Origin of the sequence: Pseudomonas sp. PDNC002 (genome assembly GCF_016919445.1) — a bacterium.
Taxonomy (GTDB): domain Bacteria; phylum Pseudomonadota; class Gammaproteobacteria; order Pseudomonadales; family Pseudomonadaceae; genus Pseudomonas.
The window spans coordinates 5684022-5739638 of the sequence record NZ_CP070356.1 but is presented as its reverse complement, the minus strand read 5'-3'; the positions used below and the strand labels follow the sequence as shown (position 1 = coordinate 5739638).

Here is a 55617-nt window from a genome sequence, read left to right as displayed (position 1 = left end):
CGGTGACCATCACCTGGTAGCCGGCGGCGAGCCACTGGTGCAGGTATTCGGAAAGGATGATGTCAGCGTGCCGCGCGCTGTTGCGGTACTGCGGCGTGCCCAGGCCGTGTTTGTGGCCGGCGTCGTCGATGTTCATCGGGTGCACCAGCAGGCAGTTGGGCCCATGCCGGCGGCGCAGCGACTCGGCGTCGGTAAACAGGTGCGAGTCGGGATAGTGGTCGGTCCAGTAGAAGTGGCCGTGCTGGATCGGCAGGGATTCGTCGTCGGTATGACGATCGCGCGCCGGGTCGAAGGGCGTGCGGTTGTACAGCTCGCTGACCCAGTGATAGGCCGCCGCGGCAGTGGTCAGGCCGGCGTCGCGAGCGTAGTGGAATAGGCTGCGCTGGTTCGACAGGCGCGACACGTCGTTGTGCAGGATGCCGCTGTCGATGGGGCGCACGCCGGTGAGGATGCATTCGTAGAGCGGGCGGGACAGCGACGGCAACTCGCATTCGAGCCGGTAGAGCTGGCCGCGGCCGGCGTTGCACAGGGCTTGCAGGTGGCCCATGCAGTCGTGGGCGACGCTGTAGTTGAGGCCGTCGAGGACGACCAGGATGACGTCGTGGCGCATGGGCGGGGCCTTCGTTGAAGCGCGGCCGCCCCGGCGCGAACCGGGGCGGCTGGGCGTCACTGCATGTTGATGATCACGTTTTCCTGCCACTGGCGCGGCAGGCGCTTGGAGGTTTCTTCCCAGGCCTTGGGATCCTTGATCGGCTGGGCCTTGGCGTACTGCTCGTTGGGCAGCAGCTTGGCCTTCACCTCGGCCGGCAGGGTCAGGTGCTCGGCGCGGATTGGACGGGCGTTGCCCTTGGCCAGGTTGATCTGCCCGGCATCGCTGAAGATGTACTCGCGGGCCAGCTTGGCGGCGTTCGGGTTCTTCGCGTATTTGTTGATGATGGTGGTGTAGCCGGAGATCACCGAGCCGTCGGAGGGGATCAGCACCTCGAAGCGCGTCGGATCGATCTGATCGCGGTAACTCAGGCCGTTGAAGTCCCAGACGATGCCGACTTCCACTTCACCCTTTTCCAGGGTGTTGATCACCGGGTTGGTCAGCGACAGGCGGCCCTGCTTGGCGATCTGCGCGAAGAACTCCAGGCCCGGCTTGATGTTCTTCTCGTCGCCGCCGTTGGCGATGGAGGCAGCCAGTACGCCGTTGACGGCCTGGGCGGCGGTGCTGACGTCACCGATGGTGACCTTGTACTTGCCCTTGAGCAGGTCGGCCCAGCTGTGCGGGACGTCCTTCACCAGTTGCTTGTTGACGATGAAGGCGATGGTGCCGGTGTAGGCGAGCGCCCAGTGGCCGTCCTTGTCCTTGGCCCATTCCGGCACCTGGTCCCAGGTGCTGGGCTTGTAAGGCTGGCTGACGTCCTGCTGGACGGCGATGGGACCGAAGGCGGCGCCCACATCGCCGATGTCGGCGCTGGCGTTTTCCTTCTCGGCCTTGAATTTGGCCAGTTCCTGGGCCGAACTCATGTCGGTGTCCATGTGCTTCAAGCCGTACTTGCTTTCCAGGTCCTTCCAGGTGTCCTTCCAGTTCGCCCAGCTGTCGGGCATGCCCACGCTGTTGACCTGGCCTTCCTTGCGGGCGGCGGCTTCCAGCGATTGCAGATCGGCGTCGGCCGCCATGGCGAGGCCGCTGCCAATGGCAATGGCCGATCCCAGCAGTGAAGCAAGCAAGCGTTTCATTCGGTGCTCCTTCGGATGAAGTTCGGTGTTTTCAAGCGTGGTCTAGATCAGCAAGACGCAGGCCAATCTATGCGGGACGGATGACAGTTTGATGTAAGCCCCTGGCGCGCCGGCCCGGCCGTGAGCGTCCAGCGCGTCGTCCGGGAAAAGCGTAGACCATGGCCAACGCCTTGATCCGCCTGGTCTACGCTGGTGTCGTTATCTGGCATGGGCGCTGCTTGCAAAGAAGCTGTCACGGGACGGTCATCGGGCTTTCCTAGGATGACGACACCCCGAGAGGGGGAAGAAATGCCCTGTTCTGGGGCTGGACTAGTCCAAAAGAGGGAATGGAATGCGCGATACGGCGCTACCCACGGTCACGGCAATCTGCCGCGCACTCATCGAACAGATCGACAGCGGTCTGCTGAGCCCGGGCGGCAAGCTGCCTGCCGAGCGCAAGCTGAGCGAGCTGTTCGACACCACGCGGATCACCCTGCGTGAAGCGCTGGGGCAACTGGAGGCCCAGGGCCTGATCTACCGCGAGGAGCGTCGCGGCTGGTTCGTCTCGCCACCGCGCCTGCTCTACAACCCGCTGGTACGCAGCCACTATCACGCGATGGTGGAAGGCCAGGGCCGTGTGCCGGCGACCGAGGTCCTGTCGGCGCGGCAGATGCCCGCCAGCGCGGCGATCTGCGAACTGCTGGAGCTGCCGGCGCTGTCCAGCGTGTACCAGATCCGCCGGGTACGGCGGGTGGATGGCCGGCTGGTGCTCTACGTCGAGCACTACCTCAACCCGGCGTACTTCCCCGGCATCCTCGACAGCGACCTGACCTGCTCACTCACCGAGCTGTACGCCAGTCGCTACGACATCCGCTACGGCCGCGTACGCTTCGACATGGTGCCCACCGCGCTGCACGGTGAGGCCGCCAGCGTACTGCGCGTCGCCGAGGGCAGCCCGGCGCTGCGCATCACCCGCATCAATGGTGATCAGCACGGGCGCATCATCGATTGCGATCTGGAGTTCTGGCGGCACGATGCCATCCACGTGAGCGTGGAAGTGCCGGATTGATCTTTCGGGCGGCGCCCAACCTGTAGGAGTGAGCTTGCTCGCGAACAACTGGGCCCCGCCGCAGGGGCTGCTCTCTCCCTAACCCTGGCTGCGCGCCCCGCACCGAAGGGAGAGGGGACTGTCCTCAGTGCAGGCAGAGTCATGAACTCGCCGGCCAACACCGATCTATCAACCTGCACCGAACGACTCCCTCTCCCTTCAGGGAGAGGGCGGGGGAGAGGGTGCTCCACGCCATTCTGAGGCTGGGCGATTTGCGAGCAAGCTCCTAGAAGGACCAGGAACTGCTTCAGCGATCCGGATTCCACTCCGGATAAGCTGGAATCCCATCCTGCGCCAGCCAGGGGCGATCATGGGACACCCAGATATGCCGCGCCGGCCGTGTGCCCGGATCGTCATCCAGGCTGGCCACGCGCACGATGACGTGCGGCTGGCCGTCGCGCTCGGCGATCAGTTGCGTGCCGCAGCGCGGACAGAACTTGCGCAGTTTGCCCGGTGAGGATTCATACGCGGCGACCTTGTCCGCGCCGCGAGTCCAGCGGAAGTGTTCGCGCATCACCCCGGCGGTGCTGGCGAAGGCGGCTGAGTGCGCTTTCTGGCAGGTCCGGCAGTGGCAGTGGCCGATGGGCATGTCCAGCCCGTCGATCTCATAGGCAATGTCGCCGCACAGGCAGCTTCCGCTGAAGGGCATGTTCGATCTCCGCAATGACTCTCTGCAAGAAAAAACGCCCGGCTTGGGCCGGGCGTTCGGGTCAGGGCAGGTCGGCGCTGTCGTAGAAGGCGCTGAGTACCTTGGCCAGGTAGTGCAGGTCCTGGCTGCCGGCCAGCTCGCGGATGGAGTGCATGGCGAAGGTCGGCAGGCCGATGTCCACGGTGCGCACGCCGATCTGGCTGGCGGTGATCGGGCCGATGGTGGAGCCGCAACCCATGTCGCTGCGGGTCACGAAGCTCTGCACGGGCACTTCATTCTCCAGGCAGAGATGGCGGAAGAAACCGGCGGTCTCGCTGTTGGTGGCGTAGCGCTGGTTGCTGTTGATCTTGATCACCGGGCCGCCGTTGAGTTTCGGGCCGTGGTTGCCATCGTGCTTGTCGGCATAGTTCGGGTGCACGCCATGGGCGTTGTCGGCGGAAACCAGCAGCGAGCGCTGCACGGTGCGGGTGAAGGCATCGCCCTCGGGCAGCAGGCGGCGCAGCACCTGCTCCAGGAACGGACCGTCGGCGCCACAGGCGGAGCAGGAGCCGACTTCTTCATGGTCGGTGCAGACCAGCACGCCGCTCTGCTCGTCATTGCTGCCCAGCAGCGCTTGCAGGCCGGCGTAGCACGACAGCAGGTTGTCCAGGCGGGCACCGGCGATGAAGGCCTGGTCGAGGCCGATCACGGCGGCGCGCTGGGTATCGTAGAAGCTCAGCTCGTAGTCGAGGATGGCGTCGGCGGTGATGCCGTGCTCCAGTTGCAGCTGTTCGCCGAGCAGGTCGCGGAAGTCGCGGGTCTCGCCGGCAGCGACCTGGGCGAGGATCGGCGGCAGTTCGGTCTGCGCGTTGATCGACCAGCCCAGGTTGGCTTCGCGGTTGAGATGGATGGCCAGGTTCGGGATCACCGCGATCGGCGCCTTGAAGTCGATCAGCTTGCTCTCGACCTTGCCGGCCAGACGGAAGGTGACGCGGCCGGCCAGGGACAGGTCGCGGTCGAACCAGGGCGCGAACAGCGCACCACCGTAGACTTCGACACCCAGCTGCCAGTAGCCGTTGCGCACCAGCTCGGGGTTCGGCTTGACGCGCAGGCAGGGGCTATCGGTGTGCGCGCCAACCAGGCGCAGGCCGTTCTCCAGCAGCGGCGCGGTGCCGAGCTTGAAGGCGATCAGCGAGGAGTCGTTGCGGGTGACGTAGTAGCGGCCACCGGCTTCGGTGCGCCAGGCGTCGCGCTCGTCCAGGCGCTGGTAGCCGGCCTCTTCGAGGCGGAGGGCGAGGGCCTGGGTGGCGTGGAAGGGGGTGGGGGAGGCCGCGAGGAAATCGATCAGGCCCTGGTTGAGTTCTGCACGCATGGGTAACTCCGGACAGCGAATGGCCGGAAGTTTAACGTAAATGTGCAAATCTGCGGCCAGGGGCTCGCCAACAGGTGGGGCGAGCGTAGGAGCGGACTTTGTCCGCGATCGTTTCCCGGCGGCTCCGAGCCGGCCGGACATACATCGCGGACGGAGTCCGCTCCTACACAAAGTGAATCAGAACGGCGCGGGCGACTCGAAGCGCAGGCGCTCGCCGGTCTGCGGATGGGTCAGGGCCAGCATGCTGGCATGCAGGCACAGGCGGTCGCGCAGCGTCAGGGCTTCGCCCTCGGCGTACAGGCGGTCGCCCAGCAGCGGATGGCCGATGCTGAGCATGTGCACGCGCAACTGGTGCGAGCGTCCGGTGATGGGCGTCAGCTCCACGCGGCTCCAGTTGCCATGGCGTTCCATGACGCGCCAGAAGGTCAGCGCATGCCGGCCCTGCTCGAAGTCCACCACATGGCGCGGCTTGGTCGGCGGGTCGTAGCGCAGCGGCGCCTCGATGCGGCCACTGTCGAGTTCCGGTTCGCCCCAGCACAGCGCGGTGTAGGCCTTCTCGGTCTCGCGGTCGTGGAACTGACGGGACAGTTCGCGGTGGCTGTCGGCGTCGCGGGCCAGCACGATCAGGCCGGAGGTTTCCCAGTCCAGGCGATGGACGATGCGCGCTTCCGGGTAGCCGTTTTCCTGCAGGCGGGTGATCAGACAGTCCTTGTTGTCGTCCGCGCGACCGGGCACGGAAAGCAGCAGGGTGGGCTTGTTCACCACCAGCAGGGCGGCGTCCTCATGGACGAATTCGATCTGGGAAAGCGGCATGGAAGCTCTTGGGCGAATAAGAATGACGAAAACGACTGCGGCGGCCGAAGCCGCCGCAGGTTCACTCCAGCCGGATCAACGCTCCGGCAGGGTGATGTTGAGTTCCAGGATCGAACAGCTGCCCTGGTTGGCCAGCTCGACCTGGACTTGTTCCTGGTCGATGGGCACGTATTTGCGGATCACTTCCAGCAGGTCTTTCTGCAACTGCGGGAGGTAGTCCGGTTGCGAACGGTTGCCGCGCTCGTGGGCGACGATGATCTGGAGTCTTTCTTTCGCGATGGATGCGCTGTTTTGCGCCTTCCGGCTGCGGAAGAAATCTAAAAGGCTCATTCACGTCCTCCGAACAGTCGTTGCAGGAATCCTTTCTTCTGCACGTCGAGGAATCGATGGGGCATTTCCTTGCCCATCAGACGTTCGACGGCGTCGCTGTACGCCTGGCCGGCATCGCTCTCTTCGTCGAGGATGACCGGTACGCCCTGGTTGGATGCCTTCAGCACGGCCTGGGATTCCGGAATCACGCCGAGCAGACGGATGGCCAGGATTTCCTCGACGTCCTCGACGCCGAGCATTTCGCCCTTGGTGACGCGCTCGGGGTTGTAGCGGGTCAGCAGCAGGTGTTCCTTGATCGGGTCCTCGCCTTTCTCGGCGCGGGCGGACTTGCTGGCCAGCAGGCCGAGCATACGGTCGGAGTCGCGGACCGAGGAAACTTCCGGGTTGGTCACGACGATCGCCTCGTCGGCGTAGTACATGGCCAGGTGGGCACCTTTCTCGATGCCGGCCGGGGAGTCGCAGATCACGTAGTCGAAGGTCTTCTTCAGTTCTTCGATGACCTTGCCGACGCCTTCCTGGGTGAGGGCGTCCTTGTCGCGGGTCTGGCTGGCGGCCAGTACGAACAGGTTTTCGAGGCGCTTGTCCTTGATCAGGGCCTGGGTGAGGGTCGCTTCGCCGTTGATGACGTTGACGAAGTCGTACACCACGCGGCGTTCGCAGCCCATGATCAGGTCGAGGTTACGCAGGCCTACGTCGAAGTCGACGATGACGGTCTTGTGGCCGCGCAGGGCCAGGCCGGTGCCGATGGCTGCGCTGGTGGTGGTTTTACCGACGCCACCCTTACCGGAAGTGACTACGAGGATCTTGGCCAAGGTGATTCACCCCAAAGAAAAAACGAAGAATTCTGGTCCCTGAAAGTCGCGGCAGTATCCGTTAAAGGCGGGTGATGTTCAACACGTCACCCGACAGGCTGACGTGCACCGCCTGCCCCCATTGCGGACTGCGTCGAAGGTCTTCGGCGACCTTGTAATTACCGGCGATGGACACGAGTTCCGCGGCCAGCTGCTGGCAGAAAATGCGGGCGCTGGTGTCGCCCTTGACGCCGGCCAGGGCGCGTCCGCGCATCGGGCCGTACACATGGATATTTCCGTCGGCGAGAAGTTCCGCACCGGGGCTGACTGGGGCGAGGACGATCAGGTCGCCGCCGGCGGCGTAGATCTGCACGCCGCCGCGCACGGGAGTGGTCACCAGCTTGGTCGGTCGGACAACCGGTGCCGGCGGCTCGGCGGGTTTTTCCGGCGCCGTTTCCTTGGCGGATTCTTCTGCTTCTACAGATTTTTCCACGGCGGTCTCGGCCGGCTTCTCTTCTTTAACGACTTCCGCGGGCTTCTCGGCTTGCGCGCTGTCGGCCGCCTGCTCAACGACTTTCTCCGAGAGCTTCTCTCCGCGCGGACGGCGTACCGGCGTGGCGCCGGTCACCTGCGGGACGGCGTCCTTGGGTTCGACCACGCGCTCGCGGGACGAGCCCGAAGGCGGCAATACGGGGATGTCGAACATGGTGGCCAGGCGGATGTCTTCCTCGCGACTGGCGCGAATGGCCAGGGTACGCAGGCCGTGGCGGCGGCAGATGTCCAGCACGCCTTGCAGGTCGAGCTGGCCCTCGCCGTCGGGCAGCTTGTCCAGCGCCAGTACCAGCGGGGTATCACGGAAGAAGTTGGGCGCCTGGGCGACCTTGTCGGCGAGCTGCCGGTCGAGGCGCGGCAGGTCGTTGTGGGCCAGTTCCAGGACAGTGACGGCCAGCATGCTGCCCTTGAGCTGGAATACGGGATCGTGGTCGAGAAGGTCGGCTTGGCTCATGGTCAGGCTGCATCACTAAATGGTGTGGACTTATAACGGACCGCCCCGGCAGCCGCAAGCGTGGCGGACGGCCAGGGCTTGAAGGCGGGCGCGGCGTGCGCTGGCAAGGTAGAATGTCGGGCTTTGCCCTTGCCGGAAAGTTCCATGGACCGCCCCACCTTTCGCCGTGAGTTCCTCCACCCCCGCCACTGGCCGCTCTGGCTCGGCCTAGGCGTGCTCTGGCTGGTGGTGCAGTTGCCGTACCCGGCGCTGCTGGCGCTGGGACGCGCGCTCGGCGCGCTGATGTACCGCGTGGTCGGCAGCCGCCGCGCTATCGCGGCGCGCAACCTGGAGCTGTGCTTCCCGGAGCTGTCCGCTGCCGAGCGCAAGCGCCTGCTCAAGGAAAACTTCGCTTCCACCGGCATCGCCTTCTTCGAGATGGCCATGAGCTGGTGGTGGCCGAAGGCCCGCCTGGCCAAGCTTGCCCATATCGAAGGCATCGAGCATCTGAAGCAGGCCGAGGCTGACGGCAAGGGCGTGATCCTCATGGCGATGCACTTCACCACCCTGGAGATCGGCGCGGCGCTGCTCGGCCAGGTGCAGACCATCGACGGCATGTACCGCGAGCACGACAACCCGGTGTTCGACTTCGTCCAGCGCACCGGCCGCGAGCGGCACAACGCCGACGCCACCGCCATCGAGCGCGAGGACGTGCGCGCCATGCTCAAGGTGCTGCGCGCCGGCCGCGCCATCTGGTACGCGCCGGACCAGGACTACGGCGCCAAGCAGAGCCTGTTCGTGCCGCTGTTCGGCATCCAGGCCGCCACCGTCACCGCCACCACCAAGTTCGCCCGCCTGGGCCGCGCGCTGGTGCTGCCGTTCACTCAGTCGCGCCTGCCGGGTGGCGCCGGCTATCGCCTGACCATCCACCCGCCGCTGGAAGATTTCCCTGGCGAGAGTGAAGAGGCCGACTGCCTCCGCATCAATCAGTGGGTGGAGAGCGAGATTCGCCGCCAGCCCGAGCAGTACCTCTGGGCGCATCGGCGCTTCAAGAGCCGTCCCGAGGGCGAGCCCAAGCTCTACGACAAGAAGAAGTAGAGCAAGGCGGACTACGCTGGTAACGACGCGACAAGGACTTCAGCTGTGACCGACCCCGCCACTCCATCGACTCCCCCGGCCGTCACCGGCCTCATCCTTTCCGGCGGTGGTGCGCGTGCGGCTTACCAGGTCGGGGTGCTGTCAGCCATTGCCGAGTTGCTGCCCGAGGGGGCCGAGAATCCCTTTCCTGTGATCGTCGGCACGTCCGCCGGTGCGATCAACGCCGTCGGCCTGGCGTGCGGAGCGCTGTCGTTCACCGGCGCCGTGGAGCGTCTTACGCAGGTCTGGAGGGGGTTTCGTACCGGGCAGGTGTACCGTTCCGACTGGCAGGGCGTGATCAGCCAGGCCTTCAAGTTCCTGGGGCACAGCCTGCTTGGCCTGGGCCGGCGCGAGCCGGTGGCGTTGCTGGACAGCACGCCGCTGCGCTATCTGCTGGAACGGGAACTGGACTTCTCCGGCATCGCCGCCGCCGTGCGCCGCCGCAACCTGCGCGCGGTGGCGGTGACCGCGTTCGGCTATGAGTCCGGACAGGCGGTGACCTTCTACCAGGGCCGCGCCACCATCGACCCCTGGCTGCGCCATCGGCGCATCGGCGTGCCGACGCGATTGCAGATCGAGCACCTGCTGGCCAGCTCGGCGATTCCGCTGCTGTTCCAGCCGATCAAGATTCTTCGCGAATACTTCGGTGATGGTGCGGTGCGCCAGCAGGCGCCGATCAGCCCGGCGCTGCACCTGGGCGCCAACCGTGTGCTGGTGATCGGCGTCAGCGGCAACCCGACCGTCGGCAGCGCCAACGAATCCGTCACCAACTACCGCACCGGCCAGCCGCCGAGCCTGGCGCAGGTGGGTATCCATCTGCTGAACAGCACCTTCATTGACAGCCTGGAAGGCGATATCGAGCTGCTGCATCGCATCAATTTCTTCAGTTCCCTGGTGCCGGAAGAGGCACGGCGCGGCACGATGGGCCTGCAGCCGGTGGACGTGCTGTTGATTTCGCCGAGCAAACCGCTGGACGAGATCGCCGCGCAGTACCGACACGAGCTGCCGCGCGCGCTGCGCCTGTTCCTGCGCGGTCCGGGGGCAACCAAGGCGAGTGGGGCGGGTGTGTTGAGTTACCTGCTGTTCGAACCGGGCTACTGCAATGCGCTGATCGAGCTGGGGTATCGCGACGCCATGGAAAAGCGCGCGGAGATCGCGCGCTTCCTGGGGATGGGGGACTGGTCGCTGTAGGACTGGTGCCTCACATGTAGGAGCGGACCTTGTCCGCGATCCGGCTGCAGTCCGGCCTGTCGGGCATCGCGGACAAGGTCCGCTCCTACGGGGCAATATTTGCGGAAGAGGCCAGAAATTGCTCCTCAGAGAAGGAGCAATTTCTGCCGCGGGCTATCAGACCGCGAACACACCATCGCGATAATCACGCAGCGCCTGCTCGATCTCCTCGCGGCTGTTCATCACGAACGGCCCGTATTGCACGATGGGCTCATTGAGCGGCTTGCCGGCCAGCAGCAGGACGCGCGCGCCCTGGTCGCTGGACAGGCGGACCTCGTCGCCCTGGCCCAGACGCACCAGGCGATTGGTCGCGACGGTCTCGTCACCACGTTCGCCCGGCACCTGCAGTGCACCCTCGTAGACGTACAGCATCACTCGATGGCTGGCCGGTAGTTGCGGGGTTACCGTCGCACCCGCCGGCAGGACCAGATCGTAGTAGTGCGGTTCGGTGCCCGGTCGCTGCACGGCGCCATCGGCAGCGGTCACGCCGTCGTCGAAGCGGCCGGCGATCACGGTCACGCCAACGCCCTGTTCAGTGGTCACCCGCGGCACGTCCTCGGGCTCGATATCGCGGTAGCCCGCCGGGGACAGCTTGTCCTTCGCCGGCAGGTTCAGCCAGAGCTGGAAGCCGCGCATGGCGCCTTCTTCCTGCTCGGGCATCTCGCTGTGGATGATGCCGTGGGCCGCCGTCATCCACTGCACGCCGCCGGGTTTGAGCAGGCCGCGATTGCCCAGGTGGTCCTCGTGGCGCATGCGCCCTTCGAGCATGTAGGTGACGGTCTCGAAGCCGCGGTGCGGGTGGGCCGGGAAGCCGGCGATGTAGTCGTCGGGATTCTGCGTGTCGAACTGGTCGAGCATCAGGAACGGATCGAAACGCTCGATGCCGGGACCGCCGATCACGCGGGTCAGGCGCACACCGGCGCCGTCGGAGGCGGGGTGGCCGATGTGCTGGTCGATCACGGTACGCAAACGGGTCATGGGAACCTCCTTGATCTGTGAATGACGATCATCCTAGTCCCAATTCATGGATCAATGGTTGCGAGTTTTTCAGCTTAACTATCTATTTATTAGATGTATTTGTGTGAAGAAAACCGCCGCCCGAAGGCGACGGTTCGGTGTTACTCCTGGATCTGCAGGCGCCGCGCTTCGGTATAGAAGTAGCGCAGCTTCTCGTACTCGAAGGGCGTGTTCATCTGCCCGTAGCGGAAGCCGTTGCTGTAGCGCTTGTCGATGATTTCGAGCACCGGCAGCTCCCAATAGTCGCTGCTGATGTCGGAGTAGTTCAGGTAGTTCACTTCGCGGCTCGCCATGAAGTCGGTTACCAGCCCGCCAGTGTCGCGCACGTTGGAAGGGCCCAGGATCGGCAGCATCAGGTACGGCCCTTCCGGGACGCCCCAATAACCCAGGGTCTGGCCGAAGTCCTCGCTGAGCTTCGGCAGGCCCATGGCGGTAGCCGGGTCCCAGAGGCCGGCGATGCCGAAGATGGTATTGAACAGTAGCCGCGCGGTGCTGTTCGCCGCGCGATCGGCCTTGAGCTGGGCCACGCTGTTGAGCAGGGTCGGCACTTCGCTCAGGTTACTGAAGAAGTTGCTCACGCCGGTGCGCACGAAGCGTGGGGTGACGTATTCGTAGCCGTGTACCACGGGCAGGAATACCCATTCGTCGAAGCGGTAGTTGAAGTGGTAGACCCGACGGTTCCACGACTCCCAGGGGTCGTAGACGTTGAGGGCGTCGAAGGTGGCGCGCTCGAACTCCCGCTGGTCGAAGCCGGGATTGAACTTCAGCGCATCCAGCGGGTGCTTGAAGCCGTCCTCGTCGGGCGCCATGTCGAATTTGGTGGTGGTGGGCGTCTGTACCGGTTGCGGCGATTCGGCCTGGGCGAAACCGCAGGCCAGCAGCAGGGCGAGAGTCCAGGAATGGCGTAATGGCATGGAGTCAGTTCCCTGTCTGCGCGGATGCCAGGCCGTTGGCCGAGGCGCCCTGTCCCTTGAGGAAGCCCAGCATGTCCTGGGCGTTCACGCGGTAGTTGAGGTTGCCGCAGTGGCCGCCGCGCGGGTAGAGCGTCAGGCGGTCGCCAAAGGTGCGGCGCAGGAAACCGATGTCGCCCGGACCGAGGATGACGTCGTCGGCGTTGTGCATCACGGCGATCTTCGGGCTGGCGCGCAGGTAGTCCTCGAGCGCATACAGGCTGACCTGCTGGATCAGCTGCGGCAGGCTGCCCCCGTCGTACTTGGCGCGCCACAGCGGCATCAGCTGGTCGGTCATGTAGCACTCGAAGTCGCACTGCATGGCGCGCTTGAAGAAGGGCGTCAGGCTGGTGCCTTCGGTGATCGGGTAATTGGGCGGGGTGATCAGGCCGCGGCGGTTGACCAGGTCCGAGGTGAAGGCGATGTCGGCGGAGGAGAAGCGGAACACCGCGCCGATCAGCATCGCCATTTCTTCGTTGGAAAGGTGCTGCTTGGACTGCTGGAGATCGAAGAGGAAGGCGTCGTTGAGATCGACGTAGCCCTTCTGCTTGAAGTAGCGAGTCAGCTTGGCAAGGATCACCTGGTAGAAGGTGTTGGTGTCACTGATGCCCTTGACCTGGGTCTGCACCAGCTTGTCCAGGTTGCTCACCGAGGTGTAGAGGTTCACCGGTGGGTTGAGCAGCAGCACGCGCTTGAAGTTGAAGCTGCGGCGCGTCTCGTCGAGTTGGCTGACGAAGGCTGCATGCAGCGCGCCGAGGCTGTAGCCGGTGAGATAGTAATCGGTCACTGGCAGCTCCGGATGCTGCGCGCGGACGGCCTGCATCACCCGGTACAGATCATCGGCGTCGTCCGGGGTATAGCCGGGAGTGGAGATGTGCGACGCGCCGATCATGAAGTCCCAACTGGTCGGCGAGGAGATCTGCACCACGTGGTAGCCGGCGCTGTAGAACAGGCGCTTGAGGTACTCCGGGGTGGTGCTGGAGTAATTCGCGCCGGTGCCGGCGATGATGAAAATCAGGGGCGCGGCGTGATCCTGCCTGGCCAGGCGGTAGTGCAGTTTCTTCACTGGCCAGAAGTTGCTTGGCAGTTCGTGCTCTCGCTCCGGGCGCAGGTTCAGTGCGTAGTCGGATTGGCGGATGTCGTCATCGGTGGGCAGTTCCGGACGCAGCTCCGGTGGCGTGGTGGCGATGGTCGCCTCGAATGGGTTGATCAGCGGGTAGCCATAGCTGGCCTGGTCCACGTCGCGGGCTGACGCGGACCCAGCGAGTCCCAGTGCGAGGCAGCCCATCACGGCGGCAACGCGAGAAAGAAATGTCATGGTTCGGAGTCCTTTCAAGAGGAGGCCAACTTTAGGGTGACCGGCGATTAAGACCAGCGTATTTCCCACAAGTGCGACCCGGATTTCACGCCTTGTCGGCTAGCTCACGCAGTGCCTCGCCGGTAAGACGATAGACGCTCCATTCGTCTTGTGGGCGCGCGCCCAGGCTGCGGTAGAAACCGATGGCGGGTTCGTTCCAGTCCAGTACCGACCATTCCAGGCGGCCACAACCGCGTTCCACGGCCAGCCGGGCGAGCTCCGTCAGCAGCGCCTTGCCCAGGCCGGCGCCGCGGGCGGCGGGGCGCACGTACAAGTCCTCGAGGTAGATGCCCGGTTGGCTGAGCCAGGTGGAGTAGTTGTGGAAGAACAGCGCGAACCCCTGGGGCTGGTCGTCCACCTCGCCGATGAGCACTTCGGCGTAGGGGCGCGGGCCGAACAGGTGGGCGTGCATGCGCTGGGCGTCGGCCTTCACTTCATGGGCGAGCCGTTCGTAGTCGGCCAGTTCGGTTATCAGGTCGAGGATCAGCGGAATATCGGCGGGAGTGGCGGGTCGTAGGGTGACGCGGGACATGGGCGGTACCTTTCGAGCGGGATTGGCCGAGCATGCCTAATGCCCGGCGTCGCTGGCAACCGCGTCCCTCAGTAGCGCTCCAGGCGTTCCACCCAGATCAGTTCGCAGGCACCGGCGCCGGTATCCTCGCGAGTGAGTGAGCTGACCCAGCGCCAGCCGTCGTCTCCCTCCACACGCACCAGCTTGCCGGAAAGCCGGATGTGCTCGCCGGCGCTGACCTGGGCCAGCGTGCGCGCAACGCCGTCGTTGGCCGGGATCATGTGCATGTTGGCGCTGTGGGTCTCGATCTCCCGGCGCGGGATCGGCATCGGATTGGCGTTCCAGTGGTACCAGCGGTTGCCCTGGGTGATCCGGATGCCGGCGAGTACCCGCGGGTCGGCCATCGGCCCCCAGCCCAGTGCGAGATCGGTGGGCGACAGCTCGGCCTCGCGTCCCAGGCGATAGTCCTCGCGGCCGAGCACGCGTGCCTCGAGACTGAAATCTTCCAGGGGATAGATGGCATAGCGCTCCACCCGGAAGCCGCCATTGGGCAAGGTCTGGGCCTGCTGTTGCGGCGGCGTGTGGGAACGGTCGGACGGCCATAGCCACCAGAAGCTGACAGCCAGGCACCCCACCAGGAATAGATTGGATCGCTTCATCGGGCACTCCGTCGATGGGGCGCAGTGTACGCACGGCGCGGTGCCTCTTGCATCGGCCTTTGCGCTGGTTATGCTGGGCGCCGATTTCACTGCGGAGTGGCGCCATGCCTCGTCGATTGCCCGTGATCCTCCTGCTGCTTGCCCTGGCATTGTGCGTGGCGGCGAGCTACGGCCTGCGTTTCGGGCTGATGGAGGATGGCCGCTGGGTCGGCATCTGCGCCGACGAACCCGGGAACTGGGCCTGTGGCCTGCGCTCGCAACTGGGCTGGGCGATCCACTTCGGCGTATTCGGCAAGCTGGCGCTGGGGTTATCGCTGCTGGCGTTCTTCGTCCCTCGCCAGGCGGGTTGGTGGCTGGCGGTGTTGGCGATGGCGGTCACGCTGCCGGCGCTGGCCCTGTACAACGCCAATTTTGCGGTTTTCGCCGTGGTGCTGGCCGGCTTGCGTCTGGTGCGTGCGCCCGCGCCGCGCTCCGGCGTGAGCTGAGTTCACGGCATGCGGATGATCGCGCTGGTCCTGCTGGGGCTCCCCGCCCTGGCTTTTGCCCGGGACTTCATCGCCGAGGGCGAGGACTGCATCGCCGGCAACTCCGGCGCGGCGTCGGTGGAGTGCCTGGAGCGTCTCTATTACGAAAGCAACCAGGAGATTCGCCGCCTGGAAGATCGGTTCGTGGCCCAGGCACGTCAGCGCAGGCGCAATGACGACATCGGCGAAACGCATTATGCGTTGGCGGTTTCCGCGATGCGCGACGCCTCCCGGCGCTTCCAGAAGTTCAGCGAGCGCCAGTGCGATGCCGAAGTCGCGTATTTCGGCGGCGTTGCTTCTGGCTACGGGCAGGGGCGCTTCACTTGCCTGCTGAACCTCAATGAGGGGCGCAAGGCTTACCTGCGCAGAATGCTGAAAGGCCTTTAGACGAGCCTCAGACGATTTCGGGCGCCGTCTGGTGTCGTTGGCGCAACCCACGGCAGAGCGCCAGTACCAGCACAACGCTGACCGCCGCCCACCCCAGCGCCTGCAGATTGCGCCACCCTTCCTGCAGCAGTTGCGGAACGATGCCGAGGGCGATCAGCAGCCCGAGCAGGATGCACTCGCGGCGCGGTGCGCGGACGGGGCGACAGAGGTAGACGAGCGCCGGGAACAGCAGCGCGGCGCTAGGGAAACTGCGGTAACGGGCGTCGAACACCAGCCCCAGCATCAGCACCGCGCCAGCGAAACCGGCCATGGCCAGCCAGAGGCCGGCACGCTTTTCCAGCCAGTCGAACACACGCTTACGCCAGCCCTGGCGGGCCGACAGCGCGAGGCTCAGGTGCAACAGCACCAGCAGGTTGAGTCCGACCAGACACGCTGCCCACAGCCATTCCTGCCAGAAGCGGCTGGTCACCACCGCCTGTTGCGCCCACAGGCCGATGCACGCGCCACTCAGTGCCGCGCCCAGCGGCAGCAGCAGGGCGGCGCGAGAGGATGCCGGGCGACCGCCCAGCAACAGGCCGGCGGCCAGGATCAGCCCGGACAGGCCCAGCCATGCCGGCCAGTCCGGCAGGTTGCTGACCGGCCCGGCGAGCACGCCTTTCTCTTCGCGGTCGGCGCTGAACAGCCCCCAGTAACCGCCCACCGCGCCCTCGCTCTGGCGCTTCCACGGCTGGTCGAAGGCTTCGATCAGGTTGTAGCGCCAGCCATGTTCCTCGGCCAGGTGCACGAAGCCACGAATGAAGCGCGCCTCGTTGACCCGGCTGGGCAGGGCGGTCTCGCGCTGGCGGCCTTCGCTGGGCCAGCCGGTCTCGCCAATGAGGATGTCCTTGGGCGCGAACTCGCGGCCAAAATCTTCGCGGACCTTCGCCACGTGGGCGAGCGCGTCGTCGATACCGCTGGGATCGTCCTCCCAGTACGGCAGCAGGTGGATGGTGATGAAGTCCACCGCCGGGGCGATTTCCGGATGCTGGTGCCAGAACTCCCAGACGTCGGCGTAGGTCACCGGCTGGCGCACATTGGCTTTCACCTTGCGGATCAGCCCGGCGAGGTAGCGCCCGGTGACTTCCTTGCGCAGCAGGGTCTCGTTGCCGACGATCACCGCCTGCACCACGTCCGGGTACTGGTTGGCGGCCTTGATCAACGCGTCGACTTCACGCTCGGTATCGAGCGGGTTGGCATTGACCCAGGCGCCGAGCATCAGCTTCAGGCCGTGCTTGCGCGCCAGCGCCGGGATGCCCTCCAACCCAGTCATGGAGTATGTGCGGACGCAGTCGAAGCGAGTGGCCAGCAAGGCCAGGTCGGCGTCCATCTGCGCCGGGCGCAGCACGAAAGGCTGGTCGAAAGGCGACTGATCCTTGGCAAACGGACTGTAGGACGCGCACTGCAGCTTGTGCGTGGGCGTCGCCGCGTCGGGCAGGATCACCGGTTTGCCCAGGCCGTACCAGAGCCCGCAAAGGGCAAGGAGGGCAAGCAGCAGGGAGAGACAGTAGGGCAGGAGCGGAAAGCGCGATGACTGGGGCATGTGGGCACGCGAACCGTGAGGAGGCGCGCATCTTAGCAATGCCGCCCGCCGCCGTCAGCGGGCACGCACGTTGTTCAGGCGTGACGGTGAATCCAGCGGTGCGCCGTCGCCTCCCGTGGGCTGTCGCCGCGATCGAAGCGCTTCCAGACCTTCTCGTGGACGTGAAAGCCCACTGCATTGCATAGCGGCTCGACGATCGCCACCAGGCCGCCCACGGCGATGCTGCCGGTCAGCGCGTAGGCGACGCTGAAGGCGATGACGAAGTGCATCAGGGTGAACGTGACGGTCTTGAGCATGGCGGCGGTCCTCCAAACGAGAATTGTTCTCCGTTGTGAAGAGGCTAATGCGGCGGAACCCTGCCGGGTAATCGAACCTCTGTATGGAGGCGATAGGCCGCCACCTCGGTCGTGGACACGATGGCGCGGTCGTGGATGGACGGGTTCTGTCGCGTATCGGACCGTTTGGCGTCGCTCTCAGAGCAGTTCGCCAGCAGGGCGCGCCGATCATGAGGAGGCGGCCAAGACCGCGAATGGCGCCGGGTCTACCCGGACGCCGCAACGAAAAATCACGGGGAGAAAACCATGTCTATGATGCGACGCCTGTTGGGCCTGGGCGCAGGGCTGGTGCTGTCGGCGGCTGCCGGGCTGGCCGGTGCGGCGGCCAAGCCGGAAATCACCATCGGTTACGTGGACGGCTGGTCGGACAGCGTGGCCACCACGCACGTCGCCGCCGAGATCATGCGCGAGAAGCTCGGCTACCAGGTCAAGCTGATGCCGGTCGCCGCCGGGATCATGTGGCAGGGCGTGGCGCGCGGCAAGCTCGACGCCATGCTCTCGGCGTGGCTGCCGGTCACCCACGGCGCCTACTACGAGAAGATGAAGGACAAGGTGGTCAACCTGGGTGTGAACTACCCGGGTGCGAAGATCGGCTTGATCGTGCCGGAATACGTGAAAGCCAACAGCATCGAAGACCTCAAGGCGCAGAAGGATGACTTCGGCGGCCGCATCGTTGGCATCGACGCCGGCGCCGGGGTAATGCTCAAGACCGACCAGGCGATCAAGGACTACGGCCTGGACTACAAGCTGGTGGCCAGCTCCGGCAGCGGCATGATCGCCGAACTGACCCGCGCGGAGAACGACAAGAAGGCCATCGCCGTCACCGGCTGGATCCCGCACTGGATGTTCGCCAAATGGAAACTGAAGTTCCTCGAAGACCCGAAAAAGGTCTACGGCGAAGAGGAGCACGTCGACAGCGTGGCCAACCCGGCGCTGGAGAAGAAGGCACCGGAAGTCTGGGCCTTCCTGAAGAAATTCCAGTGGAAGGACGGCCAGGAAATCGGCGAAGTGATGCTCGCCGTGCAGAATGGCGAGAAGCCGGAAGTGGCCGCCAAGAAGTGGGTCGAAGCGCATCCGGATCGGGTGAAGGAATGGCTGTAAGCAGCTAGACCGAACTTACACGCGCAACAGAAAAATCCCCCGCGAACGTCATCGTTCGCGGGGGATTTTTTTATGCCGGTGCGTCTATTCCGGGCTTGTTCGCAAAACCTGGCGTATCGCTACGACTAAAGTCGTCTGGAGCCCTTGCAGCGCTCACATAAATTAGGGATCGACGACATCCGCGTCATCCCCGCTGTGAGGACAAGAACAAAATGAACGACAGCATCTACCAGCGGATTGATACCAATCCGCGCTTCAAGGAATTGGTGGCCAAGCGCGAGCGATTCGCCTGGCTGCTCTCTTCGGTCATGTTGGGCCTGTACGTGGTCTTCATCCTGCTCATCGCCTTCCAGCCGCAGTTGCTGGGTACGAAGATCAGTGCCGATTCGTCCGTCACCTGGGGCATTCCCATGGGCGTCGGGCTGATCCTCTCGGCCTTCGTGCTCACCGGCATCTACGTGCGCCGGGCGAACGGTGAATTCGACCGCCTGAATCAGGAAATCCTCAAGGAGGCCCAGCAATGAAAGGCCGAATTTCTGCCCTCGCTCTGGCCGGCCTTTTACCCGCGCTCTGGGCCCCCGCACTCTGGGCTGACGCCCTCACCGGCGAGGTACAGCGCCAGCCGCTGAACGTCTCCGCCATCGTCATGTTCGTCGCCTTCGTCGGCCTGACCCTGTGTATCACCTACTGGGCCTCCAAGCGCAGCAAATCCGCCGCCGACTTCTACACCGCCGGCGGTAGCATCACCGGCTTCCAGAACGGCCTGGCGATCGCCGGCGACTACATGTCCGCCGCCTCCTTCCTCGGCATTTCCGCACTGGTGTTCACCTCCGGCTACGACGGCCTGATCTACTCCATCGGCTTCCTCGTCGGCTGGCCGATCATCCTCTTCCTGATCGCCGAACGCCTGCGCAACCTGGGCAAGTACACCTTCGCTGACGTGGCGTCCTACCGCCTGAAGCAGAAGGACATCCGCACCCTGTCCGCCTGCGGTTCGCTGGTGGTCGTGGCCTTCTATCTGATCGCGCAGATGGTCGGCGCCGGCAAGCTCATCGAGCTGCTGTTCGGCCTGAACTACCACGTCGCGGTCGTACTGGTCGGCATCCTGATGGTGCTGTACGTACTGTTCGGCGGCATGCTCGCCACCACCTGGGTACAGATCATCAAGGCCGTGCTGCTGCTCTCGGGCGCCACCTTCATGGCGATCATGGTGCTCAAGCACGTCAACTTCGACATCAGCACCCTGTTCTCCGAAGCCATCAAGGTTCACCCGAAAGGCGAGGGCATCATGAGCCCCGGCGGCCTGGTGAAGGACCCGATCTCCGCGTTCTCCCTGGGCTTCGCACTGATGTTCGGCACCGCTGGCCTGCCGCACATCCTGATGCGCTTCTTCACCGTCAGTGACGCCAAGGAAGCCCGCAAGTCGGTGTTCTTCGCCACCGGCTTCATCGGCTACTTCTACATCCTGACCTTCATCATCGGCTTCGGCGCGATCCTGCTGGTCAGCACCAACCCGGACTTCAAGGACGCCACCGGTGCCCTGCTGGGCGGCAACAACATGGCCGCTGTGCACCTGGCCGACGCCGTGGGTGGCAGCCTGTTCCTCGGCTTCATCTCCGCCGTGGCCTTCGCCACCATCCTCGCGGTGGTTGCCGGCCTGACCCTGGCCGGCGCCTCGGCGGTGTCCCACGACCTGTACGCCAGCGTGCTGAAAGGCGGCAAGGCCAACGAGAAGGATGAGCTGCGCGTGTCGAAGATCACCACCGTCTGCCTCGGCGTGGTGGCCATCGTCCTCGGCATCCTGTTCGAGAAGCAGAACATCGCCTTCATGGTCGGCCTGGCCTTCTCCATCGCTGCCAGCTGCAACTTCCCGGTACTGCTGCTCTCCATGTACTGGAAGAAACTGACCACCCGTGGCGCGAAGATCGGCGGCTGGCTCGGCCTGATCACCGCGGTGACCCTGATGATCCTCGGCCCGACCATCTGGGTACAGATCCTCGGCCACGAGAAAGCCATCTACCCGTACGAGTACCCGGCGCTGTTCTCCATGGCCGTGGCCTTCATCGGTATCTGGTTCTTCTCCATCACCGACAAGTCCGCCGCTGCCGACGAGGAGCGTGCACGCTTCTTCCCGCAATTCATTCGCTCGCAGACCGGCCTGGGTGCCACTGGCGCCGTTGCCCACTGATCGCTTGAGCTAACCTGCCGGGGCCGGAGGTGGAAACACCTCCGGCCCTGCTTTTTTGACAGGGATGGATAACGGATGTCCGACGATTTCAACTTCGCCTCGCCTCCCTTCGACCAGCTTCGCCCGCTGGAGCGCGAGCAACTGCGCGATGCATTGAGCGTGGGTTATTACACGGTCGACGAAGTACTGCTGGAAGCCGGCGCGCCGGCGCCCTGCCTGTTCATTCTGATGAAGGGCGTGATCGAGGAGCGCGGCGAGGACGGCAAGCTGTTCGCCCAGTACGCCGCCGAGGACCTGTTCGATGTGCGCGGTCTGCTCTCCGGCAGCAGCAAGCATCGCTACCAGGCGGTGGAAGAAAGCATCGTCTACGAACTGCCGGCGGCGGTGTTCCACCAACTCTGCGCGGACAACCCGCAGTTCGCCCGCTTCTTCCGCGCCGACCTCGCCAGCAAGCGCCAGCTGGAGCGCCGCGACGGGCAGAACCTGGCCGAATTCATCCTCACCCGCATCGCCCCCGAACACCTGTTGCCCGCCATCGAAGTGGAGCCGTCGCTGCCACTGGGCGATGCGGCGCGCCTGCAACTGAGCCGTGGTGCGGACGCGTTGCTGGTGCGCGAAGAGGGCGCGCTGGGCATCGTCACCCGCACTGACCTGATGACCGCACATTTCCGCGATGGCTTCAGCGAGGCGCAGCCCATTGGCCCGCTGGCGCACCGCCCGCTGAGCCATGTCGAGCTGGGCGATTTCCTCTTCGACGCGATGATCCTCATGACCCGCCAGCGCATCGAACGCGTGGCGGTGTGCGAGGAGGGCAGGGTGGTCGGCCTGCTGCACCTGACCCAGGTGCTCAGCCTGTTCTCCACCCATTCCCACGTGCTGGCTCTGCGCATTGCCCGCGCCGAAAGCGAGGCCGAGTTGCGCGCCGCAGCGGAAACGCTGCACACGCTGATCGCGACCCTGGCGGGCAATGGCATCCGCCTGCGCTTCATCATGCAACTGGTCAGCGCGCTCAATGAACAACTGCTCGAACGCCTCTTCGAACTGCAGGTGCCGCCGGTGCTGCGCGGCCGCTGCTGCCTGCTGGTGATGGGCAGCGAAGGGCGCGCCGAGCAACTGCTCAAGACCGATCAGGACAACGCGCTGATCCTCGACGACGGTCTGCCTGTGGAGCAGGGCCTGTTGCTGATGCAGCGCTTCTCCGCCGCGCTGCTGGAATTCGGTTATCCGCCGTGCCCTGGCGGCGTAATGGCCAGCCGGCCGGAGTGGTGCAAGCCGTTGTCGGAGTGGCAACGAGAGTTGCGCGAGGTGCCGCTGCAAGGACGCCCGGAGCAGCTGATGCGCCTGTCGATCCTTGCCGATGCCTGGCCGGTGGCGGGCAATCGGAGGCTGTTCGAGGGCCTGCGCGAAAGCCTCGATGAACTGGCCGGCGACAGCGGTCGCTGGCTGAGCGACCTGGCCTTGCCGGCGCTGCAGTTCGACACGCCGCTGACCTTCCTCGGCCAACTCAAGACCCAGGACGCGCAACTCGACGTCAAGCGCGGCGGCATCTTCCCCATCGTCCACGGCGCCCGCGTGCTGGCCGTGCGCGAGGGGCTGGAGGAGCGCGGCACGCTGGGTCGCCTCGCGGCCCTGAAAGGGCTCGGCGTGCTGGATGAATCGCTGGTGGACAACCTGGTCGAGTCCTTCGAACTGTTCCTCCAGCTGCGCCTGCGCCAGCAGCTCGAAGGTCAGCGCGATGGACGCGTACAGGGCCTGGACGTGTCGCGCCTGAGTCGCCACGAGCGCGACCTGCTGCGCTTCGGTCTGCACACGGTGAAGAAGTTCAAGCAGAGCCTGACCCGCCAATTCCACCTGGAGACACGATGAACGCCTGCGTCGTTGCACCCGATCCGCACTGGTCCGCCTGGCGCCGTCGCCTCTACTGGTGGCAGCACGACCCGGCAGAGGCCGAGGAACTGGTGTCGCTGGACCTGGAAACCACCAGCCTCGATCCGCGCAAGGCCGACATCCTCAGCATCGGCGCCGTGGTGATCCGGCGGGGCAAGCTGATCCTCGGCGAGCGCCTGGAGTTGCTGGTGGAGCCGCCGCCAACACTGGATGGCGAGTCGATCCGCATCCACAAGCTGCGCCGCACCGACCTTGAGGGCCAGCTGCCGTTGGCCGAGGCGCTGCGCAGGGTGCAGGCGTTCGTCGGCCAGCGGCCTTTGCTGGGCTACTACCTGTCCTTCGATGTCGCGGTGTTGCGCCGGCACCTGCGTGAGCAATTCGGCGCGCGCCTGGACAATCCACGCGTGGAAGTCTCGGAGCTTTACCACCGCAAGATGAGCCGGCGCTTTCCTGACCTGCACCTGGACCTGCGCTTCGACACCCTGGCGCGTACCCTGGAAATCCCTATCGAAGGTCGGCATACCGCCATCGGCGATGCGCGCACCGCCGCGCTGATGTTCCTGCGCCTGCGCAAGGGCTCGCTGCCTCGCGATCTGAGCTGATACGGCGCGCGCAGATACTTTGAATCTTCTGCGCGCCACCCCAGTCCCACATTACAAGCGCTGGCAATTCGCAACACCGCGAGCCATCGCCCCTCGTCGACCAAAGAGGAGAGACGATATGGGACTCGGGACTATTCTGTTGATCATCCTGATCTTGATGCTGATCGGTGGCTTGCCGGTCTTCCCCCACTCGCGCAACTGGGGTTACGGCCCCTCGGGCGTCATCGGTGTCGTACTGGTCGTCCTGCTGGTGCTGTTGTTGCTCGGACGTATCTGACCGAGTGGATCGGCGTGACCCGTCAAACCCCTCACCCTAGCCCTCTCCCCAGGGGAGAGGGGACCGTTCGGCACAGGATGAAATCGAGGTATCAGCCGGTACGAGCCGCTCCCTCTCCCAGGGTAGAGGGGACCGTTCGGCACAGGATGAAATCGAGGTATCAGCCATACGAGCCGCCCCCTCTCCCTGGGTTGGGGTGAGGGGAATGCCCGAGCACGGAGGCGCCAGGAAGTCGGGTTTTGTCACCGCGCTGATACGCCGCAGGGTGATTCGTCGCACAGCCCGTTGGGGTGGCCTGTACTAACATACTGGTCCTTTGCCATCAGGGAGTCGTGGGGATGCTGGGCGTTGTACTGGTTGTGCTGGGCGTCGTGTGGCTGCTCGTGCAGTGCGGGCTGGGGCTCCCGCCGCTGGCCGAGGCCATGACCCTGGACCCGGTGGTCAATCCGAACCGCTATTGGCAATTCGCCTTTCTTGGCCCGGCCATTCCCCTGGCGCTGGGCATCTTCCTTCTGCGTTACCGCATCAGCGGATTCGCCCAGTTCAAGCGTGAGCGCATCAACTGCGCAGCCCATGTACTGATCTTCGCCGGCGTTGCCCTGGTGCTGGGCAAACTCTGCGTTCTCGTTCAAGCCTGACCTCCTTCGATCAGCCGCCTGCTTCGTCGGTTTGCCAGGGGCATTCAGCGCCCTGATTTCGCCGCAGGGGCCGGAAAGCCTTGGTTACACTCCGGACACAGTCTTCGACGTCCGCGTCGTGCAAACCCTTTTTCCCCGAACAAGAACAGGCAGACCTCCCTATGCAAAATCGCATCATGATCACTGGCGCCGGTTCCGGCCTCGGTCGCGAAATCGCCCTGCGCTGGGCCCGCGAGGGCTGGAAGCTGGCCCTGGCCGATGTCAACGAAGCGGGCCTGGCCGAAACCCTCAAGCTCGTGCGCGAAGCCGGCGGTGAAGGCTTCACCCAGCGCTGCGACGTGCGCGACTACAGCCAGTTGACGCAACTGGCGCAGTCCTGCGAAGAGAAATTCGGTGGCATCGACATCATCGTCAACAACGCCGGTGTCGCCTCGGGCGGCTTCTTCAGCGAGCTGTCGCTGGAGGACTGGGACTGGCAGATCTCGATCAACCTGATGGGCGTGGTCAAGGGCTGCAAGGCCTTCCTGCCGCTGCTGGAAAAGAGCAAGGGGCGCATCATCAACATCGCCTCCATGGCTGCGCTGATGCAGGGCCCGGCCATGAGCAACTACAACGTGGCCAAGGCCGGTGTAGTGGCGCTGTCGGAAAGCCTGCTGGCCGACCTCAGCCTGGTCGACGTGAAGGTCCACGTGGTCTGCCCGTCGTTCTTCCAGACCAACCTGCTGGATTCCTTCCGCGGCCCGAGTCCGGAGATGAAGACCCAGGTCGGCAAGTTGCTGGAAAGCTCGCCCATCAGTGCCGCCGACATCGCCGACTATATCCACCAGGAAGTGGGCCGCGACGTCTTCATGATCCTGCCCCACGAACAGGGCCGCATGGCCTGGCAGATCAAGCAGCAGAACCCCCAGGCGATCTACGACGAGATGGCCAAGATGGCCGAGAAGATGCAAGCCAAGCGTCGCAGCCTGTCGTAATCGAGGGCTGATTCGCCCCCTTTCGGTGCACTGAAAGACAGGGCTTGCCCAGGCCGGTGCAAAGGTTTAGTTTTAGTCACCGGCCTGCCTGGCTGATGTACGTTGGACCCCGGTAAAAGCCCCGCTTATTTCGCGGGGCTTTTGCTTTTTCGGGCTACTGCGCAGCTGTGGGGATTCGCGCTTTGCGGGATGTCAGGCCTGTGTTAGAAGGCTCCGGTGTCATTGAAGGAAGAACCCGCTTGCACTCCGAATCCATCGTCTATGGCTGCATCCGCGACTGGCCCGGCGACTCGATGGAGCGCCGTCTGCGTCGCGCCGCCAACCGCAAGGTGCTCGACAGCCTGCCCATGGGGGAGGCCTGGCCTTTTCTCGGCCGCGAGATGTTCAGTCGCTGTGAGACCGAAGGCGCGGGCCTGTACCAGTCGCAGGTGATTCACTTCGGTGCCAGCTACCAGACCATCGAGTACGAGTGGAAACTCTGGGTCGAGCAATTCGAAGCCTTGCTGCGTCGCCTGTATTGGGCGAGCGCGGTGGTCCACCTGGAAACCGAAGTCAACGGCAGCCACACCTTCCGCTGGGAGTCCGAGAACGGCTTCCACAGCCCCCGCGAAGGCGAATTGAAAGTGCGCTGCGCCTGGGAGCGCGAAGGCGGCCTGCGCGGCTGATCGCGAGCCTCCCGCTACGGAAAGAATCCATGATCAATTACCTCTGGTTCGTCCTCGCCGCCTTCTGCGAGATCGCCGGCTGCTACGCCTTCTATCTCTGGCTGCGGCTGGACAAGAGCGCCCTGTGGATAATTCCCGGCCTGCTCAGCCTGACGGTGTTCGCCTTGCTGCTGACTCGCGTCGAAGCGAATTACGCCGGGCGCGCCTATGCCGCGTATGGCGGCATCTATGTCGCCGCATCGCTGTTCTGGCTGGCGTTCGTGGAGAAGAGCCGCCCGCTGTGGAGCGACTGGGTGGGCGTGGCGCTGTGCGTGATCGGTGCCAGCGTGGTGCTGCTCGGGCCGAAACTCGCTCCCTGAGGTTTCATCGGCGCATAACGCCTCTGGCGTCATGCGCCCTACGTTTGCCGTTCGGTGGCCTTCGTAGGAGCGGACCTTGTCCGCGAAATCCCGGCGAAGCCGGGACACAGCACAGATCACCGGCCTGGCGGCCGGATCGCGGATAAGATCCGCTCCTACGTTTGCTGTTCGGTGGCTTTCGTAGGAGCGGACCTTGTCCGCGAAATCCCGGCGAAGCCGGGACACAGCACAGAGCGCCGGCCTGGCGGCCGGGTCGCGGATAAGATCCGCTCCTACGTTTGCTGTTCGGTGGCTTTCGTAGGAGCGGACCTTGTCCGCGAAATTCCGGCGAAGCCGGGACACAGCACAGATCACCAGCCTGGCGGCCGGATCGCGGATAAGATCCGCTCCTACGTTTGCCGTTCAGTGGCTTTCGTAGGAGCGGACCTTGTCCGCGAAGTCCCGGCGAAGCCGGGACACAGCACAGATCACCGGCCTGGCAGCCGGATCGCGGATAAGATCCGCTCCTACGTTTGCCGTTCGGTGGCCTTCGTAGGAGCGGACCTTGTCCGCGAAATCCCGGCGAAGCCGGGACACAGCGCAGATCACCCGCCTGGCGGCCGGATCGCGGATAAGATCCGCTCCTACAGGTTGACCATCCGGCTCAGTCCTCCAGCCACTCCCTCGGCACTTCGCTTTTCAGCATCAGCTGGCACTGCTGGCTTTCCGGGTCGAAGACGATCACCGCTTCGCCGCGCTTGAGCGCATGCCGCGCTCGTTCCACGCGTACGTCCAGCGGCGTGTCGTCGCCGTTGTCAGTGCCTTCGCGGGTGACGAAGTCTTCCAGCAGGTTGTTGAGGGTGTCTGCTTCGATCAGATCAAAGGGGATCAGCATGGCGGGGTACTCGAAATCGCAGCGCGGGATTGTAGTCCCGCGCCGCGCCGAGTGCAGCCTCAGTTCTTGCCGTCCTTGCCCTTGTCGGTGTTGTCGCCGCTGTCGATCAGGTCATCCACCGGCGGCACATGGGTGGTGCTCTCCATATGTACCGGATGCTCCAGCTGCTTGCTGAACCGCTCCAGCGTGCCTTCGCTGGGCTCGGCGTCGCTGTCGAATACCGGCGGGCTGAGCATGTAGGCCGTCAGCAGTTTTGACAACGCGGACAGGCTGTCGATGTGCGTGCGCTCGTAGCCATGGGTGGCGTCGCAGCCGAAGGCCAGCAGCGCGGTGCGGATATCGTGGCCGGCGGTGATCGCCGACTGCGCATCGCTGTGGTAGTAGCGGAACAGGTCGCGGCGCACGGGGACTTCATGGCGCTCGCCCAGGCGCAGCAGATGGCGGGAAAGATGGAAATCGTACGGCCCGCCGGAGTCCTGCAGCGCCACGCTCACCGCATGCTCGCTGGAGTTCTGCCCCTCGGCCACCGGGGCGATATCGATGCCGACGAATTCGCTGACGTCCCAGGGCAGTGCGCCGGCCGCGCCGGAGCCGATTTCCTCGGTGATGGTGAACAGCGGATGGCAGTCGATGGGCGGTACCTGGCCGCTTTCCACGATGGTTTTCAGCGCGGCCAGCAGCGCCGCCACGCCGGCCTTGTCGTCGAGGTGACGGGCACTGATGTGACCGCTCTCGGTGAATTCCGGCAGCGGGTCGAAGGCGACGAAATCGCCGATGGCCACGCCAATCGATTCGCTGTCGGCGCGGCTGGCGGTGTAGGTATCCAGGCGTAGTTCGACATGGTCCCAGCTGATCGGCAGGGTGTCCACGGCGGTGTTGAACGCATGCCCCGAAGCCAGCAGCGGCAGCACGCTGCCACGGAATACGCCGTTCTCGCAGAACACCGTGACCCGGCTGCCCTCGGCGAAGCGGCTCGACCAGCAGCCCACCGGCGCCAGTGCCAGGCGGCCGTTGGGCTTGATCTCGCGGACGATGGCGCCAATGGTGTCCAGGTGCGCCGAGACCGCACGGTCCGGGCTCTTGCGCCGGCCCAGCAGAGTGGCGCGGATGGTCCCGCGGCGAGTCATCTCGAACGGCACGCCGATCTCTTCCAGCCGTTCGGCGACGTAGCGCACGATGGTGTCGGTGAAGCCGGTGGGGCTGGGGATGGCGAGCATTTCCAGCAGCACGCGCTGCAGGTAGTTGAGGTCGGGTTGTGGCAGATGGGTCATGCCGGGGCCTCTTCGTTGGGGTGTGGCTGGTCACGGCTATCGCGGTGCAGCAATTCGCGGCTCAGCGGGAAGAGCAGGTCGACGAAGCGTTCGGCGGTGGGCTGCGGTTCGTGGTTGGCCAGGCCCGGCCGCTCATTGGCTTCGATGATCACGTAGTCCGCCTGGTCGGCCTCGGTGACCAGCAGATCGAGGCCGGTGACCGGGATTTCCAGTGCCCGCGCCGCGCGGATGGCGGCATCGGCCAGCGCCGGGTGCAGGCGCTCAGTCACGTCTTCCAGGGTGCCGCCGGTGTGCAGGTTGGCGGTGCGCCGTACGGCCAGGCGCTGGCCGCTGGGCAGTACGTCGTCGTAGGTGAATCCGGCGGCGGCCAGGGTGCGCTCGGTCTCGCCGTCCAGCGGGATGCGGCTCTCGCCACCGGTGGCGGCCTGGCGTCGACGGCTCTGCGCTTCGATCAGCTTGCGGATGCTGTGCCGACCATCGCCGATCACCTCGGCGGGGCGGCGGATGGCGGCGGCCACCACTTCGTAGCCGATGACCACGATGCGCAGGTCATTGCCCGGGTGATAGCTCTCGAGGATGACGCGGGTGTCGAACTGCTTGGCGTGGGCGATGGCGGTCTCGACGTCGTCGGCGGTGCGCAGGTCTACCGCGACGCCCTGGCCCTGCTCGCCGTCCACCGGCTTGACCACCAGCGCGCCGTGCTCTTCGAGGAACGCCGCGTTGTCTTCGGAGCTACCGGCCAGGCGTTGCTGCGGCTGGCGCAGGCCGGCGCGGTCGAGGGCGCGGTGGGTGAGGGTCTTGTCCTGGCACAGGCTCATGCTGACCGCGCTGGTGAGGTCGCACAGCGACTCGCGGCAGCGGATGCGCCGGCCGCCCTGGGTGAGGGTGAAGAGGCCGGCGTCGGCGTCCTGCACCTGCACTTCGATGCCGCGCCGATGGGCTTCGTCGACGATGATCTTCGCGTAGGGATTCAGACCCTTTTCCGGGCCCGGGCCGAGGAACAGCGACTGGTTGATGCCGTTCTTGCACTTCACCGCGAAGGTCGGCAATTCACGGAAGCGCAGCTTGCGGTACAGCGACTTGGCCTGCTGGTTGCCGTGCAGCACCGACAGGTCCAGGTACGCGAGGCCCCGGCTCATGAAGTGCTCGATCAGGTGGCGCACCAGCGCTTCGCCGACGCCGGGCCGGCTGGACTGCGGGTCCACGGCCAGGCACCAGAGGCTGGAGCCGCCTTCCGGATCGCGGAAGGCCTTGGCGTGGTTGATGCCCATGACGGTGCCGATCACCGTGCCGGTCTCGGCGTCTTCGGCCAGCCAGTAGGCCGGGCCGCCCTGGTGGCGCGGGGTGACGTTGGAGGGATCGACCGGCAGCATGCCGCGCGACAGGTAGAGGCGGTTGATCGCCGTCCAGTCGTCATCGCTGTGCACGCGGCGGATGCGGAAGCCACGGAAGGGCCGGCGCGCCGGGCGGTAGTCGGTGAACCACAGGCGCAGCGCGTCGGATGGGTCGAGGAAGAGTTGCTGCGGGGCGTGGGACAGCACCTGCTGTGGCGCGGCGACGTAGAGGGCAATGTCGCGCTCGCCGGGTTGTTCGTTGAGCAGTTCGGCGGCCAGCTTCTCCGGGCTGGAAAAGGTGTGGCCGATCAGCAGGCGACCCCAGCCGCATTGCAGGATCAGCGGGCCGTGGCTCTCGGTATGGTCGCCGGCGAAGCGCGCCTGCAGGCGCTCGTAGGTCGGCGTCTGGCCGCGCAGCAGGCGCTGGTTATGGGGCAGGTTGGAATGGGGTTTCATCGTGCGCTCCCTGATAAGGCATCTGTCCTGGGCTGTGGGGGAAGGGCGGCGTCGCGCAGGACGCCGCCGGGCTCTAGAGGCCTTGTTCCGTCAGCCAGAGGTTGAGGGCCGCCAACTGCCACAACTTGGAACCGCGCAGCGGGGTGAGGTCGGTCGCCGGGTCGCTGAGCAGGCGGTCGAACATCGCCGTCTCGAACAGTCCACGGTCCTGGCTCGGGTCCAGCAGCAATTCGCTGACCCAGGCGCGGGTATTGCCTTGCAGGTGTTTCAGGCCGGGCACCGGGAAGTAGCCCTTGGGCCGGTCGATCACCTCGCTGGGGATGACCTTGCGCGCGGCGGCCTTGAGCACCTGCTTGCCGCCGTCGCCGAGCTTGAAGCGCGACGGGATGCGCGCCGACAGTTCCGCGACGCGGTAGTCGAGGAACGGCACGCGGGCTTCCAGGCCCCAGGCCATGGTCATGTTGTCGACGCGCTTGACCGGGTCGTCCACCAGCATGATGGTGCTGTCCAGGCGCAACGCCTTGTCCACCGGATCGTCCGCGCCGGGCTGGGCGAAGTGGTCGCGGACGAACTCGCTGGCCACGTCCTCGACCCGCAGCGCTTCACGTACGGTATCGAGGTACTCGCCGTGAGTGCGGTCGAAGAAGGCGGCGCGGTAGGCCTGCAGCGGGTCTTTCGCCCCGGCCACTTTCGGATACCAGTGATAGCCGGCGAACAGCTCGTCGGCGCCCTGGCCGCTCTGCACCACCTTGCAGTGCTTGGAGACTTCCCGCGAGAGCAGGTAGAAGGCGATGCAGTCGTGGCTGACCATCGGCTCGCTCATGGCGCGGAAGGCCGCCGGCAACTGCGAGATGACTTCGTTCTCGTCGATGCGCAGCTGGTGGTGGCGGGTGCCGTAGCGTTTCGCGATCAGGTCCGAGTACTGGAACTCGTCGCCGCGCTCGCCGCCGGCATCCTCGAAGCCGATGGAGAAGGTCAGCAGGTCCTCGACGCCGGCCTCGTGCAGCAGGCCGACCAGCAGACTGGAGTCCACCCCGCCGGAGAGCAGCACGCCGACTTCACGGGCAGCGCGCTGGCGCACGCTCACGGCGTCGCGCAGGCTGTTCAGCAGGCGGTCTTCCCAGTCGTCCAGGGTCAGCTCGCGCTCGTCCGGCAGCGGGCCGTAGTCCAGGGTCCACCAACGCTGGCGCTCGGTATGGCCGTCGGCGTCGATGGTCATCCAGGTGGCCGGCGGCAGTTTCTGCACCTCGGCCAGCAGGGTGCGCGGCGCGGGGACCACGGCGTGGAAGTTCAGGTAGTGGTTGAGTGCCACCGGGTCCAGCGCCGGGTCGATGTCGCCGCCCTTGAGCAGCGCCGGGAGGCTGGAGGCGAAGCGCAGGCGCTTGCCGGTCTGCGACAGGTACAGCGGCTTGATGCCGAGACGGTCGCGGGCGATGAACAGGCGCCGTTTGTCGCGTTCCCAGATGGCGAAAGCGAACATGCCATTGAGGCGGGGCAATAGTTGTTCGCCCCAGGCGTGGTATCCCTTGAGAAGGACTTCAGTGTCACCGCTGGAGAAAAAGCGGTAACCCAGGGCTTCGAGTTCCTCACGCAGCTCCGGGTAGTTGTAGATGGCGCCGTTGAACACCATCGACAGGCCCAGGGCCGTGTCGATCATCGGTTGGCCGGACGCTTCGGCCAGATCCATGATTTTCAGCCGCCGGTGACCCAGGGCCAAGGGACCTTCGCTATGGAAACCCCAGGCGTCGGGGCCTCGCGGTGCGAGGTGATGGGTGATGCGTTCGACTGCGGCAAGGTCCGCAGCCTGTTTATCGAAACGTAACTCGCCTGCTATTCCGCACATGTCCTTACCGGTACTCCGTTGGGGATGAAGTGGGTGGCGCCTCACGGACGCCTTAGGGGATGACCCGTCGATCCGGCGAGAGTTCTATTTGATTTCATTGAGGAAAAGTGACGAAGCGGGCGGAGGACGGAAGATGGCTGACAGCAAGACTTCGATGCGCAACGCCCATGCACTCTCCATGTTGCAGGCCTTGCGGCGCCTGCAACAGGCGGCGGAAGTGCATTCCAAGAGCCTGGGCCGGGATGGCGAACTGACGCCGCTGCAACTGCTGATCCTGCAGGTGGTGGCGCTGGAGGGCGAGATAACCGCCGGTCAGTTGGCGCGGCATGTGGCGCTATCCCAGTCGTCGCTTTCCAGCGCTCTCGCCCGACTGGAAAGCAAAGGCCTGCTGACGCGCCGGCGCGATGACGATGACCGCCGCAAGCACTGGCTCCGCCTGGAACCCGATGGGCACCTCGCGCTCAGGCACAGCCCGGCGCTCTTGCCCGAGCACGCGCTGGAGCGCTTCGCCGGGCTGCCGGAATGGGAGCAGCACGCGATCCTCGCCGGGCTGCTGCGCGCGGCCGAGCTGTTCGAGACGCCGGGCACCGGCGCCGAGGAAGAAGAGTTCTAAGCGTCAGCTGATCAGTTTCTGTGCGGCCAGCGACAGGCTGACCGCCACCAGCATCAGCGCGAACAGGCGCTGCAGCGTCGCGCCGCCCAGGCGCACCGCCAGGCGATTGCCGAACAGCACGCCGAGTGCGCCCCCCGCCGCCAGGCAAGCCAGCAAGGGCAGCGGCGGCTGTGCGTGGGTGAGGTAGAGCAGGAAGCCGCCGCCTGACACCAGCGCGATTACCGCCATCGACGTCGCGGTGGCCGCCAGCATCGACAGCGGCGTGAACCACAGCAGCCCCGGCACGATCAGGAAACCACCGCCCACGCCCATCAGGCCGGACAGCATTCCCACCGCCAGCCCCACGCCCAGCAGCGGTCCGTTGCGGGTTGCCTTGTCGCATACGCGCGGCTGGCTGGAGCCCTGCCACATGCGCCAGGCGGACCACAGCACCAGCAGGCAGAAACCGATGATCAGCCAGGCATCGGGCACGAACTTGCCCAGCCACTGGCCGATGGCATTGCCCGGCCAGCCGGTGATCACTAGCCAGAACAGCGGCTTCCACGCCACCTGGCCCTGGCGCGCGCGCGGCACCGCGCCAATGGCCGCCGACAGCGCGACGGCACCGAGGCTGACGCCGATGGCGTCGTGCAGCGGCAGGTGCAGGCTGAGCAGCAAGGGCAACGCCACCAGCGAGCCGCCGGCGCCGGTCAGGCCCAGCAGCAGGCCGAGGATCAGGCCGATGGCGGAAGATTCAATCAGCAGTGCATCCATGTCGGTGGTCCGCTCTGGAAGCTGGCCCGGCCCATCGATGGGCCGAGCGGTGGTCAGGAATTCTTCTGGCCGCGCACGATGTCGCGCAGGAAGAAACGGTTCGGGTGGCAGGCTTCTGCCACGGCGCGCGGCAGCGGCAGGGGTTCGCCGTCGATCCAGGCCGCCAGCAGTTCCCCGGCCAGCGGTGCGGTCACCAGTCCACGGGAGCCGTGGGCGCTGTTCAGGTACAGGCCGTCCAGCCAGGGGCAGGGCGTGTCCGGTATCTGGCGCGCGTCCTTGCCCAGTACAGCGTAGGCATTGGCGAAGGCTTCACGGTCCGCCAGCGGGCCCACCAGCGGCAGGTAGTCCGGCGTGGTGCAGCGGAACGCGGCGCGGCCTTGCAGCGTAGCCGGGTCGAGCTGGGCGATGTGCATCCGCGCGGTCAGGTCTGTGGATATCTCGGCCAGCAGGTCGAGGTTGCCCAGGTGTTCTTCCAGCGAGGGTTCGGTGTCGTCACGCTTGAATTCGAAACTGGCGCCAAGCGTGTGCTCACCGTGGCGCGGCGGAGCGACATAGCCTTCGGCGCAGACCACCGTGCTCAGCGCCGCGCTGTCGATGGTCGCGGGAATGCGCGTGATCTGCCCACGGATACGCTTCATCGGCAGCGTTTCGGCACCCGCAAAGCGGCGTACTTCAGCGGCGGTGGCGAGGATGGCGATGGGCGCGCTGGCGAGCTTTTCCTCGCCGCTCCAGGCACTCCAGCCATCGGCTTCGCGCTGCAGGCGGACTTCCTCGCCGGTCACTACGCGGATGTTCGGATGCTGCGCCAGGTGGCGGCACAGCGCCGGCGGATGCACCCAGCCGCCCTCGGGGTAGAACAGCCCGCCGGCGGGCAGGCCGACGCCGGCGATGGTTTCGGCTTCAGTCTTGTCCAGCAGGCGCAGCAGCGAGTCGGGGAAGGCGTCGGCGAGCTTCGCCTGGCGCCCGGCCTCGGCCTCGTCGAAGCCCAGTTGCAGCACGCCGCAATCGGACCATTCCTCACCTTTCTGCAAGCGCTCGATCAACCGCCGGGTATGGCCGAAGCCGCTGACGATCAGCCGCGACAGCGCCGTGCCGTGGGCGGACAGCTTGAGATAGAGCACGCCCTGGGGGTTGCCCGAGGCTTCCTCGGCCAGGCCCGCGTGGCGTTCGATCAGCCTCACCTGCCAGCCGCGCGCGGCAAGGCTAGCGGCGCTGGCGCAACCGGCCATGCCACCGCCGATCACCAGCGCTTCGCGCGGGCCATTCGGGCTGGCAGGTCGGCTGTACCAGGGTTTGCCGGCCGGCTGTTCGCCGCCGATGAACTCGCCCTGGGACATCTCCCATTTCTTGCCGAAGCCCAGGGTGCGGCGAATCTTGAAACCCGCCGCGCCCAGCCCGCGGCGGACGAAACCGGCGCTGGTGAAGGTGGCGATGGTGGTGCCTGGCGCGGAAAGGCGCGCGAGCTCGGCGTAGAGCGCGTCGTTCCACATCTGCGGGTTCTTCGCCGGCGAGAAGCCGTCGAGGAACCAGGCATCGATGCGCGCGTCCAGCTCGGGCAAGGTGTCGAGCACATCGCCCACCAGCAGCGTCAGCACCACGCGGCCCTCGGCGAAGACGAAGCGCTGGAAGCCGGGATTGATCGCGACGTACTGCGCCTGCAGTTGTGCCGACAGGTGCGCCAGTTCCGGCCAGAGAGCGAAGGCGCGGCGCAGGTCCTGCGGCGCCACCGGATACTTCTCCGTGGTGACGAAGTGCAGTCGCGCATCGCTTGGCGCCAGCGCCTCGAACTGCTGCCAGGCGCAGAGAAAGTTCAGCCCGGTGCCGAAGCCCGTCTCGCCGATGCACAGGCGTCCGCCGGCGGGCAGCGCGGCGAAGCGTTCGGGCAGGCGGTTGCCGGCGATGAACACGTGGTGCGTCTCGGCGATACCGGAATCGCGGGAGAAGTACACGTCGCCATAGACGCGGGAAGTGGGCTGGCCGTTCTCGTCCCAGTCGATCTGGGCGCTATGGCTTTCTGGCATGGAAGAGGGCATGGCAAGGGCAGGGCAGTGAAACGAAGGCCGCAGTTTAGCCGATTGGGCGCGCAGACAGCCTGCGTCACATCCGCTACCTTTTACTCACTTCGAGACAAGGAGAGGTGCATGTTCGAATCCGCCGAGATTGGCCATTCCATCGACAAGGAAATCTACGAGAAGGAAGTCGCGGTACTGCGCGAAGCCCTGCTCGAGGCACAGTACGAACTCAAGCAGCAGTCGCGCTTCCCGGTGATCGTGCTGATCAACGGCATCGAAGGGGCCGGCAAGGGCGAGACGGTGAAGCTGCTCAACGAGTGGATGGATCCGCGGCTGATCCAGGTGGAAAGTTTTCACTTCCCCACCGACGAGGAACTCGCCCGCCCGCCGCAGTGGCGGTTCTGGCGCAAGCTGCCGCCCAAGGGGCGGATCGGCATCTTCTTCGGCAACTGGTACAGCCAGATGCTCTATGCGCGCGTTTCCGGCGACATCAAGGACAGCCAGCTGGACAGTCTGATCAACGATGCCGAACGCTTCGAGCGCATGTATTCCGACGAAGGCGCGCTGATCTTCAAGTTCTGGTTCCACCTCTCCAAGAAACAGCTCAAGGAACGCCTGAAGGCGCTGGAGAATGACCCGCAGCGCAGTTGGCAACTGAGCGAGCTCGACTGGAAGCAGAGCGAGGTCTACGACAAGTTCGTGCGCTACGGCGAGCGCGTGCTGCGCCGCACCAGCCGCGACTACGCACCCTGGTACATCGTCGAGGGCGCCGAGGAGCGCTATCGCAGCCTGACGGTGGGCCGCACCATCCTCGAAGGCCTGCAGGCCGCGTTGAAACTCGAGGGCCGCCCGCAGCCACAGCCGCACGCGGCACCGCTGGTGTCGAGCCTGGACAACAAGAGCCTGCTCGATGCGCTGGACCTGAACCTGAAGCTGGACAAGGACCGCTACAAGGAGCAACTGGCGAAGGAGCAGGCGCGGCTGGCCACGCTGGTACGCGACAAGCGTTTCCGTAGCCATTCCCTGCTCGCCGTGTTCGAGGGCAACGACGCCGCCGGCAAGGGTGGCGCCATCCGCCGCGTCACCGATGCGCTGGACCCGCGCCAATACCGCATCGTGCCGATCGCCGCACCCACCGAGGAAGAGCGGGCCCAGCCCTATCTCTGGCGCTTCTGGCGGCATCTGCCGGCGCTGCGCCAGTTCACCATCTTCGACCGTTCCTGGTACGGCCGGGTGCTGGTGGAGCGGGTGGAGGGCTTCTGCAGCGAGGCCGATTGGTTGCGCGCCTACGGCGAGATCAACGACTTCGAGGAGCAGTTGGCGAACTTCGGTGTGGTGGTGGTGAAGTTCTGGCTGTCCATCGATCAGGACACCCAGCTGGAGCGCTTCAAGGAGCGCGAATCGATCCCCTTCAAGCGCTTCAAGATCACCGAAGAGGACTGGCGTAACCGTGACAAATGGGACGCCTATGCCGATGCGGTGGGCGACATGGTTGACCGCACCAGCACGGAGATTGCGCCCTGGACGCTGATCGAGGCCAACGACAAGCGGTATGCGCGGGTGAAGGTGCTCAAGACGATCAACGATGCGCTGGAGGCGGCTTACGGAAGCGCGAAGAAGGGCAAGAAGGACTAACGTCTCGTGTAGGAGCGGACTCCGTCCGCGATGTGTCTGCTTCGCTTCGAGGTTTCCCGCGCCGCTTCGGCGTGCGCGGCGAGACTTTGTTTCGCCCCCTCGGGCGAGTCCCTTTTGTCAAACGCCACAAAAGGAACCAAAAAGTCTTGCCCCGGACATCCGGTTTTTCGCTTGGGGCGAAAAATTCCCTCGCTGAAGCGAAGTTTCAGGGGCACGCCACGACGGGCCATCCCTGGCCCATCGTGGCTCTCGCGACATCCATGTCGCTCAACCCCTGAAACTCCGCTTCAACGAGGCCTCCTGAACGGGGCGGTTCGGAGTGCTTGGATGTTTTTCTGGAAGTCTTTTAAGAACCGGAGCCGGATCGAGGGATTGAGGACTTTCGTAGGAGCGAGCTTGCTCGCGAACTGGCCCCGCTGCGAAATCGCTTCGCAAGCAAGCTCGCTCCTCTAGGGGCATGCCAATGCCAGGCGCTCTGCCGATCTATGCCCCGTTCTTCTGCGACGGCTTCGGCGCGCCAATGAGCCGGCCCATCGCCCCGGCAATCCCCATCTCCCGCAACACCTGCAACTCGCCCTCGGTCTCCACCATCTCCGCGATCAGGGGCAGGTCGATGCTGTTGGACGCGCGGTACATCGCCTCGATGAACAGGCGCTTGTCGTTGTCCTGGTCGATGGCGCGGATGTAGCTGCCATCGATCTTCAGGTAGGCAAGGCCGAGGCGGGTCAGGTTGCCGATCAGGCTGAAGCGTCCGCCGAAGTGCTGCAGGCCGAGCCTGGCGCCGACTTCCTGCACCGACTGGGCGAGCTTCTCCAGCTCCGCTGGCGGCGGCAGGTAGCGTTCGTCCACTTCCAGGATCATCAGCCGTGCCTCCTGGGGATGGGCACGCAGGATGTCGAAGAGCTGGCGCAACGGCTCGGCGCTGCGCACGGTTTCCGCCGACAGTGACAAGGCCAGTGGCGCCGGTTGCTGGACGAGGTGGGCGAGGGCATGTTCGAGCATGGCCAGGTCGAAGCGCGCGGACCAGCCGAAACGCTCGATCCAGGGCAGGAACTGCCCGGCGGCCACGGCCTCGCCTTTGGGATCGAGCAGCCGCGCGAGGACTTTCTGGTGCAGCAGCTCGGCATTCTCGACGCACGCGCGCACGGGCTGGAACCACAGCTGCAGCTTGCCCTTCTGCAGGGCGTCGTCGAGCCAGTCGCGCCAGGCGCGGGAATCCTGTGCCGGCTGGCTGCCGGAGCTGTCCAGGCGTTGCCAGGTGCGGTCCGGCGTGGCCTGTGCCTGGGCCAGCGCCTGGTCGGCGCGGGACAGCACCCCTGCGGCGGATTCGCCCGGACGGAAGGCCGCCAGGCCCAGGTGCGCCACCGGCGTGCAGTCGCTGGCGCCGGTCCGTTTCAGGTTCTCCAGGGCGGCGCTCAGCTCGTCCGCCAGGTGCTCGGCGCTGGCGCTGTCCAGGCCGGGAGCGAGCAGGGTGAATTCACCGCCACGGCTGCGCGCGGCGAGCCAGTCCGGGGTGCCGTGCTGCTCGCGTTCACGCTCCAGCAGTTCGGCCACGTCGCGGATCAGCGCGTCGGTGCGTTGTCCGCCCAGGCGCTGGTTGAGTCCGGCGAGGTCGTTGAGGCGCAGCAGCAGCAGGTAGCCGGCGGCGTTCTGCTCGGACGGTGAGAGCTGCGCGTCCAGGCGAGCATCGAACAGGCGGCGGTTGGCCAGGCCCGAAAGGCTGTCCTGGTAGGCCTCCTCGCGCAGCTTCTCGCTGCGGGTGGCTTCCTCGGCGAACAACGCCTTGAGCTTGTCGACCATCTGGTTCATCGCCTGCACCACGCGCTTGAGCTCCGGGGTGCGCGGCTCCTTGGGCAGGGTGAGGAATTCACGGCGGGTGATGGCGTGGGCCTGCTGCACCATCTGGTCCAGGGGCTTGAGTTGAGTGCGCAGCAGCCAGCCGCCGAGCACGGCGCTGACCAGACCGCAGGCGAGCAGCCAGGCGAGGCTGCCCAGCGCGCCGTCCCACAGCTTGGCCAAGGCGAACTGCGGATGGCTGACCACCTCGACCCGCGCGGCCTGTTCCCAGCCGCGCATGATCAGCGCGTCGCCGCCCTGGGCCTTGAGGTTGACCAGCCGGGCGAACCAGGCCGGCACCTGCTGGTTCTGGGTGTCGCTGTCGCGTTCGACGATGACCTTGCCCTCGGGAATGCTGACCACGCGGATGGTGGCGAAGTAGCCGGAGTCGAAGATGGAGCTGACCATCAGCTCGATCATCGCCGGATCGTCCACGTGCGGTGTGAGCGACAGCCCCAGCGCGGTGGCGGCGTCCTGCGCGTGGGAGCGCAACTGGCTGATCATCTGCTCGCGGGAGCTTTCCAGGCTGGCGGCGAAGCTGCCGGCGAAGGCCACCACGAGGAACAGGCAGATCGCCAGGAACAGTTGCTTGAGCAATGACATGCCGGGGTTCTCCTATCGCGTCTCGTCGAGGTCCAGGCCCTCGGCGCGCATCTTGGTCAACAGGTCCTGCCAGCGCGACAGCTTCTTGCTGTCGCCGGTGCGCTTGCCGCCGCCGGGGCCGGGCAGCCACAGCCCCTCGGCGTTGAAGGCGTAGACGGGCAGGAGGTCCTTGCGCTGGGAGGCGGGCTTGATCTGCGGGATCAGGTTGTCCAGCACCAGCGGTTCGGCAGTGGGGGAGGCGTAGTAGGTGAGCACCATGTGCGCCTGGTTCTGCTGCAGTGCCTTGACGTAGGTGATGCGCAGCTTGTCGCTGGCGACCCCGAGGCGGCGCAGGGTGACGAACTTGGCGATGGAGTAGTCCTCGCAGTCGCCGGCGCCCTTGTAGAGGGACTCCACTGGCGTGGCCCAGTAATCCTCCTGGTGCCAGACGGTGCGGTCGTCGGTGAACACCAGCGCGCCATTGAAGAAGGCGTTGACCGCCTTGAGCTTGGCCGCTTCGTCGAGGTTCTCGCTGTCGTCGATCAGCCGGCCCCAGGCTTCGATGCGACTTTTTGCAGTGCCCAGGTTGCCGTAACGCTGCTCGGCGTTCTTCAGGATGGTGTCGAAATTCCAGGCGGCGCCGGCGGACAGGGCGAGAAGCGCGAGCAGCAGCGCACCGGCCCGCAGACGCAGCGGGCTGGCGAACAGCCAGAGGGCTCCTCGGGGTGGCTGCATCGCCAGCGCTCCATGTGGGATGTGTGGAGTCTAGGCGGTCCCGGAGAACTTGCGCTGGCGCATCGCCATTGAGCGCAAAGCCGCGTCGCACGGGCCTCGGCGGCGAAACTGACAGGATTGTCATTTAAGGGTCAGCGTCCGGTCCCGGCCACTGGCCTATAACCGCAGGATGTGGCCGCTGTGGCCGAACCAGACGCGGGAGAGCGGGATGCAGGTGCAACGGCGGGTTTGGCTGGCGGCAGGAGTGCTGGGCGTGGTCGCGCTAGGGGCGGGATTCTGGGGCTTCAGCGGCGGCCATGAGGCCCCGCTGGCGGCGGCTCAGCCACCCGGTGTGCCGGTGACCCTGGCGCGGGTGGCGCGCGAGGATATGACGCAGAATCTCGATGGCGTCGGCACCGTCACCTCGCTCGCCAGCGTGCTGGTGCGTCCGCAGGTGGAGGGCCAGCTCACGGCGCTGCTCGTCGAGGAGGGCCAGATGGTGGAGAAGGGCCAACTGCTGGCAACCATCGACGACCGCGCCATCGCCGCCGCACTGGAGCAGGCCGAGGCCACCAAGCAGAGCAACCAGGCGCAACTGCGCATCGTCGAGCAGGACCTGGCGCGCTACCAGACGCTGATCCAGCGCGGCTCGATCTCCCGCCAGACCGTGGAACAGTCCGAGGCCGAAGCAGCCCGTCTGCGCGCCACGCTGCGCGGCAACCAGGCGGTGATCGATGCCGAGCGTGTGCGTCTGTCCTACACCCGTATCACCTCGCCAGTGGCCGGCCGCGTCGGCATCCGCAACGTCGACGTTGGCAACCTGCTGCGCACCAACGACAGCAGCGGCCTGTTCACCGTCACCCAGATGTCGCCGATTTCCGTGGTCTTCGCCCTGCCGCAGGAAACCCTGCAACAACTGCAACCGCTACTGGCCGAGGATTCGCCGGTGGCCGCCCACAGCCGCGATGGCGGCCAACTGCTGGGCGAGGGTCACCTGCGCAGCATCGACAACCAGGTCGCCGCCAGTACCGGCACCATCCGCGTGCGCGCGGTGTTCGACAACAAGGACGGCAAGCTCTGGCCGGGCCAGTTCGTCACCGTCGACCTGCAGGCCGGCGTGCTGCGCAACGGCCTGGTGCTGGACAGCCGCGCCGTGCGCCGGGGCCTGGACGGCGCCTTCGTGTTCCGCATCGCGGACGGCAAGGCGGTGATGGTACCGGTGCGGGTGCTGCAGGACATCGATGGTCGCAGCCTGGTCGAAGGGCTGGCGGTGGGCGACGAGGTGGTGCTCGATGGTCATTCGCGCCTCACCCCCGGCGCCCGCGTGGACGTGCAGGGTGACGTGCAGACCCTGGCGCGCCGGAGCCAGCCGTGAGCGTGCATGCCGGCATGTCCGGCTGGTGCGTGCGCCATCCCATCGCCACCTGCCTGCTGACCATCGCGTCGCTGATGCTTGGCCTGCTGGCGTTCTTCCGCCTGGGTGTGGCGCCGTTGCCGCAGGTGGACTTCCCGACGATCCAGGTGCAGGCGCTGCTGCCCGGCGGCAGCCCGGAGACCATGGCGTCCTCGGTGGCGACCCCGCTGGAAGTGCAGTTCAGCGCCATTCCCGGCGTCACCGAGATGCTCTCCACCAGCGCCCTGGGTTCCACCACCCTGACCCTGACCTTCGCCCTGGAAAAGGACATCGACGTCGCCGCGCAGGAAGTCACGGCCGCGATCAATGCCGCGGCCGGGCGGCTGCCCGCGGACATGCCTAACCTGCCGACCTGGCGCAAGATCAACCCGGCGGACAGCCCGATCATGATCGTACGGGTCAATTCCGAGCTGCTGCCGCTGATCGAACTCAGCGACTACGCCGAGACGCTGCTGGCGCGCCAGCTCAGCCAGATCAGCGGGGTGGGGCAGATCTTCGTGGTCGGCCAGCAGCGCCCCGCGATCCGTATCCAGGCGCAGCCGGAGAAGCTTGCGGCCTATCGCCTGACCCTCGCCGACCTGCGCCAGTCGCTGCAGTCCTCCAGCATCAACCTGGCCAAGGGCGCGATCTTCGGCGATGGCCGGGTGTCCACGCTGGCGGCTAACGACCAGTTGTTCAGCCCCGACGAGTACGGCGACCTGGTGGTGGCCTACCGCGCCGGTGCGCCGGTGTTCCTGCGTGATCTCGCCAGGGTCGTGAAGGCACCGGAAGACGACTACGTGCAGTCCTGGCCGGATGGCCGTCCCGGTGTCGCGCTGGTGATCCTGCGCCAGCCCGGCGCGAATATCGTCGAGACCTCGGACGCCATCCAGGCCGAGCTGCCGCGCCTGCGCGAGATGCTCCCGGCCGGTGTCGAGGTGGAGGTGCTCAACGACCGCACCCGTACCATCCGCGCCTCGCTGCACGAGGTGGAACTGACCCTGCTGCTGACCATGGGGCTGGTGGTGCTGGTGATGGGCCTGTTCCTGCGCCAGCTGTCCGCCACGTTGATCGTCGCCACCGTGCTGGCGGTATCGCTGAGCGCGAGCTTCGCGGCGATGTACCTGCTGGGTTTCACCTTGAACAACCTGACGCTGGTGGCGCTGATCATCGCCGTGGGTTTCATCGTCGATGACGCCATCGTCGTCGTGGAGAACATCCACCGCCACCTGGAGCAAGGCAAGGACCGGGTCGAGGCGGCCCTGGCCGGGGCCTCGGAGATCAGCTTCACGGTGGTTTCCATCAGCTTTTCGCTGATCGCCGCGTTCATCCCGCTGCTGTTCATGGGTGGCATCGTCGGGCGGCTGTTCCGCGAGTTCGCCGTCAGCGTTACGGCGGCCATCCTGATTTCGGTGCTGGCCTCGCTGACCATCGCGCCGATGCTAGCCTCGCGCTTCATGGGCGCGCCCCATTCCCATAAAGACAGGCACGGCCACGATGACGGCGGTATCGCTGGCTGGTTGCTGGCGCGCTACGCCAAGGGACTCGACTGGTCGCTGCATCATCAGCGCACCGTGCTTGCCGGCTTCTTGGTCTGTGTGGCCATTGCGGTGGGCGGCTACGTCGGCATTCCCAAGGGCTTCTTCCCGTCCCAGGACACCGCCTTCGTGTTCGGCACCACCCAGGCCGCCGAGGACATCTCCTACGCCGACATGGTGGAAAAGCACAAACAGCTGGCCGACATCGTCGCCGCCGACCCGGCGGTGCAGAGCTACAACCACGCCATCGGCATCACCGGTGGCAGCCAGAGCCTGGCCAACGGGCGTTTCTGGATCGTCCTCAAGGACCGTGGCGACCGCGATGTCTCGGTGGATGACTTCATCAACCGTATCCGGCCCAAGCTGGCCAAGGTGCCGGGCATCGTTCTCTACCTGCGTTCGGCGCAGGACATCAACCTCGCCACCGGCCCGGTACGCACCCAGTACCAGTACGCCCTGCGCAGCAATGACAGCGCCGCGCTGGCGCTGTGGGCGCAGCGTCTGACCGACCGGCTGAAGCAGGAGGGCGGCCTGCAGGACGTCTCCAACGACCTGCAGATGGGCGCCAACATCACCTCCCTGGAGATCGACCGGGTAGCGGCGGCGCGCTTCGGGCTGTCTGCCGAGGACATCAGCCAGACGCTCTACGACGCGTTCGGCCAGCGCCAGGTCGGCGAATTCCAGACCGAGGTCAACCAGTACAAGGTCATCCTCGAACTGGATGCCCGCCAGCGAGGCCGCGCCGAGAGCCTGGCCTGGTTCCACCTGCGCTCGCCACTGACCGGCGAGATGGTGCCGCTGGCGGCGGTGGCCAAGGTCGCGCCGGCGAAATCCGGGCCGTTGCAGATCAACCACAACGGCATGTTCCCGGCGGTGACGCTGTCCTTCAACCTGTCGCCGGGCATGGCCCTGGGCGACGCGGTGCAGCTGGTCCAGCGGGTGCAGCAGGAGATGGGCATGCCGTCCAGCATCGGCGGCGAATTCCAGGGCGCCGCGCGGGCCTTCCAGAGTTCCCTGGCGAGCCAGCCGTTGCTGATCCTTGCCGCGCTGTTCGCCGTCTATGTGATCCTCGGCGTGCTCTACGAGAGCTTCGTGCACCCGCTGACCATCCTGTCCACGCTGCCCTCGGCGGGCATCGGCGCGGTGTTCCTGCTCTGGGGCTGGGGCCTGGAGTTCTCGGTGATGGCGCTGATCGGCCTGGTGCTGTTGATCGGCATCGTCAAGAAGAACGGCATTTTGATGGTCGACTTCGCCCTGGCCGCACAGCGCCAGCGCGGCCTGTCGCCGTACGACGCGATCCGCGAGGCGTGCCTGGCGCGCTTCCGGCCGATCATGATGACCACCCTGGCCGCGCTGCTGGGTGCCATCCCGCTGATGATCGGTTTCGGCACCGGCTCGGAACTGCGCCAGCCGCTGGGCGTGGCGGTGGTTGGCGGGCTGATCGTCAGCCAGGCGCTGACCCTGTTCAGCACACCGGTGGTGTACCTGGCGCTGGACCGGATCTTCCATCGCCAGCCACAGCCGGTGGCCATCGGTGGTGCGGTATGAGATGCGGCATGAGGTGCGGCTGGGTAGCATGGTCGTCGGACCCAGCGAACGCATCAAACGGAGCCCGGGCATGCGCGTACTGATTGTCGAAGACGAGAGCAAGACCGCCGACTACCTGCAGCGCGGCCTGAGCGAACAGGGCTTCACCGTGGACGTTGCGGCCAATGGCATCGACGGCCGGCACCTGGCGCTCAACGGCGAATACGATGTCATCGTCCTCGACGTGATGCTGCCCGGCATCGATGGTTTCGGTGTGCTGCGCGCGCTGCGCGAACAGCGGCAGACCCCGGTGATCATGCTCACCGCCCGCGAGCGCGTGGAAGACCGCGTGCGCGGCCTGCGCGAGGGCGCTGACGACTACCTGATCAAGCCATTCTCCTTCCTCGAACTGGTGGCGCGCCTGCAGGCCCTGACCCGGCGTGGCGCGCACCTGGAAAGCGCCACGCAGATGCGTATCGCCGATCTCGCTATCGACCTCGTCAGCCGCCGCGTACAGCGCGGCGGCACGCGCCTGGAACTGACCGCCAAGGAGTATTCGCTGCTCTGCGTGCTGGCCCAGCGCAGTGGGGAAATCCTCTCCAAGACGGCCATCGCCGAGCTGGTCTGGGACATCAACTTCGACACCGACACCAATGTCGTCGAGGTCGCCATCAAGCGTCTGCGCGCCAAGCTCGACGGGCCCTTCGACACCAAGTTGCTGCACACTATCCGTGGCATGGGCTATGTGCTGGAAAGCCGCGCCGCCCAGGAGCGTGAAGCGTGAAAGGACTGTCGCTGTCGACGCGCCTGGCCGGCATGTTCGCCGCCGCCGCGCTGGGTATCTTCCTGCTGATCGGCTCGGCCCTCTATTGCGTGCTCGACGCGCAGATCGAGCGTTTGCAGCGTTCCGAGCTGGATACCCGGTTCAACCTGGTCGCGCGCATGCTCGACAAGCCGGACCTCGCCCAGCGCTGGTCGTACATGCAGCTCAAGCTGAATACCCTGAGCCAGGAGAACGGGCTGATTCGCTTCTGGATCGATAGCGCCGATCCGCGCTTCCACTATGGCGAGCCTGCGGAGCCGGTGCGGCGCTTGCTGGGGACCGGCAAGGGCTATGCCGAGCTGATGCTGCCGGGGCACGAGTCGCCGTTGTCTGCCCGCGTGGGGCTGCTGCCGGCCAGTGGCGAACGGCCCACGCTGGTGCTGCTCACCGCCATCGACAGCGTGGCTTTCCAGCAGGCGCGCCAGGCGACGCTGATCACGTTGTTCGTCCTGTCCGCGCTGGGTATCGCGCTGGCCACGCTGTGCGGGCACTGGATCGCCCGCGTCGGGTTGCGCCCGCTGCACGAGCTGTCCGCCGAGGCGCGGCAGATCAGCCCGCAACAGTTGTCGCAACGCCTGCGGCTGGAACCCCTCCCGGCGGAGCTGTCGGCCCTGGCGAAATCCTTCAACGAAGCGCTGGACCGCCTGGAGCAGGCTTACTTGCGTCTGGAGTCCTTCAACGCCGACGTCGCCCACGAATTGCGCACGCCGCTGGCCAACCTGATCGGCCAGAGCCAGGTGGCACTGTCCCGCGAGCGCAGCGCGCAGGATTACGAGGAAGTCCTGCAATCCAACCTGGAAGAACTGGAGCGCCTGCGTGCCATCGTCAACGACATGCTGTTCCTCGCCCGCGTCGACCAGGGTGGAATGGCGGCCGAGCGGGTGGAAACCTCGCTGGCCAGCGAAGTGGCGACGACCCTTGATTTCCTCGACGTCATCTTCGACGAGAGAGGTGTGCAGGTCGACTTGCGCGGCGATGCCCGAGCCTGCGTCGAGCGAGCCCTGTTCCAGCGCGCTGTGACCAACCTGCTATACAACGCGGCCCAGCACACGGCACCCGGTGGCCGCATCGAGGTTCGCCTGAGCGACGAGCGCGGTGCTGCGCAGGTGGAAGTCAGCAATCCGGGTGAGCCCATCGGCGCCGAGCAGCGCGCGCGGGTGTTCGAGCGCTTCTACCGCGCGGACCTGGCCCGCGCCAACAGCCAGAGCAACCATGGGCTGGGATTGTCCATCGTCAAGGCGGTGGCGAGCATGCATGGCGGGTCGGTGCTCGTGCGCAGCGAAGGTGGGGTGAATACCTTCGGCTTTACGGTGGATGCGGTGGGGCCGGTGGTTGGGCGAACGGATGATGGCGGACTGGCCGGGGAGGTGGTGCCAGTCTGAGGGCTTCAGTGCTCGGGCAATACCCCTCTCCCTACCCTCTCCCTGAAGGGAGAGGGGACTGGATCGGCATCAGGCGAATCACCGAATTGGCCGGGCGCCGTGAGCGGCCCGCTCTTCCTTCAGAGAGAGGGGCTGGATTGGTATCAGGCGAATTACCGAGTTGGCCGGGTGCCGTGAACGGCTCCCTCTCCCTTCAGGGAGAGGGGTTGGATCGGTATCAGGTGAATTGCCGAGTTGGCCGGGCGCTGTGAACGGCCCATCCTCCCTTCAGGGAGAGGGGCTGGATTGGTATCAGGCGAATTGCCGAGTTGGTCGGGCGCTGTGAACGGCTCCCTCTCCCTTCAGGGAGAGGGCTGGGGAGAGGGTATTCGAGCCCGCAGCGGACTCAATCCAATCGCCGCGTTTTCGTCCGAATCAGGTAGATGCTCACCAGCGTCGCACTGGTCAGCATGAACGCCCAGGCCCAGGGCCGCTGCACGATGAATCCTGAAATCAGGATGCTGCACCACATCAGGCCGATGGCGTAGACCTTGCCCTTGAGCGGAATGCCTTCGCCGTCGAGATAGTCGCGGATCCACGGGCCGAGTTTCGGGTGGTTCACCAGCCAGTCGTAGAAACGCTGGGAGCTGCGCATGAAGCAGGCGGCGGCGAGCAGGAGGAAAGGCGTGGTGGGCAGCACCGGCAGGAAGATGCCGATTACGCCCAGCGCCACACTGAGCCAGCCGATACCCAGCAGGCAGTAGCGAACCCAGGCGTGGCGGCTTTGGCGGATTTCTCGTGGCATCGACGTGCGCGAAACGAATCCGGAGCCGCGTTGCGCGGCTCCGGCAGCGGATCAGTGGGTGCGCGGCTTGAGCAGGGCCGGTTTCTCTTCCGGGGCCTGGCACAGCAGGAACAGGTTGGTCAGCAGCTCGGGGATCTGCGCGACCATGTCGTCCACCAGTCCACGGTCGCTGGCGATCTCGTCGAACTCGGGCTGTTCGTCGAACAGGCCGGAACCGACCATGATCGGCAGCAGCAGCTCGCTGACTTCTTCCTCGGCCTGCTCGAACCAGATGGCCTCGCGCAGGAACACGCCTTCCATGAAGCCGATGCACCAGCCGCGGACGTCGGAGTCGTCCGGCTCGTCGCCCAGGTAGGGTTCGCAGGGCAGCTCCAGCTCTTCGTCACCGGCCATCTGGCGGATGATGTGCGCCTTGAGCTGGACCAGGGTCGATTCGATCTCGGTGCGCTCTTCCTCACTGCGGTAGTGCGGCGGCTCGGCGAACAGGGCGTCGATCCACTCGCGCTCCGGTACTTCCTCCGGGCAGATCGCCAGGGCAGTCAGGTAGCCGTGTGCCGCCATGTAGTCCAAGGCTTCCTCGTGCAGGTCATCGGCATCGAGAAAGGCTTGCAGGCGGGACAATTGGTCGGCGAAGGACATCGGGTACTACCTCGGAGGTGATCGGTCCCGAATTGTAGTCTTTCCGCGGCCCCGCGGCAAAAGCGAAATACCCTTCCGGCCTGTGCCGACGCGGGGTTCGGACGCATGTGACGGATTTTTCCGCAGTTTCCCGGACAAGGTGCCGGCCGCGACCGGATCGCTTGCGTATAATGCGCGGCTTCATTCGGAGTCCCCCATGCTCGATCAGGCCCTGCGCATCCTCAAAGACGTTTTCGGTTACGACGCCTTCCGCGGCAATCAGGCGCGGATCATCGAGCGCGTAGCCAATGGCGGTGATGCGTTGGTGCTGATGCCCACCGGCGGCGGCAAGTCGCTGTGCTTCCAGGTCCCGGCGCTGCTGCGCGACGGCCTGACGGTAGTGGTTTCGCCGTTGATCGCCTTGATGGAAGACCAGGTCGCCACGCTCGACGAGCTGGGTGTGCCGGTCGCGGCGCTGAACTCCTCGCTGAGCCCCGAGGCCCAGCGCGAGATCGCCGCACGCCTGCAACGGGGCGAGATCAAGCTGCTCTATCTGGCGCCCGAGCGCCTGGTGCAGCCGCGCATGCTGGACTTCCTGCAGCGCCTGGAGATCGGCCTGTTCGCCATCGACGAAGCGCACTGCGTGTCGCAGTGGGGCCATGACTTCCGTCCGGAATACCTGCAACTGGGCCAGCTCGCCGAACTGTTCCCGCAGGTGCCGCGCATCGCGCTGACCGCCACGGCGGACATGCGCACCCGCGAGGAGATGATCCAGCGCCTGCACCTGCAGGATGCCGAACAGTTCCTCTCCAGCTTCGACCGTCCGAACATCTTCTACCGCATCGTGCCCAAGGAGCAGCCGCGCAAGCAGTTGCTGGGCTTCCTGGCCGAGCGCCGGGGCGATGCCGGCATCGTCTACTGCATGTCGCGCAAGAAGGTCGAGGAGGTCGCCGAGTTCCTTTCCGCCCAGGGCTTCCCGGCGCTGCCGTATCACGCCGGGTTGTCCAACGACCTGCGCGCGTACCACCAAAAGCGCTTCCTCAACGAGGAAGGGCTGATCATGGTCGCCACCATCGCCTTCGGCATGGGCATCGACAAACCCAACGTGCGCTTCGTCGCGCACCTGGACCTGCCGAAAAGCCTCGAAGCCTACTACCAGGAAACCGGCCGCGCCGGCCGCGACGGCCTGCCCGCCGACGCCTGGATGGCCTACGGCCTGCAGGACGTATTGCTGCTGCGGCAGATGATGCAGAACTCCGAGGGCGACGAGCGCCACAAGCGCGTCGAGCGGCACAAGCTCGAAGCCATGCTGGCGCTCTGCGAGGAGACCCGCTGCCGCCGCCAGGCGCTGCTGGCATATTTCGACGAAGTGATGCCCAACCCTTGCGGCCACTGCGACATCTGCGTCGACGGTGTGGAAACCTGGGACGCCACCGAACCTGCGCGCCAGGCGCTGTCGGCCATCTACCGCAGCGGCCAGCGCTACGGCGTCGGCCATCTGGTGGACGTTCTGCTGGGCAAGGACACCGAGAAAGTGCGCAGCGTCGGACACCAGCACCTGGCGGTATTCGGCATCGGCAAGTCGCGTGCCGAGGACGAATGGCGCACGCTGTTCCGCCAACTGGTCGCCCGCGGCTTCGCCGACGTGGACGTCGATGGCTTCAACGGCCTGCGCCTGACCGAGGCCTGCCGTCCGCTGCTGCGCGGCGAAGAGACGCTGGCCCTGCGCCGCGATCCCAAGCCGCAACGCAACAAGTCGTCGTCTTCCGGTGGCGCCAGTTCGGCCAGCCAACTGGTGCGCCAGGAAGAGCGCGAGATGTGGGAAGCCCTGCGCACCCTGCGACGCAAGCTGGCGCAGGAACATTCGGTGCCGCCCTACGTCATTTTCCCCGATGCGACCCTGCTGGAAATGCTCCGCAGCCAGCCGACCACGCTCACCGCCATGGCCCAGGTCAGCGGCGTTGGCGCGCGCAAGCTGGAACGCTACGGCCAGGCCTTCCTCGATGTGCTCAACGAATCCGAGGCGGCGCCCGCGACGCCGGCGCCGGTAGCCGATCTGAGCCACGAACTGGTGACCCTGGCGCGCGCCGGCATGACTCCGGCGCAGATCGCCCGCCAGCTCGATTGCAGCGAGAAGAACGTCTACAGCCTGCTGGCCGAGGCCATTGGCCGCCAGCAGCTGGGCCTGGAGCAGGCGCTGGATCTGCCCGAGGAACTGCTCGGTGAAATCCAGGACGCCTTCCTCGACGAGGACGGCGAGCTGCCGCCGGTCACCGCCATCGCCGAGCTGTTCGAAGGCCGCGTGCCGCTGGGCGTGCTGCACTGCGTGCGCGCCGCCCTGCAGGCCGAGCTGGAAGTCTGATCGCCGCGAAATACGGCGTTACAGACTAAATATCAATGTGCCAGCAACGGCGCATTTCCCCACCAGTCCAACTCGACAGATTCCATCACTTGCACGGGTGCGAGATGTCGAGGTTCATACGGGTAGTGGCAGGGCTGCTGGTCGTAGGGCAACTCAGTGGATGCGCCAGTGGCGGCGGGCTGACCGAGGGCGGCAAGAACGCCTTGATCGGCGTTGCCGCAGTCGCGCTGGTGGCGGGCTTGGTGATCATGTCCAAGGACGACGATGACGACGATTACCGGGACTGTCGCAAGCAGCACAGCCGCTCCGAGCGGCGCTATTGCAATGACTCCTACCACGGTTACGACCGCTACCGGAATTCACGGGACGATCGCTGGTGATAGCGGCAAACCGTCAGTTTCGTGACAGGGCAAAACGACAAACTTGTGACGCGCATCTCGAACAGCTATGGTGGCACTTAGACCTCCACGAGAAGAGGTGAACGTGACACAACAAAGCTGGTTGGACGACGTGCGCTCCAACCCCTATGCCGAGCAGCTCTCCCGGGGCTTCCGCCGTCTGCGCTTCGAGCCTGAGCTCGAGGCGCAGTACCGTCAGTATCTGCTGGAAGACAACTTCGATCTCAAGCGCACGGCGCTGTGCATCGGCGTCCTGATCTGGCTGGCGCTGGCGGCCATCGACTTTCTCCTGATCCAGGGGCCGGAGCACTGGCAGATGCTCGCCGTGCGCATCGGTGTGCTGGTGCTGCTGACTGTGTGCGGCGCGCTGATACTGCAGCGCCGGCATATTCACCTGCTGGTGCCGCTCAGCCTGGCCTGCATCCTCAGCGTTGGCATTGGCGCCGCCGCTATCGCCGGCATCGCCCACCGGGTCGATCCAACCTATCCCTATGAAGGCTTGCTGTTGGTCAGCATGGCCGCCTATTTCCTCATCGGCCTGCGCTTCGCCGAAGCGGTGGCCAGTGCCCTGGTGATCTTCCTCGCCTACGTGGGATTCGAACTGTATGCCGCGCTGCCGCTACCCAAACTGATCAGCAACGTGGTGTTCCTGTTCTTCGGCAACCTGGTCGGCGCAGTGGGTTGCTACCTGCTGGACTACAAGTCCCGCCAGCATTTCCTGATCAGCCGCCTGCTGAAGGTGATGGCCGAGCACGACAGCCTCACCGGCCTGCACAACCGCCGCAGCTTCAACCGCCAGTTGGAGCGCCTGTGGCGCCAGGCGCAACGGGAGAGCGTGGGGTTGGCGCTGCTGCTCTGCGATGTCGATCACTTCAAGGCCTACAACGATCGCTATGGCCATCAGGCCGGCGATGGTGTGTTGCAGCGCATCGGCGAAGTGCTTGCCGCCAGCGCCCGACGCCCGCTGGACATGGCCGTGCGCCTGGGCGGCGAGGAGTTCGCCGTGCTGCTCTATGGCGCCAGCGAACGCGAGGCGCGGGAACGAGCCGAAGTGGTCAGGCATTCGGTGCAGCAGTTGGGTATCGCCCATGAGGGGTCGCTGACGGCGGAGGAGGTGACGCTGTCGATCGGTGTGTCCTGCTTGTGGCCCGAGACCGGGCATCCGCTGCGCAGCATCTACGAGCATGCTGACCGGGCGCTATACGAGGCCAAGGCATTCGGGCGCAACCAGGTCGTGGCTTGATTGGGCCGGAGCGTGAAGCGCTGGCCTGTTTCCTGCGGTCGTGTATGCCGATGCTTCCCCCTCACCCCAACCCTCTCCCTCAGGGAGAGGGGGCAGATTGTGCTGGCTGAAGCCATGGTTTTTTCCTGCACCGAACGCCCCTCTCCCTCAGGGGGAGGGGCAGGCTGCGCCGGCTGAGGCCGTGGTTTCTTCCCGCATCGAACACTCCCTCTCCCTCAGGGAGAGGGGCAGGCTGCGCCGGCTGAGGCCGTAGTTTCGTCCCGCACCGAACGGTCCCCTCTCCCTCTGGGAGAGGGTTAGGGTGAGGGGCATTGGCGACGAGAGGATGGCCCATTCCGTCCCCCGAGCTGGCGCCGTGCGTGACTGCGGCGTGCGTGGGGCCGGTGCTAGGATTCGCCGGACTCCGCCACCGAGCCCGCGCCCATGCAGCAGCTGATCCAGCCCAACGGCCAACCGCACTACGGCATCTTTCCCACCACTCCGGCAACGATCAACCATCGCGATTTCGACTTCCGCTCGCCCATGGGCCGTCGCCTCGGCGCGCTGAGCAAGTGGCGCAGCTTCCACCAGTTCCAGTATTTCGGCCTGATCAGCCCGACGCTGATCGGCGGCTGCGCGCTGGCGGATCTCAGCCTGCTATCCATCGGCTTCGTCTACCTCTACCACCCCGAGAGCGGGCGGATGATCGAACGGCAGTTCAAATGCCCGCTGGGCAAAGGCTCGAGCTTCTCGCAGAACCCCAATGACGGCGTCTGCGAACTGCGCCAGGGGCGCAACCTGCTGCGCCTGGAGAATGGCTCCTCGCCACTGGAGAAACGCTTGCTGGTGGAGCTGGACGACGGCACGCGCATCGATGCGCGCTTCAGCGAGGAGCAGCCGGCCTTCGAACCCATGAGTATCTGCACCCCGACGGCGGTCAACGGCTGGGTCTATGCGCGCAAGGTCGCGGGCGTGCACTGCCAGGGCGAGGTGCGCAGCGCACTGGGCAACTACGACCTGCGCGCGCTGGACGCCTACGCACACCACGACTGGTCCGCCGGCTACATGCGCCGCGAGACCTTCTGGAACTGGGCCTGCCTGTCCGGTGAGGCGCAGGGGCAGCGGATCGGCCTGAACCTGTCGTGCGGCGTCAACGAAACCAGCTTCACCGAGAACTGCTACTGGCTGGATGGCCGGCTGGTGAAGGTCGATACAGTGCGCTTCGACTTCGACCGCGATCATCCGCTCAAGCCATGGACCATCCGTTCCTTCGACGGCCAGGTCGATCTGCGCTTCGAAGCCCACGGCCTGCACCAGGAACGGCTGAACCTCGGCGTGCTGGCGAGCAACTTCAAGCAGATCTTCGGGCGCTTCAGCGGCGTGCTGAAACCGGCGGGGCAGGCGGAAGTACGGATCGACAATCTGTGGGGCTTCGTCGAAGACCAATATGCGAAATGGTGAGGTAGAGCGTCACACCCTGCGACAATCTGTCATTGTACGGGCTTGATTAGCTGGCTAATAATTAGTCAAATCAACTTAGCTGATTCATCCCTCGATTCTCTCATCAGAAAGCCCGACGCAATGTCAGATAACGATAAGCACTACTTCGGTACCCAACTGGCCCAGGCTTCGCGTGCGTGGCGAGCTGAACTCGACCGCCGCCTCAGCCATCTCGGGCTTTCCCAGGCGCGCTGGCTGGTGCTGCTGCACCTCGCGCGCCACTCCGCCGCACCGACCCAGCGTGAGCTGGCCCAGTCGGTCGGTGTCGAAGGGCCGACCCTGGCGCGCCTGCTCGACGGTCTCGAAGCCCAGGGGCTGGTCCGCCGCCAGGCAGTGGCCGAGGATCGCCGCGCCAAGCGCATCGCGCTGACGCCCAAGGCGGATGTCCTGATCACCGATATCGAGAACATCGCCGCCGCCGTGCGCAACGAAGTGCTGGCAGGGATTTCCGAAGAGGAAATCGCTCTGTGTCAGAAAACGCTCAGTCGGATTCTCGGCAATCTCGAGCGAAATTGAGCATTTCGTCACGTTTTTCGGTAGAGTAGCCATTTTTCTGGCGGTTCCCGGTGGGGCCGCCGGCCATTCGCTACCCATACCCGAACCATTCGCCGGTTTTTCGACGATTTATCTTGACCAATCTCTCCACACCACCTAATCCGTGATATCAGACGGCCTGTACTCTGCAAGGTACAGAGGGTAGTGCGTGACGGTCTGCAGTCCGGCATGGCGTTCAGTGTATGGACAGGCTCCGCCTGCTGCTTTCGAGTAGTCAGGGAATGGCGTGCAGACCCGGACAATGGGATGGGGTTATGGCTCGAATAAATAGAATTCCGCTGACGCTAGCCGCGCTTTCGGTCTTTGTTTCCGCTCACGCGAATGCCCTCGGCCTGGGGGAAATAACGCTGCACTCAGGCCTCAACCAACCACTTGACGCCGAGATCGCGTTGCTCCAGACGGGCGACATGACCTCCGACGAATTGGTCGCCAAGCTGGCCAACCCCGTCGATTTCGAGAACGCCGGCGTCGATCGCTTCGTGTTCCTGCAGAACCTGCGTTTCACTCCGGTGATCCGCAACGGTCGCGGCTACATCAAGGTGGTCTCGACCCAACCGGTTCACGAGCCCTACCTGAATTTCCTGCTGGCGGTGGAGCGACCCAACGGTCGCCTGCTGCGCGAATACACCGTGCTGCTCGATCCGCCGGAGTACAGCGCCAACCGCAGCGTGGCCGCCAGCGTGGGCATCAGCGAAAGCGCGCCAGTGCGTTCCTCCTCCTACCGCTCGGCGCCGGTACGCAGTGCGCCCGCGCAGCCGCCGCTGCCGGCGGGGGACGGTCGCTATACCACCGTACGCAACGACACCCTGTGGAAGATCACCTCGCATTTGAGCGGTTCCGGCGCGTCCCGTAGCCAGTTGATGGACAGCATCGTCACGCTCAATCCGCAGGCATTCGTCAATGGTGACCCGCACCGCCTGAAGGTTGGCCAGACGCTGGTCCTGCCGCAGGGGCAGCAGTTCGCCGGCACCGCCAGCGCACCGTCCACCCAACCGACAGTTGCCGCGCCGCCGGCAAGTGCGAGCGTCCCCGCTGCTGCGCCGGAAAGCGCCGTTGGCACAGCGTCGGCTCCGGACAACGCTTCGGCACCGGCTTCAGCCGCCATCGCGCCGGCGCCCACGGGCGACCTGGCGAAGGTGGAGGCCGATCTGCTGATCGCCAATGCCCAGCGCGACCAGTTGAACCAGCGCATGGACGACATGCAGAAACAGCTGGAGTCGCTGCAGCAGGCGCTGCAAAGCCGCGACCAGCAGGTTCAGTCCCTGCAGGCTGAGCTGGGCCGTCGTCAGGACGCACCGTCGGCCGCCGCGCCCGCTGCCGATGCTTCCAGCGCCAATACGGCAACCGGTGCCGCGCCGGCTACCCCGGCCGCAGTCGCGCCGCAAGCCTCGCCGGCACAGGACGTTCAGCAAGCGCCGACCGCCCAACCGGCCGCCACTACCGCCGACTCCGGGTTCAATTACTGGCCGTGGCTGGGCGCCGGG

General features: G+C 65.7%; 52 protein-coding genes (2 of these 52 running past the window's edge). 27 read left to right on the top strand and 25 right to left on the bottom strand.

The genetic code is table 11. The features are described from left to right. Both JVX91_RS25850 and JVX91_RS25845 read right to left on the bottom strand, forming a co-directional pair. Nucleotides 1-610, bottom strand: partial view of an alkaline phosphatase family protein gene (locus tag JVX91_RS25850; protein ID WP_205336902.1) — the 5' portion only. The gene continues 200 nt to the left of window position 1, outside the view; the window shows 610 of its 810 coding nt (coding positions 1-610); the start codon lies at nucleotides 608-610; the stop codon falls past the left edge of the window. A gap of 56 nt (nucleotides 611-666) precedes the next feature. Continuing rightward, entirely contained in the window at nucleotides 667-1725 is a 1059-nt protein-coding gene (locus tag JVX91_RS25845) for an ABC transporter substrate-binding protein (protein WP_205336901.1), read from the bottom strand. Nucleotides 1726-2056: 331 nt separating this feature from the next. Between JVX91_RS25845 and JVX91_RS25840 the strand changes: the two genes are divergently transcribed. Next, complete coding sequence (locus JVX91_RS25840) at nucleotides 2057-2773, top strand: UTRA domain-containing protein (RefSeq protein ID WP_205336900.1); 717 nt, start codon at nucleotides 2057-2059, stop codon at nucleotides 2771-2773. A 286-nt stretch (nucleotides 2774-3059) separates the two neighbouring features. On the opposite strand, the gene JVX91_RS25835 is transcribed toward JVX91_RS25840, so the two are convergent. From JVX91_RS25835 to minC, 6 genes are all read right to left on the bottom strand, one after another. Next, complete coding sequence (locus JVX91_RS25835; RefSeq protein ID WP_205336899.1) at nucleotides 3060-3461, bottom strand: GFA family protein; 402 nt, start codon at nucleotides 3459-3461, stop codon at nucleotides 3060-3062. 61 nt (nucleotides 3462-3522) lie between these two features. After that, nucleotides 3523-4812, bottom strand: coding sequence for a M18 family aminopeptidase (locus JVX91_RS25830; protein WP_205336898.1), 1290 nt, complete (start codon nucleotides 4810-4812; stop codon nucleotides 3523-3525). Between the two features lie 177 nt (nucleotides 4813-4989). Further along, nucleotides 4990-5625 (bottom strand): RluA family pseudouridine synthase, encoded by a 636-nt coding sequence (locus tag JVX91_RS25825; RefSeq protein ID WP_152221710.1) that lies wholly within the window; start codon nucleotides 5623-5625, stop codon nucleotides 4990-4992. 75 nt (nucleotides 5626-5700) lie between these two features. Then, nucleotides 5701-5955 (bottom strand): cell division topological specificity factor MinE, encoded by a 255-nt coding sequence (gene minE / locus JVX91_RS25820; RefSeq protein WP_045210300.1) that lies wholly within the window; start codon nucleotides 5953-5955, stop codon nucleotides 5701-5703. Further along, entirely contained in the window at nucleotides 5952-6767 is an 816-nt protein-coding gene (gene minD / locus JVX91_RS25815; protein WP_205336897.1) for a septum site-determining protein MinD, read from the bottom strand. Before minD ends, minE begins: the two co-directional genes overlap by 4 nt. Nucleotides 6768-6828: 61 nt before the next feature. After that, nucleotides 6829-7752, bottom strand: coding sequence for a septum site-determining protein MinC (gene minC / locus JVX91_RS25810; protein ID WP_205336896.1), 924 nt, complete (start codon nucleotides 7750-7752; stop codon nucleotides 6829-6831). Between the two features lie 144 nt (nucleotides 7753-7896). On the opposite strand from minC, the gene JVX91_RS25805 reads away from it, so the two are divergent. Continuing rightward, nucleotides 7897-8829 (top strand): lipid A biosynthesis lauroyl acyltransferase, encoded by a 933-nt coding sequence (locus JVX91_RS25805; RefSeq protein ID WP_205336895.1) that lies wholly within the window; start codon nucleotides 7897-7899, stop codon nucleotides 8827-8829. A gap of 45 nt (nucleotides 8830-8874) precedes the next feature. Then, nucleotides 8875-10059 (top strand): patatin-like phospholipase family protein, encoded by a 1185-nt coding sequence (locus JVX91_RS25800; RefSeq protein ID WP_205336894.1) that lies wholly within the window; start codon nucleotides 8875-8877, stop codon nucleotides 10057-10059. A gap of 156 nt (nucleotides 10060-10215) precedes the next feature. Here the strand turns inward: JVX91_RS25800 and JVX91_RS25795 are convergent, their stop codons facing one another. The 5 genes from JVX91_RS25795 to JVX91_RS25775 form a co-directional block, all read right to left on the bottom strand. Beyond that, nucleotides 10216-11076: a pirin family protein gene (locus tag JVX91_RS25795; RefSeq protein WP_205336893.1), complete on the bottom strand. Its 861-nt coding sequence runs from the start codon at nucleotides 11074-11076 to the stop codon at nucleotides 10216-10218. A gap of 140 nt (nucleotides 11077-11216) precedes the next feature. Next, nucleotides 11217-12029, bottom strand: a complete 813-nt coding sequence (locus JVX91_RS25790) for a VacJ family lipoprotein (protein ID WP_205336892.1) — start codon at nucleotides 12027-12029, stop codon at nucleotides 11217-11219. 4 nt (nucleotides 12030-12033) lie between these two features. Further along, nucleotides 12034-13383, bottom strand: a complete 1350-nt coding sequence (locus tag JVX91_RS25785) for a serine/threonine protein kinase (RefSeq protein WP_205336891.1) — start codon at nucleotides 13381-13383, stop codon at nucleotides 12034-12036. 85 nt (nucleotides 13384-13468) lie between these two features. After that, nucleotides 13469-13954: a GNAT family N-acetyltransferase gene (locus tag JVX91_RS25780; RefSeq protein ID WP_205336890.1), complete on the bottom strand. Its 486-nt coding sequence runs from the start codon at nucleotides 13952-13954 to the stop codon at nucleotides 13469-13471. A 68-nt stretch (nucleotides 13955-14022) separates the two neighbouring features. Further along, nucleotides 14023-14592 carry a hypothetical protein gene (locus tag JVX91_RS25775; protein WP_205336889.1) on the bottom strand — a complete coding sequence of 190 codons (570 nt, stop codon included), beginning with the start codon at nucleotides 14590-14592 and terminating at the stop codon, nucleotides 14023-14025. A 104-nt stretch (nucleotides 14593-14696) separates the two neighbouring features. Here JVX91_RS25775 and JVX91_RS25770 point away from each other — a divergent pair, with 104 nt between their 5' ends. Together JVX91_RS25770 and JVX91_RS25765 are read left to right on the top strand one after the other, a co-directional pair. Beyond that, the gene (locus JVX91_RS25770; protein ID WP_205336888.1) at nucleotides 14697-15077 is read left to right on the top strand and encodes a hypothetical protein; all 381 of its coding nucleotides are present in this window, start codon (nucleotides 14697-14699) and stop codon (nucleotides 15075-15077) included. A gap of 15 nt (nucleotides 15078-15092) precedes the next feature. Then, entirely contained in the window at nucleotides 15093-15503 is a 411-nt protein-coding gene (locus JVX91_RS25765) for a lysozyme inhibitor LprI family protein (RefSeq protein ID WP_205336887.1), read from the top strand. A gap of 7 nt (nucleotides 15504-15510) precedes the next feature. On the opposite strand, the gene JVX91_RS25760 is transcribed toward JVX91_RS25765, so the two are convergent. Together JVX91_RS25760 and JVX91_RS25755 are read right to left on the bottom strand one after the other, a co-directional pair. Further along, nucleotides 15511-17082 carry a beta (1-6) glucans synthase gene (locus JVX91_RS25760; protein WP_205336886.1) on the bottom strand — a complete coding sequence of 524 codons (1572 nt, stop codon included), beginning with the start codon at nucleotides 17080-17082 and terminating at the stop codon, nucleotides 15511-15513. A gap of 74 nt (nucleotides 17083-17156) precedes the next feature. Next, nucleotides 17157-17378, bottom strand: coding sequence for a DUF2061 domain-containing protein (locus JVX91_RS25755; RefSeq protein WP_205336885.1), 222 nt, complete (start codon nucleotides 17376-17378; stop codon nucleotides 17157-17159). Between the two features lie 285 nt (nucleotides 17379-17663). Between JVX91_RS25755 and JVX91_RS25750 the strand changes: the two genes are divergently transcribed. The 10 genes from JVX91_RS25750 to JVX91_RS25705 all read left to right on the top strand — a co-directional run bounded on the left by JVX91_RS25750 (nucleotide 17664) and on the right by JVX91_RS25705 (nucleotide 26108). Then, a complete protein-coding gene (locus tag JVX91_RS25750; RefSeq protein WP_205336884.1) occupies nucleotides 17664-18518 on the top strand; it encodes a glycine betaine ABC transporter substrate-binding protein in 855 nt (284 codons plus the stop codon). A gap of 212 nt (nucleotides 18519-18730) precedes the next feature. After that, nucleotides 18731-19042 carry a DUF485 domain-containing protein gene (locus tag JVX91_RS25745; protein ID WP_205336883.1) on the top strand — a complete coding sequence of 104 codons (312 nt, stop codon included), beginning with the start codon at nucleotides 18731-18733 and terminating at the stop codon, nucleotides 19040-19042. Then, on the top strand, nucleotides 19039-20706 hold the full coding sequence (locus tag JVX91_RS25740; protein WP_205336882.1) for a cation acetate symporter: 1668 nt from the start codon (nucleotides 19039-19041) through the stop codon (nucleotides 20704-20706). Before JVX91_RS25745 ends, JVX91_RS25740 begins: the two co-directional genes overlap by 4 nt. Nucleotides 20707-20781: 75 nt before the next feature. Beyond that, a complete protein-coding gene (locus JVX91_RS25735) occupies nucleotides 20782-22572 on the top strand; it encodes a DUF294 nucleotidyltransferase-like domain-containing protein (RefSeq protein ID WP_205336881.1) in 1791 nt (596 codons plus the stop codon). Further along, on the top strand, nucleotides 22569-23195 hold the full coding sequence (locus tag JVX91_RS25730; RefSeq protein ID WP_205336880.1) for a 3'-5' exonuclease: 627 nt from the start codon (nucleotides 22569-22571) through the stop codon (nucleotides 23193-23195). Before JVX91_RS25735 ends, JVX91_RS25730 begins: the two co-directional genes overlap by 4 nt. A gap of 118 nt (nucleotides 23196-23313) precedes the next feature. Continuing rightward, nucleotides 23314-23472, top strand: coding sequence for a DUF3309 family protein (locus JVX91_RS25725; RefSeq protein ID WP_017522017.1), 159 nt, complete (start codon nucleotides 23314-23316; stop codon nucleotides 23470-23472). 338 nt (nucleotides 23473-23810) lie between these two features. Further along, a complete protein-coding gene (locus tag JVX91_RS25720) occupies nucleotides 23811-24110 on the top strand; it encodes a hypothetical protein (protein WP_205336879.1) in 300 nt (99 codons plus the stop codon). 161 nt (nucleotides 24111-24271) lie between these two features. Further along, on the top strand, nucleotides 24272-25084 hold the full coding sequence (locus JVX91_RS25715) for an SDR family oxidoreductase (protein WP_205336878.1): 813 nt from the start codon (nucleotides 24272-24274) through the stop codon (nucleotides 25082-25084). A gap of 239 nt (nucleotides 25085-25323) precedes the next feature. Continuing rightward, a complete protein-coding gene (locus tag JVX91_RS25710; RefSeq protein ID WP_017522014.1) occupies nucleotides 25324-25749 on the top strand; it encodes a hypothetical protein in 426 nt (141 codons plus the stop codon). Between the two features lie 29 nt (nucleotides 25750-25778). Next, nucleotides 25779-26108, top strand: coding sequence for a YnfA family protein (locus JVX91_RS25705; protein ID WP_169937504.1), 330 nt, complete (start codon nucleotides 25779-25781; stop codon nucleotides 26106-26108). Nucleotides 26109-26751: 643 nt separating this feature from the next. On the opposite strand, the gene JVX91_RS25700 is transcribed toward JVX91_RS25705, so the two are convergent. The 4 genes from JVX91_RS25700 to JVX91_RS25685 form a co-directional block, all read right to left on the bottom strand. Next, nucleotides 26752-26982, bottom strand: coding sequence for a YheU family protein (locus JVX91_RS25700; protein ID WP_205336877.1), 231 nt, complete (start codon nucleotides 26980-26982; stop codon nucleotides 26752-26754). Between the two features lie 59 nt (nucleotides 26983-27041). Next, a complete protein-coding gene (locus tag JVX91_RS25695) occupies nucleotides 27042-28253 on the bottom strand; it encodes an osmoprotectant NAGGN system M42 family peptidase (protein WP_205336876.1) in 1212 nt (403 codons plus the stop codon). Beyond that, nucleotides 28250-30043 (bottom strand): N-acetylglutaminylglutamine synthetase, encoded by a 1794-nt coding sequence (gene ngg / locus JVX91_RS25690; protein ID WP_205336875.1) that lies wholly within the window; start codon nucleotides 30041-30043, stop codon nucleotides 28250-28252. Before ngg ends, JVX91_RS25695 begins: the two co-directional genes overlap by 4 nt. A gap of 73 nt (nucleotides 30044-30116) precedes the next feature. After that, nucleotides 30117-31886: an N-acetylglutaminylglutamine amidotransferase gene (locus tag JVX91_RS25685; RefSeq protein WP_205336874.1), complete on the bottom strand. Its 1770-nt coding sequence runs from the start codon at nucleotides 31884-31886 to the stop codon at nucleotides 30117-30119. Nucleotides 31887-32019: 133 nt separating this feature from the next. Here JVX91_RS25685 and JVX91_RS25680 point away from each other — a divergent pair, with 133 nt between their 5' ends. Continuing rightward, nucleotides 32020-32499, top strand: a complete 480-nt coding sequence (locus JVX91_RS25680; protein WP_205336873.1) for a MarR family winged helix-turn-helix transcriptional regulator — start codon at nucleotides 32020-32022, stop codon at nucleotides 32497-32499. Between the two features lie 3 nt (nucleotides 32500-32502). Here the strand turns inward: JVX91_RS25680 and JVX91_RS25675 are convergent, their stop codons facing one another. Then, nucleotides 32503-33252 carry a sulfite exporter TauE/SafE family protein gene (locus JVX91_RS25675; protein WP_205336872.1) on the bottom strand — a complete coding sequence of 250 codons (750 nt, stop codon included), beginning with the start codon at nucleotides 33250-33252 and terminating at the stop codon, nucleotides 32503-32505. A gap of 53 nt (nucleotides 33253-33305) precedes the next feature. Then, complete coding sequence (gene mnmC, locus JVX91_RS25670; protein WP_205336871.1) at nucleotides 33306-35273, bottom strand: bifunctional tRNA (5-methylaminomethyl-2-thiouridine)(34)-methyltransferase MnmD/FAD-dependent 5-carboxymethylaminomethyl-2-thiouridine(34) oxidoreductase MnmC; 1968 nt, start codon at nucleotides 35271-35273, stop codon at nucleotides 33306-33308. Nucleotides 35274-35393: 120 nt separating this feature from the next. Between mnmC and pap the strand changes: the two genes are divergently transcribed. After that, on the top strand, nucleotides 35394-36899 hold the full coding sequence (gene pap / locus JVX91_RS25665) for a polyphosphate:AMP phosphotransferase (RefSeq protein WP_205336870.1): 1506 nt from the start codon (nucleotides 35394-35396) through the stop codon (nucleotides 36897-36899). Nucleotides 36900-37382: 483 nt separating this feature from the next. Here pap and lapD read toward each other — a convergent pair whose 3' ends face one another. Next, nucleotides 37383-39338 carry a cyclic di-GMP receptor LapD gene (gene lapD / locus JVX91_RS25660; RefSeq protein WP_205336869.1) on the bottom strand — a complete coding sequence of 652 codons (1956 nt, stop codon included), beginning with the start codon at nucleotides 39336-39338 and terminating at the stop codon, nucleotides 37383-37385. A 12-nt stretch (nucleotides 39339-39350) separates the two neighbouring features. Then, nucleotides 39351-40052 carry a cysteine protease LapG gene (gene lapG, locus JVX91_RS25655; protein ID WP_205336868.1) on the bottom strand — a complete coding sequence of 234 codons (702 nt, stop codon included), beginning with the start codon at nucleotides 40050-40052 and terminating at the stop codon, nucleotides 39351-39353. Nucleotides 40053-40260: 208 nt separating this feature from the next. On the opposite strand from lapG, the gene JVX91_RS25650 reads away from it, so the two are divergent. From JVX91_RS25650 to JVX91_RS25635, 4 genes are all read left to right on the top strand, one after another. Continuing rightward, entirely contained in the window at nucleotides 40261-41406 is a 1146-nt protein-coding gene (locus JVX91_RS25650; protein ID WP_205336867.1) for an efflux RND transporter periplasmic adaptor subunit, read from the top strand. After that, entirely contained in the window at nucleotides 41403-44510 is a 3108-nt protein-coding gene (locus tag JVX91_RS25645) for a multidrug efflux RND transporter permease subunit (protein ID WP_205336866.1), read from the top strand. The genes JVX91_RS25650 and JVX91_RS25645 overlap by 4 nt, the downstream gene beginning before the upstream one ends. 70 nt (nucleotides 44511-44580) lie before the next feature. Then, entirely contained in the window at nucleotides 44581-45273 is a 693-nt protein-coding gene (locus tag JVX91_RS25640; protein WP_205336865.1) for a heavy metal response regulator transcription factor, read from the top strand. Continuing rightward, nucleotides 45270-46694 (top strand): heavy metal sensor histidine kinase, encoded by a 1425-nt coding sequence (locus JVX91_RS25635; protein ID WP_205336864.1) that lies wholly within the window; start codon nucleotides 45270-45272, stop codon nucleotides 46692-46694. Before JVX91_RS25640 ends, JVX91_RS25635 begins: the two co-directional genes overlap by 4 nt. A gap of 385 nt (nucleotides 46695-47079) precedes the next feature. On the opposite strand, the gene JVX91_RS25630 is transcribed toward JVX91_RS25635, so the two are convergent. Both JVX91_RS25630 and JVX91_RS25625 read right to left on the bottom strand, forming a co-directional pair. Continuing rightward, on the bottom strand, nucleotides 47080-47478 hold the full coding sequence (locus tag JVX91_RS25630; protein WP_024766143.1) for a YbaN family protein: 399 nt from the start codon (nucleotides 47476-47478) through the stop codon (nucleotides 47080-47082). A gap of 51 nt (nucleotides 47479-47529) precedes the next feature. Next, nucleotides 47530-48117, bottom strand: a complete 588-nt coding sequence (locus tag JVX91_RS25625; RefSeq protein ID WP_205336863.1) for a YecA family protein — start codon at nucleotides 48115-48117, stop codon at nucleotides 47530-47532. Between the two features lie 196 nt (nucleotides 48118-48313). On the opposite strand from JVX91_RS25625, the gene recQ reads away from it, so the two are divergent. The 6 genes from recQ to JVX91_RS25595 all read left to right on the top strand — a co-directional run. Then, a complete protein-coding gene (gene recQ, locus JVX91_RS25620) occupies nucleotides 48314-50458 on the top strand; it encodes a DNA helicase RecQ (RefSeq protein WP_205336862.1) in 2145 nt (714 codons plus the stop codon). A gap of 104 nt (nucleotides 50459-50562) precedes the next feature. After that, nucleotides 50563-50838: a hypothetical protein gene (locus tag JVX91_RS25615; protein ID WP_205336861.1), complete on the top strand. Its 276-nt coding sequence runs from the start codon at nucleotides 50563-50565 to the stop codon at nucleotides 50836-50838. Nucleotides 50839-50935: 97 nt separating this feature from the next. Then, on the top strand, nucleotides 50936-52099 hold the full coding sequence (locus tag JVX91_RS25610; RefSeq protein WP_205336860.1) for a diguanylate cyclase: 1164 nt from the start codon (nucleotides 50936-50938) through the stop codon (nucleotides 52097-52099). Between the two features lie 423 nt (nucleotides 52100-52522). Next, on the top strand, nucleotides 52523-53539 hold the full coding sequence (locus tag JVX91_RS25605) for a DUF2804 domain-containing protein (protein ID WP_205336859.1): 1017 nt from the start codon (nucleotides 52523-52525) through the stop codon (nucleotides 53537-53539). Nucleotides 53540-53659: 120 nt separating this feature from the next. After that, complete coding sequence (slyA, locus tag JVX91_RS25600; protein ID WP_045212475.1) at nucleotides 53660-54094, top strand: transcriptional regulator SlyA; 435 nt, start codon at nucleotides 53660-53662, stop codon at nucleotides 54092-54094. A gap of 446 nt (nucleotides 54095-54540) precedes the next feature. Then, a protein-coding gene (locus JVX91_RS25595) for a FimV/HubP family polar landmark protein (RefSeq protein WP_345890264.1) crosses the window boundary here: on the top strand, nucleotides 54541-55617 show its 5' portion. It continues 1011 nt past the right edge of the window; the window shows 1077 of its 2088 coding nt (coding positions 1-1077); its start codon is at nucleotides 54541-54543; its stop codon lies beyond the right edge, outside the window.

What these genes read in the sequence shown, in the direction of transcription:
- JVX91_RS25785 (WP_205336891.1), bottom strand. Translation starts at nt 13,383, where the DNA reads ATGACATTTCTTTCTCGCGTTGCCGCCGTGATGGGCTGCCTCGCACTG.
- JVX91_RS25735 (WP_205336881.1), top strand. Translation starts at nt 20,782, where the DNA reads ATGTCCGACGATTTCAACTTCGCCTCGCCTCCCTTCGACCAGCTTCGC.
- minC (WP_205336896.1), bottom strand. Translation starts at nt 7,752, where the DNA reads ATGAGCCAAGCCGACCTTCTCGACCACGATCCCGTATTCCAGCTCAAG.
- pap (WP_205336870.1), top strand. Translation starts at nt 35,394, where the DNA reads ATGTTCGAATCCGCCGAGATTGGCCATTCCATCGACAAGGAAATCTAC.
- JVX91_RS25630 (WP_024766143.1), bottom strand. Translation starts at nt 47,478, where the DNA reads ATGCCACGAGAAATCCGCCAAAGCCGCCACGCCTGGGTTCGCTACTGC.
- JVX91_RS25685 (WP_205336874.1), bottom strand. Translation starts at nt 31,886, where the DNA reads ATGTGCGGAATAGCAGGCGAGTTACGTTTCGATAAACAGGCTGCGGAC.
- JVX91_RS25650 (WP_205336867.1), top strand. Translation starts at nt 40,261, where the DNA reads ATGCAGGTGCAACGGCGGGTTTGGCTGGCGGCAGGAGTGCTGGGCGTG.
- JVX91_RS25825 (WP_152221710.1), bottom strand. Translation starts at nt 5,625, where the DNA reads ATGCCGCTTTCCCAGATCGAATTCGTCCATGAGGACGCCGCCCTGCTG.
- minE (WP_045210300.1), bottom strand. Translation starts at nt 5,955, where the DNA reads ATGAGCCTTTTAGATTTCTTCCGCAGCCGGAAGGCGCAAAACAGCGCA.
- JVX91_RS25740 (WP_205336882.1), top strand. Translation starts at nt 19,039, where the DNA reads ATGAAAGGCCGAATTTCTGCCCTCGCTCTGGCCGGCCTTTTACCCGCG.
- JVX91_RS25730 (WP_205336880.1), top strand. Translation starts at nt 22,569, where the DNA reads ATGAACGCCTGCGTCGTTGCACCCGATCCGCACTGGTCCGCCTGGCGC.
- JVX91_RS25725 (WP_017522017.1), top strand. Translation starts at nt 23,314, where the DNA reads ATGGGACTCGGGACTATTCTGTTGATCATCCTGATCTTGATGCTGATC.
- ngg (WP_205336875.1), bottom strand. Translation starts at nt 30,043, where the DNA reads ATGAAACCCCATTCCAACCTGCCCCATAACCAGCGCCTGCTGCGCGGC.
- JVX91_RS25845 (WP_205336901.1), bottom strand. Translation starts at nt 1,725, where the DNA reads ATGAAACGCTTGCTTGCTTCACTGCTGGGATCGGCCATTGCCATTGGC.
- JVX91_RS25675 (WP_205336872.1), bottom strand. Translation starts at nt 33,252, where the DNA reads ATGGATGCACTGCTGATTGAATCTTCCGCCATCGGCCTGATCCTCGGC.
- JVX91_RS25745 (WP_205336883.1), top strand. Translation starts at nt 18,731, where the DNA reads ATGAACGACAGCATCTACCAGCGGATTGATACCAATCCGCGCTTCAAG.
- JVX91_RS25760 (WP_205336886.1), bottom strand. Translation starts at nt 17,082, where the DNA reads ATGCCCCAGTCATCGCGCTTTCCGCTCCTGCCCTACTGTCTCTCCCTG.
- JVX91_RS25770 (WP_205336888.1), top strand. Translation starts at nt 14,697, where the DNA reads ATGCCTCGTCGATTGCCCGTGATCCTCCTGCTGCTTGCCCTGGCATTG.
- lapG (WP_205336868.1), bottom strand. Translation starts at nt 40,052, where the DNA reads ATGCAGCCACCCCGAGGAGCCCTCTGGCTGTTCGCCAGCCCGCTGCGT.
- mnmC (WP_205336871.1), bottom strand. Translation starts at nt 35,273, where the DNA reads ATGCCAGAAAGCCATAGCGCCCAGATCGACTGGGACGAGAACGGCCAG.
- JVX91_RS25805 (WP_205336895.1), top strand. Translation starts at nt 7,897, where the DNA reads ATGGACCGCCCCACCTTTCGCCGTGAGTTCCTCCACCCCCGCCACTGG.
- JVX91_RS25705 (WP_169937504.1), top strand. Translation starts at nt 25,779, where the DNA reads ATGATCAATTACCTCTGGTTCGTCCTCGCCGCCTTCTGCGAGATCGCC.
- JVX91_RS25715 (WP_205336878.1), top strand. Translation starts at nt 24,272, where the DNA reads ATGCAAAATCGCATCATGATCACTGGCGCCGGTTCCGGCCTCGGTCGC.
- JVX91_RS25680 (WP_205336873.1), top strand. Translation starts at nt 32,020, where the DNA reads ATGGCTGACAGCAAGACTTCGATGCGCAACGCCCATGCACTCTCCATG.
- JVX91_RS25795 (WP_205336893.1), bottom strand. Translation starts at nt 11,076, where the DNA reads ATGACCCGTTTGCGTACCGTGATCGACCAGCACATCGGCCACCCCGCC.
- slyA (WP_045212475.1), top strand. Translation starts at nt 53,660, where the DNA reads ATGTCAGATAACGATAAGCACTACTTCGGTACCCAACTGGCCCAGGCT.
- recQ (WP_205336862.1), top strand. Translation starts at nt 48,314, where the DNA reads ATGCTCGATCAGGCCCTGCGCATCCTCAAAGACGTTTTCGGTTACGAC.
- JVX91_RS25615 (WP_205336861.1), top strand. Translation starts at nt 50,563, where the DNA reads ATGTCGAGGTTCATACGGGTAGTGGCAGGGCTGCTGGTCGTAGGGCAA.
- JVX91_RS25835 (WP_205336899.1), bottom strand. Translation starts at nt 3,461, where the DNA reads ATGCCCTTCAGCGGAAGCTGCCTGTGCGGCGACATTGCCTATGAGATC.
- JVX91_RS25700 (WP_205336877.1), bottom strand. Translation starts at nt 26,982, where the DNA reads ATGCTGATCCCCTTTGATCTGATCGAAGCAGACACCCTCAACAACCTG.
- JVX91_RS25765 (WP_205336887.1), top strand. Translation starts at nt 15,093, where the DNA reads ATGATCGCGCTGGTCCTGCTGGGGCTCCCCGCCCTGGCTTTTGCCCGG.
- JVX91_RS25840 (WP_205336900.1), top strand. Translation starts at nt 2,057, where the DNA reads ATGCGCGATACGGCGCTACCCACGGTCACGGCAATCTGCCGCGCACTC.
- lapD (WP_205336869.1), bottom strand. Translation starts at nt 39,338, where the DNA reads ATGTCATTGCTCAAGCAACTGTTCCTGGCGATCTGCCTGTTCCTCGTG.
- JVX91_RS25755 (WP_205336885.1), bottom strand. Translation starts at nt 17,378, where the DNA reads ATGCTCAAGACCGTCACGTTCACCCTGATGCACTTCGTCATCGCCTTC.
- JVX91_RS25775 (WP_205336889.1), bottom strand. Translation starts at nt 14,592, where the DNA reads ATGAAGCGATCCAATCTATTCCTGGTGGGGTGCCTGGCTGTCAGCTTC.
- JVX91_RS25790 (WP_205336892.1), bottom strand. Translation starts at nt 12,029, where the DNA reads ATGCCATTACGCCATTCCTGGACTCTCGCCCTGCTGCTGGCCTGCGGT.
- JVX91_RS25605 (WP_205336859.1), top strand. Translation starts at nt 52,523, where the DNA reads ATGCAGCAGCTGATCCAGCCCAACGGCCAACCGCACTACGGCATCTTT.
- JVX91_RS25720 (WP_205336879.1), top strand. Translation starts at nt 23,811, where the DNA reads ATGCTGGGCGTTGTACTGGTTGTGCTGGGCGTCGTGTGGCTGCTCGTG.
- JVX91_RS25830 (WP_205336898.1), bottom strand. Translation starts at nt 4,812, where the DNA reads ATGCGTGCAGAACTCAACCAGGGCCTGATCGATTTCCTCGCGGCCTCC.
- JVX91_RS25640 (WP_205336865.1), top strand. Translation starts at nt 44,581, where the DNA reads ATGCGCGTACTGATTGTCGAAGACGAGAGCAAGACCGCCGACTACCTG.
- JVX91_RS25625 (WP_205336863.1), bottom strand. Translation starts at nt 48,117, where the DNA reads ATGTCCTTCGCCGACCAATTGTCCCGCCTGCAAGCCTTTCTCGATGCC.
- JVX91_RS25695 (WP_205336876.1), bottom strand. Translation starts at nt 28,253, where the DNA reads ATGACCCATCTGCCACAACCCGACCTCAACTACCTGCAGCGCGTGCTG.
- JVX91_RS25780 (WP_205336890.1), bottom strand. Translation starts at nt 13,954, where the DNA reads ATGTCCCGCGTCACCCTACGACCCGCCACTCCCGCCGATATTCCGCTG.
- JVX91_RS25750 (WP_205336884.1), top strand. Translation starts at nt 17,664, where the DNA reads ATGTCTATGATGCGACGCCTGTTGGGCCTGGGCGCAGGGCTGGTGCTG.